This window comes from Rhizobium sp. SVR5-2C (assembly GCF_056755115.1).
This window is the reverse complement of sequence record NZ_JBNDHT010000004.1, coordinates 57,672-106,805: the sequence shown is the minus strand read 5'-3', so window position 1 is coordinate 106,805 and position 49,134 is coordinate 57,672. Positions and strand designations below refer to the sequence as shown.

43 protein-coding genes, 1 other RNA gene and 2 pseudogenes (1 of these 46 cut by a window edge) are annotated in these 49,134 nt (G+C 60.7%); 26 read left to right on the top strand and 20 right to left on the bottom strand.

Translation table 11 applies throughout. From position 1 onward, the window contains the following. The 9 genes from apnL to ACPYOI_RS02315 form a co-directional block, all read left to right on the top strand. On the top strand, positions 1 to 1,427 hold a 1,427-nt coding region (gene apnL / locus ACPYOI_RS02355; RefSeq protein WP_481422506.1), incomplete at its 5' end, for a D-apionate lactonase. Positions 1,428 to 1,534: 107 nt separating this feature from the next. Continuing rightward, entirely contained in the window at positions 1,535 to 2,788 is a 1,254-nt protein-coding gene (locus tag ACPYOI_RS02350) for an extracellular solute-binding protein (RefSeq protein WP_481414726.1), read from the top strand. Positions 2,789 to 2,883: 95 nt separating this feature from the next. Beyond that, on the top strand, positions 2,884 to 3,783 hold the full coding sequence (locus tag ACPYOI_RS02345; protein WP_481414727.1) for a carbohydrate ABC transporter permease: 900 nt from the start codon (positions 2,884 to 2,886) through the stop codon (positions 3,781 to 3,783). Continuing rightward, entirely contained in the window at positions 3,780 to 4,664 is an 885-nt protein-coding gene (locus ACPYOI_RS02340) for a carbohydrate ABC transporter permease (RefSeq protein ID WP_481414728.1), read from the top strand. Before ACPYOI_RS02345 ends, ACPYOI_RS02340 begins: the two co-directional genes overlap by 4 nt. 33 nt (positions 4,665 to 4,697) lie before the next feature. After that, entirely contained in the window at positions 4,698 to 6,218 is a 1,521-nt protein-coding gene (locus ACPYOI_RS02335) for a DUF5060 domain-containing protein (protein ID WP_481414729.1), read from the top strand. 20 nt (positions 6,219 to 6,238) lie between these two features. Further along, complete coding sequence (locus tag ACPYOI_RS02330) at positions 6,239 to 7,309, top strand: ABC transporter ATP-binding protein (RefSeq protein ID WP_481414730.1); 1,071 nt, start codon at positions 6,239 to 6,241, stop codon at positions 7,307 to 7,309. A 255-nt stretch (positions 7,310 to 7,564) separates the two neighbouring features. Then, on the top strand, positions 7,565 to 8,263 hold the full coding sequence (locus ACPYOI_RS02325; RefSeq protein WP_481414731.1) for an RNA polymerase sigma factor: 699 nt from the start codon (positions 7,565 to 7,567) through the stop codon (positions 8,261 to 8,263). Between the two features lie 86 nt (positions 8,264 to 8,349). Next, complete coding sequence (locus tag ACPYOI_RS02320; RefSeq protein ID WP_481414732.1) at positions 8,350 to 8,871, top strand: DUF4142 domain-containing protein; 522 nt, start codon at positions 8,350 to 8,352, stop codon at positions 8,869 to 8,871. A gap of 52 nt (positions 8,872 to 8,923) precedes the next feature. After that, entirely contained in the window at positions 8,924 to 9,202 is a 279-nt protein-coding gene (locus ACPYOI_RS02315) for a cupredoxin domain-containing protein (protein WP_481414733.1), read from the top strand. 99 nt (positions 9,203 to 9,301) lie between these two features. On the opposite strand, the gene ACPYOI_RS02310 is transcribed toward ACPYOI_RS02315, so the two are convergent. Together ACPYOI_RS02310 and ACPYOI_RS02305 are read right to left on the bottom strand one after the other, a co-directional pair. Further along, positions 9,302 to 9,784: a methyltransferase family protein gene (locus ACPYOI_RS02310; RefSeq protein WP_481414734.1), complete on the bottom strand. Its 483-nt coding sequence runs from the start codon at positions 9,782 to 9,784 to the stop codon at positions 9,302 to 9,304. A gap of 106 nt (positions 9,785 to 9,890) precedes the next feature. Beyond that, a complete protein-coding gene (locus tag ACPYOI_RS02305; RefSeq protein ID WP_481414735.1) occupies positions 9,891 to 10,805 on the bottom strand; it encodes a thymidylate synthase in 915 nt (304 codons plus the stop codon). A 235-nt stretch (positions 10,806 to 11,040) separates the two neighbouring features. On the opposite strand from ACPYOI_RS02305, the gene ssrA reads away from it, so the two are divergent. The 4 genes from ssrA (at position 11,041) to ACPYOI_RS02285 (ending at position 12,623) form a co-directional block, all read left to right on the top strand. Continuing rightward, positions 11,041 to 11,416: a transfer-messenger RNA gene (ssrA, locus tag ACPYOI_RS02300) on the top strand. A 127-nt stretch (positions 11,417 to 11,543) separates the two neighbouring features. Then, entirely contained in the window at positions 11,544 to 12,059 is a 516-nt protein-coding gene (locus ACPYOI_RS02295; RefSeq protein WP_481414736.1) for an SspB family protein, read from the top strand. A 65-nt stretch (positions 12,060 to 12,124) separates the two neighbouring features. Beyond that, positions 12,125 to 12,319: a DUF4169 family protein gene (locus tag ACPYOI_RS02290; protein WP_481414737.1), complete on the top strand. Its 195-nt coding sequence runs from the start codon at positions 12,125 to 12,127 to the stop codon at positions 12,317 to 12,319. Positions 12,320 to 12,410: 91 nt separating this feature from the next. Further along, positions 12,411 to 12,623: a ribbon-helix-helix domain-containing protein gene (locus ACPYOI_RS02285; RefSeq protein ID WP_168830731.1), complete on the top strand. Its 213-nt coding sequence runs from the start codon at positions 12,411 to 12,413 to the stop codon at positions 12,621 to 12,623. 4 nt (positions 12,624 to 12,627) lie between these two features. Here ACPYOI_RS02285 and ACPYOI_RS02280 read toward each other — a convergent pair whose 3' ends face one another. From ACPYOI_RS02280 to ACPYOI_RS02270, 3 genes are all read right to left on the bottom strand, one after another. Beyond that, entirely contained in the window at positions 12,628 to 16,395 is a 3,768-nt protein-coding gene (locus ACPYOI_RS02280) for an AsmA family protein (RefSeq protein WP_481422507.1), read from the bottom strand. 89 nt (positions 16,396 to 16,484) lie between these two features. Then, on the bottom strand, positions 16,485 to 17,897 hold the full coding sequence (locus ACPYOI_RS02275; RefSeq protein ID WP_481422505.1) for an FAD-binding oxidoreductase: 1,413 nt from the start codon (positions 17,895 to 17,897) through the stop codon (positions 16,485 to 16,487). A 76-nt stretch (positions 17,898 to 17,973) separates the two neighbouring features. Continuing rightward, positions 17,974 to 19,008 carry an aldo/keto reductase gene (locus tag ACPYOI_RS02270; protein ID WP_481414739.1) on the bottom strand — a complete coding sequence of 345 codons (1,035 nt, stop codon included), beginning with the start codon at positions 19,006 to 19,008 and terminating at the stop codon, positions 17,974 to 17,976. Between the two features lie 92 nt (positions 19,009 to 19,100). Here ACPYOI_RS02270 and ACPYOI_RS02265 point away from each other — a divergent pair, with 92 nt between their 5' ends. Both ACPYOI_RS02265 and ACPYOI_RS02260 read left to right on the top strand, forming a co-directional pair. After that, complete coding sequence (locus tag ACPYOI_RS02265; RefSeq protein ID WP_481414740.1) at positions 19,101 to 20,003, top strand: LysR family transcriptional regulator; 903 nt, start codon at positions 19,101 to 19,103, stop codon at positions 20,001 to 20,003. Positions 20,004 to 20,165: 162 nt separating this feature from the next. Beyond that, on the top strand, positions 20,166 to 21,260 hold the full coding sequence (locus tag ACPYOI_RS02260; protein WP_481414741.1) for an AbrB family transcriptional regulator: 1,095 nt from the start codon (positions 20,166 to 20,168) through the stop codon (positions 21,258 to 21,260). On the opposite strand, the gene ACPYOI_RS02255 is transcribed toward ACPYOI_RS02260, so the two are convergent. Further along, positions 21,220 to 22,107 (bottom strand): AraC family transcriptional regulator, encoded by an 888-nt coding sequence (locus tag ACPYOI_RS02255; protein ID WP_481414742.1) that lies wholly within the window; start codon positions 22,105 to 22,107, stop codon positions 21,220 to 21,222. The genes ACPYOI_RS02260 and ACPYOI_RS02255 overlap by 41 nt on opposite strands. A gap of 31 nt (positions 22,108 to 22,138) precedes the next feature. On the opposite strand from ACPYOI_RS02255, the gene ACPYOI_RS02250 reads away from it, so the two are divergent. Beyond that, complete coding sequence (locus ACPYOI_RS02250) at positions 22,139 to 22,546, top strand: DUF2000 family protein (RefSeq protein WP_481414743.1); 408 nt, start codon at positions 22,139 to 22,141, stop codon at positions 22,544 to 22,546. A 164-nt stretch (positions 22,547 to 22,710) separates the two neighbouring features. Further along, positions 22,711 to 24,375, top strand: coding sequence for an arylsulfatase (locus ACPYOI_RS02245; protein ID WP_481422504.1), 1,665 nt, complete (start codon positions 22,711 to 22,713; stop codon positions 24,373 to 24,375). Positions 24,376 to 24,470: 95 nt separating this feature from the next. On the opposite strand, the gene ACPYOI_RS02240 is transcribed toward ACPYOI_RS02245, so the two are convergent. From ACPYOI_RS02240 to ACPYOI_RS02230, 3 genes are all read right to left on the bottom strand, one after another. Beyond that, on the bottom strand, positions 24,471 to 25,136 hold the full coding sequence (locus ACPYOI_RS02240; RefSeq protein ID WP_481414745.1) for a YiaD family glycine zipper/OmpA-like lipoprotein: 666 nt from the start codon (positions 25,134 to 25,136) through the stop codon (positions 24,471 to 24,473). Between the two features lie 286 nt (positions 25,137 to 25,422). Beyond that, complete coding sequence (locus ACPYOI_RS02235) at positions 25,423 to 28,575, bottom strand: efflux RND transporter permease subunit (protein ID WP_481422503.1); 3,153 nt, start codon at positions 28,573 to 28,575, stop codon at positions 25,423 to 25,425. After that, positions 28,572 to 29,759: an efflux RND transporter periplasmic adaptor subunit gene (locus ACPYOI_RS02230; RefSeq protein ID WP_481414747.1), complete on the bottom strand. Its 1,188-nt coding sequence runs from the start codon at positions 29,757 to 29,759 to the stop codon at positions 28,572 to 28,574. Before ACPYOI_RS02230 ends, ACPYOI_RS02235 begins: the two co-directional genes overlap by 4 nt. Positions 29,760 to 30,047: 288 nt before the next feature. Here ACPYOI_RS02230 and ACPYOI_RS02225 point away from each other — a divergent pair. Both ACPYOI_RS02225 and ACPYOI_RS02220 read left to right on the top strand, forming a co-directional pair. After that, positions 30,048 to 30,720: pseudogene (locus tag ACPYOI_RS02225) on the top strand (YoaK family protein). A 67-nt stretch (positions 30,721 to 30,787) separates the two neighbouring features. Then, positions 30,788 to 33,247, top strand: coding sequence for an ATP-dependent helicase (locus ACPYOI_RS02220; protein ID WP_481414749.1), 2,460 nt, complete (start codon positions 30,788 to 30,790; stop codon positions 33,245 to 33,247). Between the two features lie 3 nt (positions 33,248 to 33,250). Here the strand turns inward: ACPYOI_RS02220 and ACPYOI_RS02215 are convergent, their stop codons facing one another. The 4 genes from ACPYOI_RS02215 to ACPYOI_RS02200 form a co-directional block, all read right to left on the bottom strand. Next, positions 33,251 to 34,012, bottom strand: a complete 762-nt coding sequence (locus ACPYOI_RS02215; protein WP_481414750.1) for a DUF5131 family protein — start codon at positions 34,010 to 34,012, stop codon at positions 33,251 to 33,253. Further along, positions 34,012 to 35,010, bottom strand: a complete 999-nt coding sequence (tcmP, locus tag ACPYOI_RS02210) for a three-Cys-motif partner protein TcmP (protein ID WP_481414751.1) — start codon at positions 35,008 to 35,010, stop codon at positions 34,012 to 34,014. Before tcmP ends, ACPYOI_RS02215 begins: the two co-directional genes overlap by 1 nt. A gap of 43 nt (positions 35,011 to 35,053) precedes the next feature. Then, positions 35,054 to 35,401 (bottom strand): hypothetical protein, encoded by a 348-nt coding sequence (locus tag ACPYOI_RS02205; protein ID WP_481414752.1) that lies wholly within the window; start codon positions 35,399 to 35,401, stop codon positions 35,054 to 35,056. A gap of 363 nt (positions 35,402 to 35,764) precedes the next feature. Then, entirely contained in the window at positions 35,765 to 36,163 is a 399-nt protein-coding gene (locus tag ACPYOI_RS02200; RefSeq protein WP_481414753.1) for a DUF488 domain-containing protein, read from the bottom strand. Positions 36,164 to 36,524: 361 nt separating this feature from the next. On the opposite strand from ACPYOI_RS02200, the pseudogene ACPYOI_RS02195 reads away from it, so the two are divergent. From ACPYOI_RS02195 to ACPYOI_RS02180, 4 genes and pseudogenes are all read left to right on the top strand, one after another. After that, a pseudogene (locus tag ACPYOI_RS02195) lies at positions 36,525 to 37,019 on the top strand (EF-hand domain-containing protein). A gap of 270 nt (positions 37,020 to 37,289) precedes the next feature. Further along, the gene (gene pncA / locus ACPYOI_RS02190) at positions 37,290 to 37,916 is read left to right on the top strand and encodes a bifunctional nicotinamidase/pyrazinamidase (RefSeq protein ID WP_481414755.1); all 627 of its coding nucleotides are present in this window, start codon (positions 37,290 to 37,292) and stop codon (positions 37,914 to 37,916) included. A gap of 144 nt (positions 37,917 to 38,060) precedes the next feature. Continuing rightward, positions 38,061 to 38,780 (top strand): AzlC family ABC transporter permease, encoded by a 720-nt coding sequence (locus ACPYOI_RS02185; protein ID WP_481414756.1) that lies wholly within the window; start codon positions 38,061 to 38,063, stop codon positions 38,778 to 38,780. 2 nt (positions 38,781 to 38,782) lie between these two features. Further along, the gene (locus ACPYOI_RS02180) at positions 38,783 to 39,091 is read left to right on the top strand and encodes an AzlD family protein (protein WP_481414757.1); all 309 of its coding nucleotides are present in this window, start codon (positions 38,783 to 38,785) and stop codon (positions 39,089 to 39,091) included. A gap of 51 nt (positions 39,092 to 39,142) precedes the next feature. Here the strand turns inward: ACPYOI_RS02180 and ACPYOI_RS02175 are convergent, their stop codons facing one another. Beyond that, the gene (locus ACPYOI_RS02175; RefSeq protein ID WP_481414758.1) at positions 39,143 to 40,978 is read right to left on the bottom strand and encodes an aminopeptidase P family protein; all 1,836 of its coding nucleotides are present in this window, start codon (positions 40,976 to 40,978) and stop codon (positions 39,143 to 39,145) included. A 278-nt stretch (positions 40,979 to 41,256) separates the two neighbouring features. On the opposite strand from ACPYOI_RS02175, the gene ACPYOI_RS02170 reads away from it, so the two are divergent. Further along, a complete protein-coding gene (locus tag ACPYOI_RS02170) occupies positions 41,257 to 41,430 on the top strand; it encodes a hypothetical protein (RefSeq protein ID WP_168830708.1) in 174 nt (57 codons plus the stop codon). A gap of 155 nt (positions 41,431 to 41,585) precedes the next feature. Here ACPYOI_RS02170 and ACPYOI_RS02165 read toward each other — a convergent pair whose 3' ends face one another. From ACPYOI_RS02165 to ACPYOI_RS02155, 3 genes are read right to left on the bottom strand one after another with little or no spacing between them, the layout of a single operon-like run. Further along, positions 41,586 to 42,464 carry a 50S ribosomal protein L11 methyltransferase gene (locus tag ACPYOI_RS02165; protein WP_481414759.1) on the bottom strand — a complete coding sequence of 293 codons (879 nt, stop codon included), beginning with the start codon at positions 42,462 to 42,464 and terminating at the stop codon, positions 41,586 to 41,588. A gap of 13 nt (positions 42,465 to 42,477) precedes the next feature. After that, a complete protein-coding gene (locus tag ACPYOI_RS02160) occupies positions 42,478 to 43,605 on the bottom strand; it encodes an FAD-dependent oxidoreductase (protein ID WP_481422502.1) in 1,128 nt (375 codons plus the stop codon). A 3-nt stretch (positions 43,606 to 43,608) separates the two neighbouring features. After that, positions 43,609 to 44,214, bottom strand: a complete 606-nt coding sequence (locus ACPYOI_RS02155) for an SCO family protein (protein WP_481414761.1) — start codon at positions 44,212 to 44,214, stop codon at positions 43,609 to 43,611. 377 nt (positions 44,215 to 44,591) lie between these two features. Here ACPYOI_RS02155 and ACPYOI_RS02150 point away from each other — a divergent pair, with 377 nt between their 5' ends. Both ACPYOI_RS02150 and ACPYOI_RS02145 read left to right on the top strand, forming a co-directional pair. Further along, positions 44,592 to 46,556, top strand: a complete 1,965-nt coding sequence (locus ACPYOI_RS02150) for a methyl-accepting chemotaxis protein (protein WP_481414762.1) — start codon at positions 44,592 to 44,594, stop codon at positions 46,554 to 46,556. A 2-nt stretch (positions 46,557 to 46,558) separates the two neighbouring features. Then, on the top strand, positions 46,559 to 47,029 hold the full coding sequence (locus ACPYOI_RS02145) for a chemotaxis protein CheW (protein ID WP_168830703.1): 471 nt from the start codon (positions 46,559 to 46,561) through the stop codon (positions 47,027 to 47,029). Positions 47,030 to 47,094: 65 nt separating this feature from the next. Here the strand turns inward: ACPYOI_RS02145 and ACPYOI_RS02140 are convergent, their stop codons facing one another. The 3 genes from ACPYOI_RS02140 to ACPYOI_RS02130 all read right to left on the bottom strand — a co-directional run. Then, positions 47,095 to 48,084, bottom strand: a complete 990-nt coding sequence (locus ACPYOI_RS02140; protein WP_481414763.1) for an acetylxylan esterase — start codon at positions 48,082 to 48,084, stop codon at positions 47,095 to 47,097. A 101-nt stretch (positions 48,085 to 48,185) separates the two neighbouring features. After that, complete coding sequence (locus ACPYOI_RS02135) at positions 48,186 to 48,680, bottom strand: CreA family protein (protein ID WP_481414764.1); 495 nt, start codon at positions 48,678 to 48,680, stop codon at positions 48,186 to 48,188. Between the two features lie 67 nt (positions 48,681 to 48,747). Next, a protein-coding gene (locus ACPYOI_RS02130) for a 3'-5' exonuclease (protein ID WP_481414765.1) crosses the window boundary here: on the bottom strand, positions 48,748 to 49,134 show its 3' portion. 204 nt of this gene lie beyond the right edge of the window; only the last 387 of its 591 coding nucleotides appear in the window; the start codon falls outside the window, past its right edge; the stop codon is at positions 48,748 to 48,750.

The window sequence follows — 49,134 nt, the reverse complement described above, 5'->3', positions numbered from 1 at the left end:
CGACCGAGGCAACCCGGTTTCCTGATTTCATCGAGCCCTGGCAGCCGTTCAAGGACATGCGCGCCATCACCCACGAGGTCGCACCTGATGTCACCGCGGAATGCCGCATGGAGGGCGACACCTTCGAAATGGAGGATCAGAGAAACTGGTCGGACGCGTCCTACAAGACCTACGTCCGGCCGCTCGCCCTTCCCTGGCCTTATCAGATTCCCGCCAATCAACCCGTCCGGCAAAAGACATCGCTGATCATCAAGGACAGCCGCCCCGCACAGCGCGCTTCTGTCGGTAGCTCGGGCGGAGCAATAAAACTTCAACTCGGCGCACGCTCCGGCGCCGTGCCGGCAATCGGTCTGATCATTACACCCGAGGAAGCTGATGCGTCTCTCTCGGCGCAGAGCTTCCTATCGGAGACCGCGCCCCGGGAACTGCTCTTCCATCTCGATCCAGGTGCTGGACACGGCGTCGAAGCGCTCAAGCGGTTCGCCGCAATTGCTGCAGTTCACCCCGGACGTTCGACGCTGGAGATCGCGCTTTCTTGCAAGCAGTCCCCAGCGAGCGAAACAGCCGAGATTGCCCAACAAATGCGGTCGGCGGGATTCAAACCGGATGCGGTCATGATCTCGCCCTCCGTCGACCGGCAGTCGACGCCGCCCGGCAGCAAATGGCCCGACTGCCCGCCCCTCGAAGAGGTCTATGCCGCAGCCCATTCCGCTTTTCCAGGCATGCGCATCGGCGGCGGCATGCTCAGCTACTTTACCGAACTGAACCGCAAGCGTGTGCCGGACAAACAGCTTGGCTTCATCAGCCACTGCACCAACCCGATCGTCCATGCAGCCGACGATCTCAGCGTCATGCAGACGCTGGAGGCCCTGCCCTTCATTACCCGCTCGGTGCGGGCCATCTACGGTGAGAAACCCTACCGGATCGGCCCATCGACCATACCGATGCGGCAGAACCCCTACGGCAGCCGCACGATGGACAACCCGTCGGGCGGGCGCATACCCATGGCCAACCGGGACCCGCGCCACAACGGACGTTTCGCAGAGGCTTTCGCGCTTGGTTACGCGATCCGGGTGCTGGATGCCGATCTCGAATGCCTGACGCTATCGGCGTTGACCGGTCCGTTTGGTTTGATCGCCGGTCCGGGTGAACCGACCCCGGAAGGCGGCCGGCGCCCGCTGTTCAATACGGTACGGACACTGTCCGCATTGGCCGGCGCATCCTGGCAGGAGTGCGTCTCCTCCTCGCCCTCCGAGGTTCTGGCGTTCGTCGCGCGCGGTGACACAGGGACCAGGCTTCACGTGGTCAACCTGACGCACGAAGAACAGGAAGTCGACTGCAGCGCGTGCAGGTTGGCGTCCGAGAATCCGGGTGCGCACCTTCGGCTCGCTTCATTCGCTACCGCGATCTTGCCACTCGCGGATTGACCTGAAGCGTACCAACTGCACCATCTTGATGGTTACCTCATCATACCAGTTGACATGTAAATCACTATCTGTAAAAAGAGCTGCAGCTTATCAAGAGGAGGACGGTAATGCTGACCCTATCTGCAAAATTGAAATCCGCGAGCCTTGTCGCAATGGCCGTTGCGGCTCTATCGGCAAGTCCGGTCTTCGCTGAAGACATCACGCTCTGGACGCTGAACTTCGACAATAACGCTGCGAACGTAGCCCTGAAGAAGGTCGCCAGCGACTTCGAGGCAGCCAATCCCGGCACCCACATCGAGATTGTTCAGCGCGCTGTCGACGAGCACAAGACGGCGTTGCGCGTCGCCGCAGGCTCAAACCGCGGCCCCGACATCTACTTTAGCTGGGCGGGTCTGGGCCTTGGCGGTGAGTACGTGAAGGCTGGTCTGTCGCTGCCGCTCGACAAGTACTACACCGAATACAAGTGGACCGACGAACTCCTGCCCTCCGCGGCCGCTTTCGCCGACCTCTATCCTGGCGGCAAGCATGGCACGCCGTTCACCTTCAAGGGTGAAGCGGTCTACTACAACAAGAAGCTGTTCGAGCAGGCCGGGATCAAGGATGAACCCAAGACCTACGACGAGCTTCTCGCGGCGGCTGAGAAACTCAAGGCAGCAGGCATTCCGGGGTTCACCTTCGGCGGGACCGTCAACTGGCACGTGATGCGCCTTATGGATGTCATCCTTGAAACAAAATGCGGCGCTGAAAAGCATGATGCGTTGAAGTCCATGAAAGTGGACTGGACGAAGGAGCCGTGTGCGACGGAGGCCTTCACGGAGTTCGCAAAATGGACGAAGGACTACACGCTGCAGCCATTCATGGGCATCGACAACAAGCAGTCGTATAGCCTGTTCACGGCTGGCCGCGCGGCCATGATGCTGGAGGGCGACTGGCTGGTCGGTCAATTGACGGGCAGCGGCGCCAATCTCGACGATTACGGGATCTTCCCCTTCCCGACCAACACCGACCGCCTCTACGGGTTTGCCGAGTACAACTACGTCAGTACGAAGAGCAAGAACCCTGACATGGCGGCGAAATTCCTCGACTATTTCCTCTCGAACAAGGTTCAGCAGGATCTGGTCGGGCAGGTCAGCTCGATCTCGGTCAACAAGAACGTGCAGTACACCAACCAGAAGCCGCTCGAGGCGGAATGGCTGGATATCTTCAAGAAGTACAGCAAGATCTACATGAACGGCGACCAAGCATTTCCGCTCGATGTGACGACGGAATATTTCCGCGTCATCAACGACGTCGCATCGGGCAACATCGAACCGGCTGAGGCCCCGAAGCAGCTGCAGAGCTTTATCGCAAGCCGGACGTAATTCCTCCCAAGTCGCCAGTCGACCGCTCCGCATGTCGGTCGGCTGGCGCACCATCATGAAGACAGGCAGCGGCCTCGCGCTGCCCGGAGGAGAGCATGTCACTACGACAAACGACACATGATCCGAGCGTGCAAGCGCTCATCCTGCTCGTGCCTGCGCTGGCGATCTACGCAGTATTCGCCCTTTATCCGATGCTCAATGTGGTCATTTTGAGCTTTCAGAAGTGGAACGGACTGGATCCGCAGCGGCAATTCGTCGGGCTTGCGAACTACTCCGCGATTTTCACGAGAGATCCGGTCTTTTGGGTCGCTTTCCGCAATACGGTCATCTGGACGCTGATGAGCCTGGTGTTCCCTCCGACGGTGGGTCTGCTGCTGGCGCTCAGCCTCAACCAGAAGATTTTCGGGCGCAACAGCCTCCGGGCCATTTTCTATCTTCCGGTTATCATTGCGCCGATCGCGGTCGCGACGATGTGGAAGTGGATGTACGATCCCTTCTTCGGACTGTTCAGCCAGCTGCTGACGTCGTGGGGTCTGCAGACCTGGATCCAGGACTGGCTGGGTAACCAGAAAATCGCCCTCTACTCGGTTTTTGTCGCCTACCTCTGGCAAACAGTCGGCTTTTCAATGGTCCTGTTCCTGGCGGGCCTCCAGAATGTCTCCCAGACTCTCGTGGAGGCTGCCCGGATCGACGGCGCTGGCCGGTGGGCCGTCTTCAAGCATGTGACCCTGCCCGCGCTCCGTCCGACCGTGACGATCGTGCTGGTTCTTTCGATCATCTCGTCGCTGAAGGCTTTCGACATCGTCTATGGTCTGACAGGCGGTGGCCCGGCGCAATCCACCCAGATGCTCGCGCTCTGGGCATTTACACAGGCCATGCAGATCTTCGATTTTGGTCGAGGCGCGGCCATATCGGTCGTCCTGCTCCTGATCACCATCGCAATCGTCATTCCCTACCTGCGATGGACCCAGAAGAAGGAGGAGGCAGAATCGTGACAGCCGTTCAGACCGACTCAACCGTTGGACAGGCTCACGCCGAGACCTCCACGCTCAAGCGCGATCCGGTCCTGATTGCTCTCTGGATCGCCTTGGTCCTGGTTGCACTCATCTGGGTGGCACCGTTCGTCTTCATTGTGTTCACATCGCTGAAGACGCCGGCCGCGGTCACGAGTACAGGCGCATTCATGCCGCCGACGGAGCTTGCCTACGACAACTACAGCGGCGCATGGAGCCGCGGGAACTTTGCCAGCTCCTTCTTCAACAGCGTCATCATCACGGTGATAAAGGTGCCGCTCGGGCTCGCGCTTTCCGCCATGGCGGCCTACGCCCTCGCGAAGATTAAGCTCAAGATTACCAAGACGCTGCTGCTGGTTGTCGTGTTCGGCACGATGATTCCTTTTCAGGTCATGCTTGCGCCGTTGTTCACGTTGGTAAACTCTTTTGGGCTTATCGACACCTATCCTGGCGTTATCCTGCCATACATCGCCTTCGGGGTGCCTTATCAGGTCTTCATCCTGCACGGCTTCTTCAAGGCAATTCCGAAGGAACTGTCGGAAGCGGCGTTGATTGACGGCGCAACTCACTTCACGATCTTCCGGCGCATATTCCTTCCGGTCTGCCTTCCTGTCCTTGCGGCACTGCTCATCCTCGACTTCGTTTCGACCTGGAATGAATTCGCCATGGCGCTGGTGCTGCTTCAGGATCAGCACATGTGGACCCTGCCGCTTGGTCTTATGTCCTTTCAGGGACAGTTTTCGAGCAACTATGGTCAGCTCAACGCCGCGATCGTCATGACCGTCCTGCCGGCGACCATCGTCTACCTGATGTTCCAACGCTACTTCGTGTCCGGCCTCACGTCCGGTGCCGTCAAAGGCTGATGGCCAGAGAAATTTTCATGAGGAGAGAATTCTATGTCTAATGCAACAGTCGAAAAATGGGGCGTGTTCGAAGCTTCCTTTGATGGACCCTCCGACGGCAACCCGTATCTCGACGTGGCATTCGATGCCGTCTTCACCCACAAGAGCCGGGAAGTTCGGGTTCCGGGTTTCTATGACGGCAATGGGACCTATCGTGTCCGCTTCATGCCCGACGCCGAGGGCGAATGGTCTTTCCTGACCCGTTCCAAGACCGCGGCACTCGACGGCAAGACTGGTTCACTGGTCGCGACGGCCCCATCGGCCGGCAACCACGGCCCGGTGCGTGTGCGCAACAAGTTTCATTTCGCCTATGCCGATGGGACGCCGTTTCTGTCTTTTGGCACGACCTGCTATGCCTGGACGCACCAGCCGCTTGAGATGCAGCAGCAGACGCTGGAGACGCTGATGAAAACACGCTTCAACAAGATCCGCATGGGCGTCTTTCCGAAAGACTATCCGTACAACGTCAACGAGCCTCTCCATGCGTGCTTTGAGAAGGGCGCCGATGGCAAGGAAGACTTCGATAGACCCAACCCCGTCCTCTTCCGGCACTTCGAAAAGCAGGTGGCAGCACTTTGCGAACTCGGGATCGAAGCCGACATCATCATCTTCCACCCTTACGATCGCTGGGGCTACGCGGACATGTCGGCCGCGCAGGATTTTCGCTATGTCGAATATCTGGCCGCGCGTTTGTCCGCCTACCGGAACGTCTGGTGGTCGCTTGCCAACGAATATGACTTCCTCATCGATACGAAGCCGATGGAGCAATGGGATCGATACTTCCACATCCTGGAAGAGAACGATCCCTACCAGCACCTGCGCTCCATCCATAATGGCGACGTGACGGCAAACTTTGACCATCGCAAGCCTTGGGTCACTCATACGTGCATTCAAAATCCCGACGTCAAGCGCACCCAGGAGTGGCGCAACGCCTACGGCAAGCCAGTCGTCAACGACGAGCCCGAATATGAAGGCGACATCATGCAGTCCTGGGGCAATCTCAGCGCCCGGGAGCTGGTGCACCGCTTCTGGATCACAATGGCGCGCGGCGGATATGCCGGCCATGGCGAGACTTATTCCCACCCGGAGGATCTGATCTGGTGGGCCAAGGGCGGAGAGCTGCGCGGCGAGGCGTGGAAGCGTATCGGCTTCCTCAGGGACCTGCTTGAGGCGGACGTGAAGCACGGGCTGGAGCCCCTTGGCGTCATCGGCGAGTGGCCCTGGTCCCGCGTGTCGGGAGCGCGCGACGGCGACGGCGATTTCCGTCTGATCTACCTCGGCGAGCACCAGCCGGTCATCTGGTCCTCGGGCTTGCCGCTCGACAGCGACGATTATGACGTCGATCTCATCGATACCTGGGAGATGACCATCACGCCGGCGAAGAAGGTGGAGGCTCCCGTTCCCCATCCCACCCGTCACGGCGCAATTGTCCGCGGAGGCAAGCCGGACGCGGCCTTTGGCGTTCAAATTCCGCGCAAGCCGTACCAGGCACTGCGCGTCCGCCGGAAGCGCTGAGGATATTACAAGAGGTCCCGATGTCAGGGTTGAGCATCAAGAACGTCAAGAAGTCCTTCGGCGCAGTGGACATCATCCACGGCGTCGACGTCGAGATCGCCGACGGTGAATTTGTCATTCTCGTCGGCCCCTCCGGCTGCGGCAAGTCGACATTGCTGCGCATGATTGCCGGGCTCGAGGAGATTACAGCCGGCCAGATCAGCATTGACGGCCGGGTTGTGAACAATCTGCAGCCGAAGGATCGCGATATCGCGATGGTCTTCCAGAACTACGCGCTCTACCCGCAAATGACGGTCGCCCAGAACATGGGATTTGCGCTCGAGCTCGCGGGCGTCAAGCGGCCGGAAATCGAGAAGAAGGTGAGTGAGGCTGCGGCCATCCTGGGATTGCAGCCCCTCCTCGATCGAAAGCCCGCCCAGTTGTCAGGCGGACAGCGGCAGCGCGTTGCCATGGGTCGCGCCATCGTTCGAGATCCGAAAGTGTTTCTCTTCGACGAGCCCCTTTCAAACTTGGACGCGAAGCTGCGTGTGAAGATGAGAGCGGAGATCAAGGCGCTGCACCAGCGCCTCAAGACCACCATCGTCTACGTCACCCACGACCAGATCGAAGCCATGACCATGGCTGACAAGATCGTCGTGCTCCAAGGCGGTCGTGTCGAACAGATCGGCAGCCCGCTAGAGCTCTACGACCGGCCTCGCAACATCTTCGTTGCCGGCTTCCTGGGCTCCCCCGCCATGAACTTTCTCGAGGGAACCCTGCAGGATGCCGGGAGTCCGGCATTGTCGCTATCGGGAGGTTCGCGCGTGAAGCTGTCGCGGGCGCCAGCCAACTCGGCAAGCCAGCCGTTGACGCTGGGCATTCGTCCCGAGGACATCGCCTTGGGTGGCGAGAACGGTGTGGACGCGGTGGTCAAGGTGGTCGAGCCTACAGGCTCGGAAACCCACGTTGTCGTGGAACTCGAAGGCAGGGAACTGACATGGGTCGTCCGCGAACGTGTCGAACTGGTTCCGGAACAGCGCGTGAAGCTTTCGTTCGCAACGGACAAGGTTCATTTCTTCGACCGAGAGACGCAGCAACGCTTGAACGCCTAGGCGCTGCCTCTTTCGTCGCGTCGACATACCACCAAGTCAGATACCGGCGCCGCTTTGGCAGCGGCGGCAATCAAGCTGTCGTCAGCGGCGAAGCCTTCGGTTGCCGCACCAGCTCGGCATCAGACAGCGCTCCTCTGTCTCGATCGGTCGGAGTGACGATCCCTATTCACATTTGAATGTCGTCGGCTGCATAGTAAATCAAAAACTTGGGAACCTTATCCCGTTTTGATCATCCAATTCAGGATTGGAGCCCGAATGAAAACGACCTATCCTGAAAACCGAAAGCTTGCATTGCCCTCAGGATCCACCGATGCGGATCTCGTCGCCGGCGCGCGTCGCAGGGAGCCTGAAGCCTTTCGCGCCATCATGCGCAGATATAACCAGCAGCTGTTTCGCATTGCCCGCGGCGTGGTCCGCGACGACAGCGTCGCCGAAGACATCGTCCAGGAGACCTATGTTCGCGCTTTTCAGCATCTCGACCAGTTCCGAGGTGAGGCGCTGCTGTCGACATGGCTGCACCGTATCGCCTTGAACGAGGCGCTGGGCAGGCTTCGGCAATCAGCGCGTCGATCCGAAGTTCCTTTGGCAGCGGAAGAAAAGGGAGCGGAGATCTTGCGGTTTCCGGCCGTTATGGATGTAGACGATCCGGAAAAGGTGATGGCGCAGCGGCAGATAGTGCGATTGGTCGAGGAGGCGATGGATACATTGCCCGAGAGTTTTCGCCTGGTTTTTATCGCGAGAGTCGTCGAGGGCATGAGCATAGACGACACGGCGAGCCTTCTTGGCATTCGGGCCGAGACCGTCAAGACGAGGCTCCACAGGGCGAGAGCGCTGCTGCGGCGCAAGCTCGACGAGCAGATCGGTCCGGCTTTTCTCGATGTTTTCCCGTTCGCCGGTTGGCGCTGCGAGCGCTTGACAGAAAAAGTCATCAATCGGCTTGGCCTTACCGAATAAGCGGGAACCTTTTTGGTCCGCGTGCATCCAAGAGGTTGTTTTGCAACACCATCGGGCCGCTTTGGCCCGCAAAGAGGAGCATCCCCATGTTTGCGCGACTAACCACAATGTACGCCGCCCTCAGCCTTCTAGGTACGCCTGCGTTTGCCGCCGGCACCGCACCGACGGACCCTCAGATCGCACACATCGCCTACACCGCGAGCGAAATCGATATCGATGCGGCCAAGCAGGCGGTCGAAGTATCGAAAAACCAAGAGGTCGTCTCCTTTGCCAAGGACATGATCCGCGACCATGAGGCCGTAAACAAACAGGCGCTCGACCTGGTCAAGAAGCTCAACGTGAAGCCCGAGGACAACGCGACCAGCAAGGATTTGACAAAGGCTGCAGGCGAGGAGAAGAAGCGTCTTGCCAAGCTCAAGGGCGCCGCGTTCGACAAGGCGTATATCGAGAACGAGGTTGCCTACCACAAGCAGGTCAATGGCGCGCTCGAAACCTTGCTCATCCCCTCCGCGAAAAACGCGGACCTGAAGGATCTGCTGCAGACGGGTCTGAAGGTGTTTCAGGGACACCAGCAGCATGCCGAACACGTCGCGGCGATGTTGAAGTAAAGTCATCGCGATGGCGGCAAAGCGCTTCCTTTCAGCGCTGGGCGGGGTGGCCATGACCTTGGCTGCCCTCCCAGCCCACGCTGCCACCGTCCAGGTGGTTCTCGACAAGCTGGGTTTTCAGCCTGTGGAAGTCACGGTGGTGGTAGGCGATACAATTGAATGGGTGAACAAGGATCCGTTCGCCCATACAGCAACTGTCAAGGGCGGCTTCGATGTCGTGATTGCACCTCACAAGTCAGCGTCGATGGTGATGAACAAGGCGGGAAGCCTCGACTATTTCTGCCGCTTTCATCCGAACATGCGGGGTCGCATTACCGTAACGGAACGGTGAGCGGCGCGGCGTCCTCTCCGCCGGGAGTAGGATGCCCCAGAGATCGTGCTGGACCCGTTCCGATCGCTCGGGTCCAGCAGCTTGCCCGTCTTCGCCTTGCTATAGCCACCGCCTAACACGGGCCTTGTAGGCGAGATAGACGTCACCGAACTTCCACTCGAGATAGGCCTCCTCGCGGGCGACAACGCCGTAGCGGATGACGAGATAGAACGGTACCAGCAGGACGATCAGCCACAGGCTGTCGAAGGCGACAGAAAGCCCGATGAGGCCGAGGAACATGCCGGTATAGATCGGGTTGCGCGTGAAGCGGTAGGGGCCTGCGGCGACGATCGTCGTCGTCGGCTGGGTGGTCGGGATCTGTGTCCCCGCGCGGCGGAAGGTCGTCGCCGCCCAGATCAGCAGCGCCAGGCCGGCGACGAACACGATGCCGCCGAGCCAGCCGCGCGGCACTGCCGACGGCAGGAACGGCAGCGGATAGACCCAATCGAGCGCAAGCCCGGCGATCACCGCAAGCGCCCAGGCGATCGGCGGCCGTATCACCGCGCCTGAACTGTCGCGCAAATTCTCGCTCGCCCCGTTCATGCCGCGTCCTATCCGCTCCTTCGTCTCCGAAAATCTAAACACCCGGCAACCTGTGTCGCAGTTTACTTCGCTGAGGCGCGGACAGCTAGGGGACCGCCGGGCTTGGTCAGACCGCAACCGGCGCTTCGATCGCAGGGTGAGAATCGTAGCCCGACACCTCGAAGTCCTCGATCCAATAACCGTCGATCCCATCGGGCTTCCGCTTCAGCACCAGCTTGGGAAAGGCCATTGGCTCGCGTGAGAGCTGCTCCTTGGCTTGCTCCAGATGGTTCAGATAAAGATGCGTATCGCCCCCGACCCAGATAAGCTCACCGCGATCCATCCCGGCCTGCTGCGCAACCATGGCAAGCAGCGCGGCCTGTTGGCAGATGTTGAATGGCGCGCCGAGGAAGATGTCGCAGGAGCGCTGGTTCACGAGCATCGAAAGCCGCGGCCGGCCCTCACCTTGCAATCCGGAGACGTGAAACTGATAGACCATATGGCAAGGCGGAAGCGCCATCTGATCCAGTTCGCCCACGTTCCAGGCGTGGAACAGCATGCGCCGGCTCGTCGGATTGGTCTTGAGGCTATGCATGAGAGCGCCGATTTGATCGTGCTCGACCCCATTGCCGTCCAGCCATCGTCTCCATTGCTTGCCGTAGACCGGCCCGAGATCGCCCCACTTTGCCGCAAAAGCATCATCCTCGAGGACCCGCCTCTCGAACGCCTCCTGGGATATCTCTTCGCCCGTCGCCTTGCGGTATGCGGCGAGCGGCCAGTCCGTCCATATCTTGACGTTTTCCCTGAGCAGCGACTGGATGTTTGTCTGTCCGGTCAGGAACCAGAGCATCTCCTTCACCGCCGTCTTCCAGTAGACCTTTTTGGTTGTGAAGGCCGGAAAGCTGCCGTCCGAGAGATCGAAGCGCATCATCGCGCCGAACATCGACAGAGTGCCTTCGCCGGTGCGGTCCATGCGCCGGTCGCCCTTCTCAAGCAGATGGGCCATGATATCGAGGTACTGATATTCAGGATGGCGCAGCATCCGTGTCTCCCTGTTTGCGATCACGTGGATTGCAGAACAATCCGCACGTCCAGCCGGCCACTCAGCGCCGCCGCACGCGCTCAAGAGAGCCGAGTGCCGACCGTCGCAACTCGTCGAGTCATTGCCGCCGCCGATTCCGTTGGGTCAATCTAAGCGCTGCCGCCGCCGAAACCAACGTCCGAATAGGCGTTGTCCCGGCAATTGTCTTGCCGCCCGCAACGCTTTTGTGACGTATCCCCTTTCCATACGCTTCTGAAAACACTATATCAGCACTGCCGGTTTTCGGACCGGCTATGGCGATAAATGAGCGGTGTAATAAACCTATTGGACCCGGGGGCGGTACCCGGCGCCTCCACCAAAAACAGGCGGTCGATCTTAGTGGTCTGGCCTGCTTTTGATGGGGGCGAAATAGGATCGACAAGGGTGTAAAGATCGACTTTTTGCTCGGCATGATACCGCCGTTATCGGGTCAAAAGTGTAGTTGCAAACGACAACAACGCTAAGGAATACGCTCTCGCTGCCTAATGGCGGTGCGGGAATTCCGCTCTAAGTCCTTGCGGTTAGCACCGAAAGGCGGGGTCCGAAGGCACCTGGCAACAGAAGCCTTCACCTTCTCCCTGCCACCCAAATCATGTATGTTTGTGACGCGTGACCCGGATACCAGACTTTCCCAAGGCTGCCGGACGTGGCATATAACCTTGAGAAAAGACTTCCGAACCAAAGAAAGACAGGAAAAGCATGGGGCAGGATCATATCCGCTACGACATTCTGGCACAGGACGCGCTGCGCGGCGTGATTCGCAAGGTCTTGTCCGAAGTCGCAACGACGGGCCGCCTGCCCGGCGACCATCATTTCTTCATCACTTTTCTGACCGGCGCCCCCGGCGTCCGCATCTCGCAGCATCTGAAGTCCAAATATCCGGAGCAGATGACCATCGTCATCCAGCACCAGTTCTGGGATCTGAAGATCACCGAATCGCTGTTCGAGATCGGCCTCTCCTTCTCCGACGTTCCTGAGAAACTGGTGATTCCGTTCAACGCGATTCGCGGCTTCTACGACCCTTCGGTGAATTTCGAACTGGAGTTCGACGTGCCGCTGGCAGACGGTGAGGAGCAGCCCGACGCTGAAATCACTGCCTATCCGGTCGCGGCCGAGAAGGGCGAAGAAGCCGCGGCCGCCAAGCCTGCCGAAGGCGGCGATGAGAAGAAGCCCGGTTCCGTCGTCTCGCTCGACGCTTTCCGCAAGAAGCAGTAAACCAAAGAGGGGAGCCACGACTTCCCTTTTTCATGCGCCCTTTCGAAGCCGGATGGAGGCAAGCCATGAGCGCCGAAATCGTCAACCTCCGCCAGTTCAAGAAAAAACAGGCCCGCTCCGAAAAGGAAAAGCAGGCCGAGCAGAATCGTATCAGCTTCGGCCGCACGAAGACTGAGAAGAACCTGACAAAGGCGCTGAATGAAAAGGCCGAAAAGGCTCACCGGCAGAGCCGCATAGAAAAAGACGAAGACCGCGAATGACGGCGCAGCGGAGCCGAAAGAACGCTCCGATCAAATTATTGGCAGAATTTCCTCACTTAGTTCTTGAGAAAACTGGCTTACGGGACGTCCGATGATCCGCAAGCACTCTGCCAGTCTGCATGGCCACCGCACCAGTTTCTCACTGGAAGATGAATTCTGGGCCGAACTGAAGGCGATCGCCGCCGCTCGCGCAATGCCCCTCGCCGCCCTTATCTCCGAAATCGATGACAAGCGCCCGCCGGACAGCAACCTCTCCTCTGCTTTACGGCTTCATGTCTTGAGCTGGCTAAAGGATCGCCGCTAGAGCCTCACTGCGGCAGCGTCACGCCCGGTAAATCCTCGAAATTGAGCTGGTTACCGATGAGCGGTGACTGATTGAGCTGCTGGGCGCGGCGCGCGGCTTCGGCTTCCGCAGCGGCCTTCGCCTCTGCTGCTGCTTTCGCCTCGGCGGCTGCCTTCGCTTTGGCTTCTGCCTCGGCGGCTGCCTTTGCCTTCGCCTCCGCCTCTGCCTTGGCTTTCGCCTCGGCCTCGGCCTTTTGCCTTGCAGCTTCCGCGGCGAGCATCCGCAGACGTTCTTCCTCGGCCCTGCGCTCGGCTTCGATCTTGGCCGCCCTGACGCGCTCGCCATCGTTGAACTTGTACAGAGCCACCTCACGCCGCAACCGCTGCTTTTCGAGCACGTTCGACTGGAGCCGTTCGACACGCCGGCGTTCGCGCTCGAAGGCGCGCAGCGACAGATATCCGGTGATGTCGGTGACATCCATGGTGCGGCCGGGCGATGCGAGCAATCCGGAGTAATCCAGCCGGATTGCTGGCTCTGCGCCCGGAAGGGTCTCCTTGCCGGGATTGAGGGCAATGTTCAGCGATGCGGTGATGCGTTTCTGCGGCAGGCTGACCTGCGCGTTTCCGGTGACCGTGGCGAGCTCGTTGGCAGCACTGACATTCTGCACGCGAAGAACGCCATCGGCGATGTTGAACGGAATCGCCGTCGGCGGGAGCTTCGCCTCTCCGTTGTTGAGCAACGTCTCAACGATCGGATGTATCTTCCCGGCGTTAAGCTGATCCTGCATCGGGTCGGTGGCGGCAAGCAGCGGCGCCAGGACTGCAAGATTGAGCCCGCGCACGCTGGTCTCCGCGAGCTGCAGTTCGCCGGATCCCGTTACGGAACCTGCGAGGTCGGCCATCGTCTTGCCGGAGGCTTCCATGCCGAGCGAAAGTCCGAACTTGCCGTTCGCCAAGGGCGCCCCGTCCCGCTGCCAGACGACGCCGCCGAGATCCGAATTTGCGAGCGAAAGCTGCGTCTGGAACAAACCGGTGCCATTGGCATTGGTGAATAGCGCATTGCCGGAAAGCTGGCCGCCGTTCCATCCGCCCTTCATGTCGTTCAGCTGCAGCTCATCGCCCTTATAGGCGACATTGCTCGTGAAACCGGTCACGGCCCCCGACCATCCCGGCCAGAACTCCTTGGCCGAAAGTTTCAGGTTGACGTCCATATCCTTGAAGATCGGCTGCCCAAGCGCGGCCGTCGAGAGGCTGCCGGTTGCAGCATCGGTCATCGGGCCATAGATGGCCTCCCCCAACCAGGTCGCATCGGCACGGTCAAGCGCAAGCTCGCCGCTCGCCGTCGATTTGTCTGCCTTGCGATCGATGATCACCGCACCCGAAAACTGATTGTCCGCCGCATGCCCCTTGAGGTCGGCAAAAACGATCTTGTCCCCATCGACGGTCGCGGTCGTTTGCAGGCCGAAGGGCAATCCGGTGCCGATCTGCGGCAGCGCCATACCGTTCATGATGAGATACGGGTCGAGATCCGCGCTCTCCAATGAGACGCCGATCTGGCCGTTCATGAAATTTCCCGGACGAACATCGACTTTGCCGTTGGCGGTGAAGGATGTGCGGTCCGTTGCAAAGGTGAGCGACGCATCGGCCGGATCGGTGCCGCTTGCCTGCACCTTCAGAGTGAGGCGTCCGTTGGCATCAGCCTCCACCGGCAGGGGATCGAGCCCCGCCTGACCGAACAGGATCGAGGTCGTGCTGTTTTCAAGCGTGGCCTCCAGGCTTGTCGTACCCTTGCCGGTCAGCGCCAGAAGGTCCGACATACGGTAATCGAGGTTCACACGGCTGCCGTTCGACACGCCGGCAAGCGTAACCGCGAGCCCATCGCCCTGATCGCCGCCGAGCGTGAGTGCACCGCGCAGGGCTGTATTGGTATACCAGGCAGCATTGCGCACCAGTCTGTCCATGACCGGATGATGCGGCAGATGCTCCTTCAGCATCGTGAAGAACGGCCCCGGATCGGCCGACTTGAAGGTGATCTCGCCGGAACCCTTGTAGTCGAGCAAAGAACCCTCGGCCCGGCCGGTGGCCGTCAATTCCGCGCCGGCCAGATTCTTGGCGTTCAGTTTGTCGACGGCAAGCGCGCCATCGGCAATCGTAAAGCTGGTCTCGACATTCTGCGCCTCGACGCCGAAAGCGCTGAATTTGTCTGCCTTCAAATGCGCAGTGATCTTGTGGTCGAGCACATTGTCGCCTGCGTCCTGCCCCGTGAAAAGGCCGGTCAAGGCCCTCAGTGCATCGAGGTCGAGGGCATCGCCGGCGAGATCGACGTTCAGCAAGGGCGTCTGGTTCTCCGGGGCCTGCCGATCCAACTTGCCTTTCAGCGTGGCAGAACCGACGGCAATCTCCAGGTTGTTGAAGCTCTGGTGCTGGTGGGTCAGGCTGACATCGGCTGAAAAGCCCGCCTGCTTCAACTGGCGGATCGCGGGGTCGACCAAGCCCGCAAGCCAGGAGGCAAGCCCGGAGGGCTGATTGGAGGCAACGGTAAGCTGGCCGTTAAAGGAAGGTTCGCCCCTGAGCTTCAGCTGGCCCATACCCTCCACCTGAGTCCGCCCCGGCAGTGTCCCGACGGCATTGTCGATCGTCCAGCCGTCGCCCGCCGGTTCCAGATCGAGCTGCACATCCCGAATGGTCGTGTCCCCCGCAACGATCGCCGGCAGCTTGACGCTCGCCTTTCCGGGCACCTGCGGCACGGGAACCTGGGCGACGATGCTGATCAACGAATTGAGCCGCTGCCGCGCAGATTGCGTGGGGTCCCGCGTGGTCTTGCCGCCCGCACCCTGATTTCCGATCCTGTTGACATCGATCTGCTGGCCATTGGCAACCAGCAGAAATTCCGGCGCGGTTCCGGTATCGAGCGTCGCCTCTCCGGTGATGATATAGGGATCGTCCGCAGACCCGATCTCCATCCGGTATTCGGGTACCCGGATGCGTTCGTTGGTCAGTTCGAAGCGGCCCTTGACGCGTGGCGGCAGCGTGCTTTTGTCGTCCGACTTGGCTCGGCTTTCAATCGCGGCCGACATGAGGCCCTGATAATTTGGCTTGCGGTCGACCAGCTTCAGTTCGCCGTCGAGATCGATTTTGACCGGATGCCGATCGGGTGCCAGCTGGGTGCGAACCTTCAACACACCGTTCTCGTCTGGCTGACCGCTTGAAATCGAGAAGCTGCCATGATCGCCATCCAGCGATGCGTCGCCTTCGATCCGCCATGGGCCTGCCAGCGACTTCGCGGACATCTCGGCGTTCAATCCCGTGATGCGGCGGGAGCGGCCCGATTGATCGTCGATGAACTGCAGGTCGCCGCCCGTCACATGGACACTTTCGAGGACGACCGTTTTTGCCGGAATCTCCGGCCGGCTGCCGCGCATCCAGTCGAGCGTTCCGTCCTTGAGCAGCCGCAAGCGCAATTTCGGATTGACGACGCGCATGTCGAAAATCAGCGCCTCGCCGGAAAGGAACGGCGCAAGCTCGGCATCCATGGCGAATTGCTCGACCTGGACGACCGGCTGGCCATCTGATTCTTGGCCAACGCGCACGTCATGCAGAGTGACCGACGGGAACGGCAAGAGGCGCGCATCGACGGTGCCATGCACCGTCACCTTCTTGCCGATGATGCGGCTGGCCTGATCCTCGAAATTCTTGCGGAAGTCGGTCCAGTCAATGAAAAGCGGAGCGAGCAGCGCCACGAAGAGCACTACGACGATCACTCCCCCCAGAAAGACGAGGAACCGGCCTATCAAATCAAGCATTCTCCAATCGGGAATCTGTTGCCGACACTACTGTTATTCATGTCGGGAGCAAGGCCGAAGATCATGAGCTTGTTCCGTTTTCAGCCAAGATGAAAGATCTTGCCGGGATTGAAGATATCGTCAGGGTCGAGCGCCTGCTTGACCTGCCGCATAAGATCGACGGCACCGCCAAGTTCCTGCTCGAGAAACCCCATCTTGCCCTGTCCTATCCCATGCTCGCCGGTGCATGTCCCATCCATGGCCAAAGCTCGCTGATTGAGCCGCGCCACGAAATTCTCCGCAACGGCGACGCCTTCAGCCGTCTTGTCGTCGAACAGCAGGAGCACGTGAAAGTTCCCGTCCCCCGCATGACCGACGATCGGCGCCAGCAGACCATGTTCCTGGATGTCGGCCTGCGTCTCGGCAACACAATCCGCAAGCCGTGATATTGGAACATAGACATCGGTCGAAAGTGCGGCAAGGCTGGGCGCCAGCGCCCGGCAGGCCCAGTACGCGTCATGCCGCGCCTTCCAGAGCTTGTTGCGCTCCTCGGCGTTCGCCGTCCAAAGGAACTCCTCGCCGCCGCATTCGGCCGCAATCTCCGCAAACTGCGCCGATTGAATCTCGACGCTTTCATCCGTTCCGTGAAATTCGAGGAAGAGCGTCGGGCTTTCGGCATAGCTCAGTCCCGAATAGGCGTTGCAGGCGCGCATCTGCACCTCGTCCAGCAATTCGATGCGCGAAACCGGAATACCCATCTGGATGGTCATGATGACCGCGTCGCAGGCGGCCTTGATCGTCGGAAAGGCGCAGGCGCCCCCTGCGATCTTCTGAGGAATTCCTTGCAACCGCAACGTTACGGAGGTGAGAATTCCAAGCGTGCCCTCGGCCCCGACGAAAAGCCGGGTCAAGTCATACCCTGCCGAAGACTTGCGCGCCCGACGCGCGGTGCGGATCTCCTCGCCGTTGGCTGTCACGGCCGTCACCGACAGCACATTGTCCTTCATCGTGCCGTAGCGAACGGCATTGGTTCCGGAAGCCCGCGTGGAAGCCATCCCGCCGATCGAGGCATTTGCACCGGGGTCGATTGGAAAGAACAGACCGGTATCGCGAAGATAGACATTCAGCTCTTCACGCGTAATGCCCGGCTCGACGGTGCAATCGAGATCCTCGGCATTTACTTCAAGAACCCGATTCATTCGGCTGAAATCGATTGAAATTCCGCCATTCGGTGCATTGACCTGCCCCTCCAGCGAAGAGCCCGTACCGAAGCCGATAACCGGCACCTTGTGCTCCGCGCAGAGCTTGACCGCCGCCTTCACGTCGTCTGCGGTTTCGGCGAACAGCACGCCATCCGGCAGCTGCGCGGGAATGTAAGTGGTTGTATGCGCATGCTGTAGGCGGAAGGATTCTCCGGCCTGGAAGCGCTCGCCGAAGCGCTGCTTCAAGATGCCGAGAACGGCCGAAATGCCTGCCTCATTGCGTTTTCCGGCTTTTGCATCCTTGAGCGCCATCCTGTTGATCCCCCATCTTTTCCGCCGTCACAAGCAGGTTGGTATGGGGCAACGGATGGCGCGTGTCCAGTATCGATCAAACGAGCGGTGGATTGAGCCGGGCGAAACCCTCCTGCCGCCTGTATGGGAAATAGGGATACGGCGCCGACACGCTGCTGACCTTGTCGAGCCTCTCGACCTGCTCCTTCGTCAAAGACCAACCGACGGAAGCGAGGTTCTGGCGCAGCTGCTCCTCGTTGCGCGCCCCGATGATGACGCTGGAAACGGTTGGCCGGGTGGTTAGCCAGTTGATGGCGATTTGCGGCATCGTCTTACCGGTCTCGGCGGCTATCTCGTCAAGCACGTCGACAATATTGAACAGCGTTTCGTCATCAACCGGTGGCCCGAATTCCGCCGTCTGGTGCAGCCGGCTTCCTTCCGGCAGCGGCTGACCGCGGCGAATTTTGCCGGTAAGCCTGCCCCACGCGAGCGGGCTCCAGACCAGCGCACCCACGCCCTGGTCAGCAGCGAGCGGCATCAGCTCCCACTCGTAATCGCGGCCCGCCAGTGAATAATAGACCTGATGCGCCACATGACGCGGATAGCCATGTTTCTCAGAAACGGCGAGCGATTTCATCAGCTCCCAGCCGGCGAAATTCGAAGCGCCGATGTAGCGGAGCTTTCCGGCAGCGACGAGGCGATCGAGCGTCGAAAGTACCTCCTCGACCGGCGTCGAGGCATCAAAGGCATGCAATTGCAGCAAATCGATATAGTCGGTGCCGAGACGCCGAAGCGCGTCATCGACGGATTTGATCAGCCGCGAACGGGAGCTTCCCCAGTCCGCCGGCCCGTCGCCCATCGGCAGCGCCGTCTTCGTGGAGATGAGCACCGCGTCGCGCTTTCCGCGGATCGCCTGCCCGAGGACCTCCTCGGATGCGCCCGCGGAATAAACGTCAGCGGTATCGAAGAGGTTTACGCCCGCCTCGAGGCAGATATCGACGAGGCGCCGCGCCTCCGCCGCGTCGGTATTGCCCCATGCTCCGAAGAGCGGCCCACTGCCGCCGAACGTGCCGGCGCCGAAGCTCAAGACCGGTACTCTGAGACCGGATGCACCGAGATTCCTGTATTCCATGACTTGTCTCCTGTTGCTGCAAGAGAGATAGACACTCATGAAGGCACGATATAGATTGCCGGCAAGAAACTCATTTGTGATTTGAATTCATCATGAGCCGTCAGGACATCAATCGCTCCGGCGAAATGGAGGTCTTCGTCCGCGCTGTCGAGCTCGGCGGTTTCAGCGCCGCCGCAACGGCCTGCCGCATGACGCCGTCGGCAGTCAGCAAGCTTGTCGCGCGGCTCGAAACGCGGCTGGGCACGCGCCTGATCAACCGCTCGACGCGACGCCTGCAGCTGACGCCGGAGGGCTGCGCCTTTTACGAACGAAGCGTTTCCATCCTGGCCGATATCGCAGAGGCCGAGCGCCACGCTTCGACGGGGGAACAAGCGGCGGGCCCGATCCGCATCAATACCAGCGCTTCCTTCGGCAATCATGTGCTCGCGCCACTGCTGCCCGCCTTCATGGCGCTTCATCCCGCCGTGACACTCGACATTTCCTATACGGACAAGATCGTCGATCTCATGGAAGAGCGCGCCGATGTCGCGGTCCGCGCCGGCCCGCTTAAGGACTCCAGCCTGATTGCCCGCAAGCTCGGGGCAGCCCGCAAGCTCATCGTCGCTTCGCCGGACTACCTGCACCACCACGATGAACCGAAATCGATCGCCGATCTCGAAAAGCATTGCCGTATCGGCTTTTCCTATTCTCGGGCCATCGCCGGCTGGCCGCTTCTCGATCAGGGTGAAACCGTCCATGTGCCGGTCACGCCGGGGATTCAGATCGGCGATGGCGACGGGATGCGCCACATGGCGATCGCCGGAGTGGGTCTCGCCCGCCTTGCCGATTTCACCGTTCGTGCCGACATCGCCGCCGGGAGACTCGTCCCCGTCCTCGAAGACCTCAATCCCGGCGATATCGAAGAATTCTACGCGGTCTATATAGGCGCGGGAGGTCCGCTGCCGGCCCGCGTCCGCGCTCTGCTCGACTTTCTGGCTGCGAACGTCCGGCTTTGATCGATACTCCGCCAAAGCCAGATTTCGCAGTTGACCCCGGTACACGCTGACAAATATACCGGTGGCGTCTGCGGCAGCCCCCGCCGCTTCTTTCATCCCGCCGATACTTTCCCCAATGCGCGTGGCGGCGCTCCTGTGAATTCGCCAAGAAGAAACCGCTCCATGCTCTTTAAATCCGCAAGCCGCGCCATGCAGAAAGCCAGCCTGCCGAGATGGGCATTGCTGCTTGCCCTCTCCGCTGGTCTTGTCGCCTTTTTCGAGCTTTTCGGTCTGCCAGCCTCGCTTCTCGTCGGACCGATGATCGCCGCGATGTTTCTCGCCTTGGTCTTCGGCAAGGGTGAGGTGCGTGTTCCCTATTGGCCGCTGCAGTTCGGGCAGGTTGTCGTCGGCCTGCTGATGGCGCGCGCCATCACGCCGGATATTCTCGGCACGATGGTCAAGGACGCGCCGCTCTTCATGGTGGTCATCTTCTCGGTCATCGCGGTTGCAAGCCTGCTTGGCTATGTCCTCACGCGCTGGCAGGTGCTGCCCGGCACCACCGCGGTCTGGGGTTCCTCGCCTGGCGGCGCCTCGGCCATGGTCATCATGTCGGAGTCCTACGGTGCTGATGCCCGCCTCGTTGCCTTCATGCAGTATCTGCGCGTCGTCTTCGTCGTCATTGCCGCTTCCGCCATCTCGCATCTCTGGGTCGCCACAGACGGTGGAGAGCCGCCGCCGCTCATTCTGTTTCCACCGGTCGACTGGCCGGCTCTTGCGATGACGCTGCTGCTTGCCTGCTGCTGCGTCTATGCGGTCTTTCGTTTCCACATCAAAGGCGGAACCATCATCACGCCTCTCTTTGCCGGTGCGCTTCTGCAGGGGTTCGGCTTGATGAAGATCGAATTGCCGATGTGGCTGCTCGCGTTCAGCTATGCGATGATCGGCTGGAGTATCGGGCTCCGCTTCACCCGCTCCATCATGAAACACGTCGCCCGTGCCTTGCCGCGCGTCTCCGCGTCCATTCTGCTTCTGATCGGGATCTGCGGCCTCATGGCTGTGGCGCTGCACAAGCTTGCCGGTATCGATCCACTGACGGCCTATCTTGCCACGAGCCCCGGCGGCGCCGATTCGGTCGCCATCATCGCTGCCTCCAGCGATGTCGACCAGCCGTTCATCATGGCGATGCAGGTCGGGCGGTTTCTCGTGATTCTGTTCACCGGCCCAATGCTTGCGCGTTTCATTGCCCGCAAGAGCGGCCTGGCTGAGAAGCCCGCCTGAGCGAGGCCCACTGGCCGGGCGTCATGCCATAGGCCTTCTTGAAATGCCGATTGAGGTGGCTTTGGTCTGCGAAGCCGGTCGCGAAGGCGACATCCGAGAGCTCACCTCCCGCGCCGATCATCGCCCGCGCCTTCTGCAGCCGTCGCATCAGCAGGTAGCGATGCGGACTGGTCGCAAATGCAGCCCGGAAGTGCCGCGAAAGCGCAAAACGATCGAGCCCCGTCACGGATTCCAACTCGCCGGAACGCACTATCTGCGTCGTATGCGCTTCGAGGTAGTCGCGGGCACGGCGTGCTTGCCCCCAGGCAATGTTGCCTGGCAGCCGCCGCTGCGCTTTCGCATGTTTCGCCAGCCCATCCGCCACCCGCATCAGGAAATCGTCGACGAACAGTTCGTCGAGCTCCCCATCGAGATCGGCTAAAGCGCCAAGCAACACACCAGCAAGAGCCGCATCATCGACAACAGGCTGATCGACAAAGGGCAGCCCGAGTTTCTCCGCTTCGAGACACTCGGCAAGCAACGCGGGCTCCAGATAGAGCATGCGGTATTGCAACCCGTCATCAGAGCCTGCCCCGCCGTCATGCTCCTCGTCCGGGTGGAGCACGATGACCTGTCCCGGCAGGCTGATGCGTCTTTCGCCGCGATAGTAAAATGCCTGCGCGCCCTTGAGCGTTACCCCAAGTGCGTAGGTATCGTGACGGTGCGGCTCGAAGGCGTTTCCCCTGAACTGCGCCTCGATGCGCTCGATCCCCGGGAAAGCGGGCGCGGTCAGAATGCCGTCGCCATCCCGCAGCGTGCACAAACGTTCAAGACCTTCGAATACCGGCGGAGTTAAATCCTGGCTCAACGCGACCTCAGAAGGCATGAAAGAGACTGGAATGTTTGATACCAAAATTGCGATCATCCTGCGAAACAATCTTGCGTCATGGCAGAAGCTGAATGTGACCGCCTTCGTGATGAGCGGCATCGCCGGCCAAAGTCCGCAGATCATCGGCGAGCCCTACAAAGACCGCGCCGGCAACCTCTACAACGCCATGTCCATCCAGCCCATTATCGTCTTGTCCGCCGACGAGGCAACCATCGCGGCGATACATCGCCGGGTGCTGGAGCGTGAGATTGCCGCCTCGCTGTTCATCGAGGAGATGTTCGCGACCGGCCATGACGCCGCCAACCGTGCGGTCTTTGCCGAACACGCCCCGGAAGACGCCAAGGTCGTCGGGATCGCCTTGCGCGCCGATAAGAAGATCGTCGACAAGATCACCAAGGGCGCAAAGATGCATGCCTGAAACGACATAGCGGTTGTGAGTTCCGGCAAGGCGATCTTCGCCAATCCTAAGCGACCGAATTTACGTCTCCATTTACCGTTGCGTACTTCCGCATCTGCCGATTTTCACACACGCTTTCCGGTGCGTACTTCATCACTGCCTATTTCACCACTAGGAGACTCCCGATGGAAGATTGTGAAACCGGAAGGACGCTCGACGCGCCCACAGCGGTCAGCCGCCGCGATCTGCTGCTCGGCGGCAGTTCGCTTGCCCTCGCTGGTCTCGCTGTCGCGTCCACCGCACAACGCGCTAGCGCACAGACGGCACAGACCGCCCAACCGCAGTCAGCCGGCTCTGGAAAGCCTCCGAACATCCTCGTCATCTTCGGCGATGACATCGGCATACCGCAAATCAGCGCCTACACGATGGGGCTGATGGGCTATCGCACACCCAACATCGACCGCATTGCCAGGGAAGGCGCGATCTTCACGGATTCCTATGGCCAGCAGAGCTGCACCGCGGGCCGAGCGTCCTTCATCCTGGGCCAGGAGCCGTTCCGTACGGGATTGCTGACGATCGGCATGCCGGGCGATCCGCATGGCATTCAGGACTGGATGCCGACGATTGCCGATGTCATGAAAACGCGTGGCTATGCGACAGGCCAATTCGGCAAGAACCATCTTGGCGACCAGGATCAGCACCTGCCGACCAAGCATGGCTTCGACGAATTCTTCGGCAATCTCTATCACCTCAACGCAGAGGAGGAGCCTGAAGGCTATTTCTACCCGAAGGACCCGGCATTCCGCAGACAGTTCGGCCCTCGGGGCGTGATCAAGTCGAGTGCTGATGGAAAAATCGAAGACACCGGCGCGCTCACCATAAAGCGCATGGAGACGGTCGACGAGGAATTCCTGGCAGCAGCCAAGAACTTTATCGATCGGCAGGCAAAAGCAGACAAGCCCTTCTTCTGCTGGTTCAACTCAACACGCATGCACGTCTTCACGCACCTGAAGGCAGACTCTCTCGGAAAGACGGGCAAAGGTATCCATGCGGACGGCATGGTCGAGCATGACGGCCACGTCGGCCAGCTTCTCGATCAGTTGGATCAACTGGGCATCGCCGAGAACACCATCGTTCTCTACACGACCGACAACGGCGCAGAGCTTGCGCTGTGGCCGGACGGAGCCCAGACGATGTTCCACGGCGAGAAGGGCACGACATGGGAGGGTGGCTTCCGCATTCCCATGATGGTTCGCTGGCCGGGCGTCGTCAAACCGGGAACCGAAATCAACGAGATCGTCACGCTTATGGACTGGATGCCGACGTTCGCGAGCGCGGCTGGCGTATCGGACCTCAAGGAGCAAATGAAGGCAGGTTTCAAATCTGGAACCAAGGACTTCAAAGTGCATCTGGACGGCTACGATCTGATGCCCTTCCTGAAGGGCGAGGTTCCGACCGGGCCGCGGGATGTCGTCTACTACTTCGATCAGGGGGGCAATCTCAACGCAATCCGTTGGAACGATTGGAAGCTGAGCTTTGCAATCGCCAGCCACGGCAATATCGCAACAGCGACCAGAGAAGTGCCTAGCTGGGCTGGGATCGCCAACCTGCGAATGGATCCCTATGAGCGTGGTATGGAAGATGGCGGCGGCGCGATCGAGTTCCTCGCCAGGAACATGTGGCTCCTTGTGCCTGTCCAGGGCAAGATCAAGGAGTTCTTCTCGGACTTCAATCAGTTCCCGTTCCAGGAGGGCAGCTCGCTCAACGCCAGCGGCATCAACTATAACATGCTGCGACAGCAGGCAGCACTGCAGCGGCTGAATGAATTGGAGCGCCTAACGCCGCAATAGTTCTCCCTGCCCTGAGACGGCTTGGTGGCATGCACCACCTAATGAATAGAAACAGCCGGGCAATGGCCCGGCTGTTTGACTCGGTTTTGCTGAGATCAGCTTTCCGTAATCGGCGCGATCTGAATTTCGACGCGGCGGTTCTGGGCGCGTCCGGCTTCGCTCGCATTCGACGCGACCGGCTGCGACGGACCAAAGCCGACGGCGGAGACGCGGCGCTGGTCGATACCCTGCCCGCCGAGATAATCGGCAACCGAAAGGGCGCGCCGCTGCGACAGATCCTGATTGTGCTGCAGGCTGCCGGTGGAATCCGTATGGCCATTGATATCGATCAACGTGCGATTGAACTTCCGCAACACGATCGCCACCGAGTTCAGCGTCGGATAGAAGCCCGGCTTTACGGCGTCCTGATCGACGTCGAAGGTGATGTTCGATGGCATGTTCAGGATGATGTTGTCGCCGTTGCGCGTGACCGAAATGCCGGTGCCCTGGAGCTGGGCGCGAAGTTCCGCTTCCTGCTGGTCCATGTAGTTGCCGATCGCACCACCGGCGAGCGCGCCGAGACCGGCACCGATCAGCGCCGCGTTGCGTGGGCCGTGGCCGCGTCCGCCAAGGGCGGCACCGGCAAGCGCACCGCCGACAGCTCCGAGCATAGCCCCGCCCGCGGTATTCGACATTTTCTGCTCGCCCGTATAGGGGTCGGTCGTAGTGCATGCGGTCAAATAGCTGGCAGCAACTGCCAAGAGTACGAATTTCTTGATCATAGACAGAAAGCTCTCCCTTCGAAGCTGATGCGAGCAAATATTAGGAAATGCGGCGACAAGATGAACGCATTCCTCTGGATAGAGCAGAATCGGTGGATTGGACACGTGCCGCTTGCACAAATCCCGGCATATTTACCGATTTGCCACAGGCGTTACCGCGGAGCGTGGAGACCAGCGGATGGCCGGGCCGCCGGAACGCAGCAGGATCGACCGGTTAAATGAGGCGCTCAGGAGCAGAAACGCCGCCGTGTTTGACGGCGGCGCGCCTTCGGGCGAGAGGTCGAATCTATTCCGCGGCCTGAAGATGCTTCGGATCGGGCACGACTTTCGGACGTGTCGCAACCGCCATTTCCTCGTGCAGCCGGGCCTCTTCGTGAGCATGAGGCGTGGCAAAACGCGCGATGAGGAAATACGCGACCGGCGTGATGAAGAGCGTGACCAGCGTCGCGAAACCCAATCCGCCGACGATGACCCAGCCAAGCGCAATGCGCGCTTCCGCGCCCGCTCCATGCGCGAAGACCAGCGGAACGCCGCCGAGAATGGTCGCGATCATTGTCATCATGACCGGACGAAGGCGAAGCGCGCAGGCACGCTCGATCGCCTCGCGAACCGCTACCCCGTGATCCCTCAGCTGGTTGGCGAATTCGACGATCAGGATGCCGTTCTTCGCCATGACGCCGACAAGCAGCACCAGGCCGATCTGGCTATAGATGTTGAGGCTCGACCCAGTGATGATCAGCGCGAAGACCGCGCAGGCAAGCCCAAGCGGAACGGTCGACATGATGATCAGCGAGGAAAGCACGCTTTCGAACTGCGCCGCCAGCACCAGGAAGATGATAACGATCGCAAAGGCGAAGGTAAGCGCCATGCCGCTTGAATTCTCTTCAAGCGTGGCCGCTTCGGCAAGCGGAACCAGACGCGCGCCAGGCGGCAGGATCGGGGCAGCAAGCTCCGACACCTGCTTGACGGCATCGCCGAGCGACATGCCATCCTTCAAGCCTGCGGTGATTGCGACCGAAGCCAGCTGCGATTCGCGGTTCAGCTGCGGCGCGACCGCCCCTTCCTTCATCGAAGCGATGACCGATATCGGTACGATCTTGCCGTCGCCTGTTTTCAGGAAGACGTTTTCGAGATCCGTCGGATCGTCGAGCGGCCGGGTGGTCGAGGTCAGCAGCACCGGGTAGGCTTCGCCCTTGACGAAGACGTCGACGACGGAGCGTCCCTCAAGCAGCGATTGCATCGCCGTCGATAGCCCCGTGATATCGATGCCAAGATCCGAAGCGCGTTCGCGGTCGATGGCGACCGAGACCTGCGCCTGCGTCGGCTCGTTGGTGAGGCGCGGCGTATCATACTGCCCGGTCGCGTCCAGCGCCTGCACCAGCTTGACCGCGGAAGCCGTCAGGCTCTCGTAATCATTGCCGACGACCGCCATCTGCAGGCCGTTACCGGCGCCGCGAATGCGTAGGCTGTTCGACTGGATCGCATTGCCGCGGAGTGCGGGAACACGCGCTGCCGCCCGGTTGATATCCTGAACGATCTCTGCCTGCGTCCGGTGACGCTCACTCCAAGGCGCCAGCGTCAGCACCATGAAGCCGCTATTAGCCGAACCGCCCTGCCCGGAGATCGAGAAGATGTTTCGGATGTCGCCGCTTTTGAGCAGCGGCTGCAGGTATTCTTCGACGAGCTGCAGCTTGTCGCGCGTGTATTCGAGGCTTGATCCCTGCGGTGCGGTGAGCCGCATCATCACCATCGCGCGGTCTTCGTTTGGCGTCAGTTCGTTTTTGACGGTCGAGAATGCGACAAGCGCTGCGCCGGCAAAGAAAATCGACGCCACCAGGACGACCAGGGGGGCGTTGAGGCAGCGCTGCAGGCCCCATTGGTAGACACGTGCGAAGATGCTGCCGAACCGGCCGAGCGCGCCGTGATCTTCCAGCATCGGCTTCGTCAGCATCCGTGACGCCAGCATCGGACATAAAGTGAGCGCGACGATCGACGAGAGACCGACCGAGAACGCCAACACGAACCCGAATTCCCGGAAGAGGCCGCCGACCTGTCCCGGCAGGAACGATAGCGGAATGAAGACCGCGGCAAGCGTTGCCGTGGTCGCGATAACGGCGAAGAAGACCTCGCGCGTGCCGAGCACCGCCGCCGCCCGCGGCCCCATGCCTTCGGCCCGCCGGCGCACGATATTTTCCAGCACCACGATCGCGTCGTCGACGACGAGACCCGTGGCCAGAACGATCGCGAGCAGCGTCAGGATGTTGATCGAGAAGCCGACGAGGTAGATTGCAGCCAGCGTGCCGATCAATGCAACCGGCATGCTGACCGCCGGGATGAGGGTTGCCCGCCAGTCGCGCAGGAAGAGATAGATGACGCCGGTAACGATGACCGCGGCAAGGATCAGCGCCAGGACGACCTCATGGATGGCGCCCTGGATGAACACCGCATCGTCGCTGGTGATCGCGATCTTGGTGCCCTCCGGCAGCGTCTTCGACAGCTGCTCGACAACCGTCTTGATGCCGCTCGAAATATTGAGCGTGTTCGATTGCGCCTGGCGAATGACGCCGAGGCCAATGCCCTGAATGCCGTTGGAGCGCAGCGCCGTCTCGCCGTCGCGCGGTCCGAGGGTCACGGTCGCGACATCACCAAGGCGTACGTGGTCCTGCAGGATGACCTTGGCGAAATCCTGCGGGTTCTGCAGGTTCGCGGTCGCGCGCACGACGATATCCTGCGTCGCACTCTTCAGCGATCCGGCCGGAACGTCGAGCGCGGAACTGGAGAGCGCCTGCGTCAGATCGCCGACCGTGAGACCGCGGCTGGCGAGCGCCCCCTGATCCACATCGACGCGGAAGATCTTTTCCTGGTCCCCATACTCCTCGACATCGGCGACGCCATCGACGGAAGCCAGGCGGTCGACGATCTCGTTTTCGACGAGAAGCGTCAGATCATCCATGTTGAGATTGGTGGACGTCACCGCAAGACGCATGATCGCCTGCGAATCCGAATCCGCCTTGACGATCTGCGGCGCGTCGGCTTCGTCCGGAAGCTGCTGCGTGATGCGGCCGATCGCGTCGCGCACGTCGTTTGCGGCAACTGCAAGGTCGACGCTGTCGGAAAACTCCAGGGTCACGCGGCTTTGGCCGAACTGCGACTGCGACGAGATCGACTTCAGGCCACTGACGCGCGCAGCCGCGCCTTCGATCACCTTGGTCAGCTCCTGATCGATCGTCTGCGGCGACGCGCCGTCGAAGGTCGTGCGTACGGTCACGACCGGGCGGTCGACATCCGGCAGCTCGCGCACTTCGATACCGGCATAGGCCGCGAGGCCCGCCACAACCATCAGTGTGTTGAAAACCAGCGCCAGGATCGGCCGGCGCACGAAGAGGGCCGTAAAGGTCTGCTTGCCGGACGCTCTCTCGGGGAGTTCGGTCACGCTCATTGTGCCGTGACCTCGCTGCTCGAGGCCACTTCATTGGCGACCCGCACCGCCCCGGCTTCGCGGACGCGCTGCAGGCCCTGCGTTACGATGGCGTCGCCATCCTTGATGTCGGCCTTGACGAGCACGAAATCCGGATTGCGCTGCACGATGCTGACCCGCACCTTGCGCGACTTGCCGTCGACGACGCGCCAGACGAAGGAACCCTGCGAATCCCACTGAACGGACAGCGGGTCGACCGCCGGGTATTTGTCGCCGGCAAACTTCATGCTGACATTGAAGGACATGCCGGCGCGAAGCTCGTCCGTACTGTTATCGATCCGTCCGCGGATGCGCAGTGTCCGGCTTGCCGCGTCGACGCGGTTATCCACCGCCTCGACTTCGCCGGTGAACACCTGGCCCGGCCGCGCGACCGACATTGCCTCGACCGGCTGGCCAACGGAAACCGTATTGGCGAAACGCTCCGGCACCCAGTAGTCGACCAGGATTTCGGAGCGGTCGTCGAGCGTCACGATCGGCGTGCTGGTGGTCACGTTGTCGCCGATGTTGACCGGGACGATGCCTACGATGCCATCGATCGGCGCGACGATATTGCGCCGGGCAAGATTGAGGTCGGCGGCCTGCAGCTGCAACCGCGCACCCTGCTCGACGATCTCGGCATCGAACACATCCATGCGCGAAACGCTGGATTTGATGTTGTGGTAGAGATTGGATTTCTCCATCGCGCTCTTCAGCGCCACCTCCGCCTGCCCCTTGGCGATCACCTGTTCTTCGCTGTCGAGCTTGGCGAGCACCTGTCCCTGTTTGACCTTGTCGCCCGACTTGATGAGGATTTCGCGGATCGTGCCTGTTGCCTGCGGCGTCACGGCCACCGAGCGGATCGCGTCACCCGTGCCGATCGCGTTCAGCCGGTCGTTCACGACGCCCTGCACGACAGCCTGCGTCACGACGAGAACGGCGCCATTGCGCGCCCCGCCGCCGTTGCGGCCTCCACCCTGGCTGCCCTGCCCCTGCTCTGATCCGCCGGCATCGGATGTCTTCATGGCCGGAGCCAGCTTGGCCACGAGGCTTTCCGGAACTCCCGCATTTCTTAAAGTATCAGCCGAACCCGGCACAAAGAAAATCCATCCGGCAAAGCCGGCCGCAATAACGATGATAGAAAGAACAATCTGCTTCCAAAAAGCCATTCACGTCTCCAGGAGGGACTCGAGGTTAGACCAGGGTCGGTCGTAAGAGGCGTCTGTCAGACACAATCGCGTGTCTGCGGCAATATCGCCTCTTTACAAACCGGCTTCAAGCGTATCCATCCGTCATTACAGAATTGTAATCTCGGCGAGATCCGAAAAGTCGAGATGCAGGTCACTTTTGCTTGAGCATCCACGTATTTTTCGACAGATTTCAGCCGCCGCTTCTTCAGTAGAACAGAAAAGCGCAGTAAAGCGGCAACGCCCGTCCCGACAGTCCGAGGGAGACCTATGCGCCCCGCCTTTCCCTTCCTCCTCAGCTTCACCGGCGGTTATGTGGACACAGCCGGGTTCCTGGCGCTCGGCGGTCTGTTCACCGCCCATGTCACCGGCAACTTCGTGACGCTCGGGGCTGCACAGGCCTTCGGGACCTCGGGCATCATCGCCAAGCTTCTGGCGCTGCCGGTCTTCTGCATCACCATCTTCCTGCTGCGTTACCTCACGCGACGCACGGCGGATGAGCGCAAGCTTGCGGACGATGCTGGTCCTGAAACTGCTTTTCCTCATCGCCGGAGCCGCCATGGCAATCCGCCTCGGTCCTTTTTCCGATCCCGACGGCCTGCCGCTCGTTGTCACCGGCATGCTGCTCGTCATCGCCATGGCGATCCAGAATGCCGCGCACCGCATCCACCTCTCCGCCGCGCCGCCCGGCACGCTGATGACCGGCACGACGACACAGATCATGATCGACCTCGCCGATCTCGCCCATGGAGGCCCGGCCGATGCGGAAAAGCCCGTGAAGCCGCGGCTTGCCAAGATGGCGCTCGCAGTCGCCACCTTCGCGCTCGGCTGCGGGCTTGCAGCTCTCGCCTATGTGCTCGCAGGCCTCTGGTGCTTCGCGTTTCCGCCGCTTCTTGCGCTCGTCTCTGTAACCCTCGCCTTCCGCCCGCCGGAAAGCCCGTAAAACTTGGCGGAATGAAAGCAGAACATCTTTTCTGGTCTTTCCAGCCCGAATCACTACATTACGCGCCATGAGCAACAGTTTCGACGATATTCCCTTCTTCGACGAAGAGCCCGGCGAAGCGCCGCGCAAGCCGCAGGCGCCCGCTCCTGCAGGCGGTGGGCTCGCTGCCCGCGCCATGGCAGCGCGCGACGGCGGCAGGCGGCCGGACTACCTCGCAGGCCTCAATCCGGAGCAGACCGAAGCCGTCGAGACGCTGGACGGCCCGGTCCTGGTTTTGGCGGGTGCTGGCACCGGCAAGACCCGCGTGCTGACGACCCGTATCGCCCACATATTGAGTACCGGCCGCGCCTTCCCTTCCCAGATCCTCGCCGTCACCTTTACCAACAAGGCTGCCCGCGAGATGAAGGAGCGTATCGCGCTGCTCGTCGGCGGCACCGTCGAAGGCATGCCCTGGCTCGGCACCTTCCACTCAATCGGCGTCAAGCTGCTTCGCCGTCATGCCGAACTCGTCGACCTGCGCTCCGACTTCACCATCCTCGATACCGACGACGTCGTGCGCCTGATCAAGCAGTTGATCCAGGCCGAAGGCCTCGACGACAAACGCTGGCCGGCCAAGCAGTTCGCCGGCATGATCGACACCTGGAAGAACAAGGGCCTCGGCCCGGCCGACATTCCCGAAGGCGACGCCCGCGCCTTTGCCAACGGCCGCGGCCGCGAACTCTATTTCGCTTACCAGTCCCGGCTTTCGACGCTGAACGCCTGCGATTTCGGCGATCTCTTGATGCATCCGATCGCCATCTTCCGCAGGAACCCGGACCTGCTCAAGGAATATCACCAGCGCTTCCGCTATATCCTCGTCGACGAGTATCAGGACACCAACACGGCACAGTACATGTGGCTGCGGCTGCTGGCCCAGCGGCCGAAAGGCGAGCTGCAGAACGTCTGCTGCGTCGGTGATGACGACCAGTCGATCTACGGCTGGCGCGGCGCGGAAGTGGACAACATCCTGCGCTTCGAGAAGGATTTTCCCGGCGCCAGGGTCATCAAGCTGGAGCGCAACTACCGCTCGACCGAGCACATCCTCGGTGCCGCCGCCCACCTGATCGCCCACAACGAAGGCCGCCTCGGCAAGACGCTCTTCACCGATCGTGCCGATCCTGAGGACGTCAAGGTGCAGGTGCACGCCTCCTGGGACAGCGAGGAAGAGGCCCGCGCCATCGGCGACGAGATCGAGGCGCTGCAGCGCGACAAGCATCTCCTCAACGACATGGCAATCCTGGTGCGCGCCTCCTTCCAGATGCGCGAATTCGAAGACCGCTTCGTCACGCTCGGCCTCAACTACCGCGTCATCGGCGGCCCGCGATTCTACGAGCGTCTCGAAATCCGCGACGCCATGGCCTATTTCCGCCTCGTCGCCCAGCCGGCAGACGACCTCGCCTTCGAGCGCATCGTCAACACGCCGAAGCGCGGCCTCGGCGACACGACGGTGCGCGCGCTGCACGACTATGCCCGCGCCCGCGACATCCCGATGCTGGCAGCAGCAGCCGATATCATCGAAACCGACGAGCTGAAGCCCAAGGCGCGCAAGGCGCTCTTCGACGTCGTGCAGTCCTTCCGCCGCTGGCAAGGGCTGCTCGAAAACACGCCGCATACCGAGCTTGCCGAGCAGATTCTCGAAGAATCCGGCTATACCGACATGTGGAAGGCCGACAAGACGGCCGAAGCGCCGGGACGGCTGGAAAACCTCAAGGAACTCATCCGCTCGATGGAAAGCTTCGAATCGCTGCGCGGCTTCCTGGAGCACGTCGCCCTGGTCATGGACGCCGAGCAGAACGAAGACCTCGACGCTGTCTCGATCATGACGCTGCATTCAGCCAAGGGCCTGGAATTCGACACCGTGTTCCTGCCCGGATGGGAGGAAGGCCTCTTCCCGCACCAGCGGGCGCTGGATGAAAGCGGCCGCGCTGGTCTCGAGGAGGAACGCCGCCTCGCCTATGTCGGCATCACCCGCGCCAAGCGCCGCTGCCACATCTGGTTCGTCTCCAACCGCCGCATCCACGGCCTCTGGCAATCGACGCTTCCCTCGCGCTTCCTCGACGAGCTTCCGGAAACCCATGTCGCGGTCGCCGAGATGGAGCAGTCCTACGGCGGATACGGCCGCGGCGGCTACGGCCAGTCGCGCTTCGACAAGGCCGATCCCTTCGCCAATTCCTATTCCACTCCCGGCTGGAAACGTGCACAGCAGAACAAGACCGACGCCACCCGCGACAACTGGGGTACCCGCTCCGGCCACGCCGTCGAGCGCATCGGCTACGGCGAAAGCGGCCCCAAGGGCCGCACCATCGAAGGCGAACTGGTCGCCAAATCCACCTCCACCGAACCCTCGCGCTTCCAGATGGGCGACCGCGTCTTCCACCTGAAATTCGGCAACGGCAACATTACCGGAATCGAGGGCAACAAGCTGACGATCGATTTCGACCGCGCGGGGCAGAAGCGGGTGCTGGACGGGTTTGTGGAGCGGGTTTAGTGCCTAACCGAACGATAACGTGCGCGGCATCTCATCCCACGTTTGGCCTTGATATTCGCGTCCGGTCTTTTTCTTGTTTACGCCGCCCCACTGCTTGAAGAAAAAGGCTGTTCCCGCCTCATCGCAGGCTGCTTTGATTTCATCGATCCAAGCAATGTCCATGGGCCGAGCGCCCGGGCCTGACTCCCCACCAACTATTGCCCAGTCAATGTCCTTCAGGGCTACGTGTCCTACGCTGCGCAATAACGGCTCAAAGGATACGAATCGGACAGCAGCCGGAGTTGCACGAAGATCGTCGATGCGATCGACATAGTCGCCGCTTTCGACAGACGTGCCCAACCAAACATTTTCAAGTATTGGGAAGTTACCTGACGCAAGAATTCGGGCCATATTATCCGGCCTCTTTGTCAAAACCTGGAAGACATGCCAATGCGCATCGGCCATCGTCTCCCAAACCCGACGGATAAACTCGACGGGAACCTTATCTTGAAATAGATCGGACATTGAATTGACGAAAATCATCCTTGGCTTTCGCCAAGAAATGGGCGCCGCAACGACGCGCTCATTGAGGACCACTTTGCCTGTCCAAACATGACGTTTTCCGCTTTTGCGGGTAGTTCCTCGATAGCTACCATGCCCCATAGCATCTAAACGCGCAGCCATGCGCATGGCATAACAGTTGGTGCAGCCAGGCGAGATTATGGTGCAACCAGAGACCGGGTTCCAAGTCGCGTCTGTCCATTCGATATCCGATAGACCTGCCATTATTTCCTCGTCATGATATCGCGCGCCACCCTCTGAGCTAAGGTTTTTGCTCTGTCTCCCGGATTCGCACAAGCAAAAATCAAGGAATAATAATGTCGTCCATTCCTTCCCAACGGAAGCCACTTCTTAGATACGCCACCTCCAAAGTTCGTCTCCATGCACTCAATCATGTATCGAGTGATACCATCGGCGGTGGCAATCTTTTGCTTATCGGTATTGCTGGCCGCAAACATATCTGTCTGAGCGGACATTGTCTCCGCAACAACTTCTTTTCGCCAATCAAACGGGCCAAACATCCGATCGATCGATTCTTCAGCATCCTTCAAGATAATCCCAGACGCTTTGATTTGGCGAGCCACACCAAGCCATGCCGGAAACAGATACCAAAGATCAGCTTTCTTAGACTCAGCGATAACTCTAAGCGTGTCCCATCGCACCTGATTGCCGAAGGGGTCGAGGAAAATCAAAGCTCGATCAGAAGGCCCGAGTTTGGTGCAAAAGTCGGTTACAACATCATTCGCGTCCCCATCGCGAACCTCTATGCGGTCTTTCAAATGGGGATAGGTGTTTGCGAGTTGTTGTAGCTCGCTGGCATTCTTTCGTTTCAGATCGGAGAACACATACCTTGAAAACGGTATCTCCACATCCAACGCTCTTCGAACAGATCCGACAATGACTGCTTCAGAATCTTGGATACCCGGAAGCAAAGGCATTGCTGCCCCAACTGGGATTTCGCCTGTCCCGGCAAATGCATCAAGATAGTGAAGCCTAAACGGCCGCTGCGGAGAGGGCTTATTTTGCAAAACCCTCGTATAAAAATTTGCGTAATCGAAAACAGTATCTAGTTTGACTTTGGTATGCGTGTGCCCGAACGGTTTTTGCACCATCAATTTCCCCAACACAGAACATAGAGAGAACTTAGCAAATAGAAACGAGCAGTCAATTACGGTTGAAGAATATTTTCTTTGTACTTTTAAATTGTAAGCACCGCGTTCCATTCGTGACTTTGCATCTGCGTCTCGCGTGAGCTCGCTACACCGCTCACCCCAGCATCGGCATCCTGCCCAATCCGAGAATATCGTTGACCAGCGCAACCGCGATCCCCACGGCGACGACGATAAGCCCGATGAGGAAAAGCCGCCGCGAGCGGTCGTATTTGGCGGCAATCAGCGAATCCCGCGCCAGGAGATCGGCAAAGACCTTTACCTGGATAGCGATGCCGGCTGTCAGGAGCAGCATCGGCAGGATGTCGATGCGGCTCCAGTCGTTCGGGTTCGAAACCCAACGGCTGAGGAATGTCAGCGAAAAGCCGAGAATGATGCCTGCCGCCGTCAGCGAACCGTTGCGGAACGTCGCGTCGATCTTCTCCTCAGGACCGGGCTCGGGCATGGCTTGGTTTCCGGCTGCTCTCCTTATGCAACAAAGGCAGAAATGGCCTCAAACGGCAAGGGGCTGCCCACAGGCGTCCCGGTCTCTTCCCCGGCGCCTTCGGCTCTGAAGGCATGGATGCGAGCACCCTCACCCCTTCGTGACTTCGCATTCCGCCCTCCCTCCCGCATAATCCCGCCGGGCTGGAATAGGAGGTGCGGATGAAACGCTATTCATTGTCCCTGATCGGCCTATCTCTCGTGATCGCCGTTCTCGGCAATCCGGGACTTGCTCTGGCCTGCAACAAGATTATCGGGACCTGACCTCTGGTAGCACTCATGCAAAAAGGCGCGGCCGGGGCCGCGCCTTTTTGCTGCCCGCCATTCAGGCCGGCGTGCAGGCGATCTTTGCGCCGCGCTCTGCAAGGAGGCCGCGCAGCAGGCTGCGGTGGCAGCGGTTTTCGTTTTCGCAGTAACAGCCGACGGAGAAATTGGCTGTGTGCGAAAGTGCCGCCAGCGTGTCGAGAACATGGCTCGTGTCGTGTGCCGCCATCTCCTTGAGGTAGCCACGCGAAAAGGCCTTCCACTCGGCTTCCGTTTCCGCCGCCCGGGCCTGCGTCACCAATTCCTGGCTCGGGGCCAGCATCGGCAGCCAGACGTCGTAATAGTCGCGGCTGGAAAACTCTTCCTTCGGCACGCCGCGCGGCGGCCGCCGGACGGTGCCGATGCGCAGCCCCTCGTCTTTTTGCCGCGGCGTCCCCAGTCGTACGATGCTGATTGCCATCGCTTCCTCCGATGATCTTCCCGATGCCTATCTAGTCCCGGGGGAAGCAGCCTGACAATATGCCGCAGCATCTCAAGCGCCTTCCGGGCGCGCAGTTGCCTCCCAGGGGTGTCCCGGCTGCATTGATGCCAGCGGACGGTGAGATTTTCCGGCTCGCCCGCGCAAATCAGGGCCAAAATTCATTAGCAAATTCAAAGAAATACAAGCGGTGACCAAAAGGTTAACGCGCAAGGCTCCCCGCCGTCAATCGTACTTCTCGCCTGTCAAAACGACGCTTTGACGGTATCCGCAAATCAGCTTAGCCCGGCGTTGTCCGTCCATGAAGGCCGGGCTTCACGACGAACTCGCAAAGGAGGTTCAAGTGACCAGTGTTTCATCCTTAGGCAGTGCGCTTACCCAGTATCAAGCTCCCCTCAACCCACTCGACAAGAACGGCGACGGCGTGGTTTCCGCCGATGAGCTCGCGGCCGCCAACCAGTCGCCCGGCCCAAGCACCAGCTCCTCCGCCAGCGATGGCGGCGATAATGGCGCAAGCATCGTTCAGAAGATCACCGGCGACATTCTTTCCCTGATGCTGCAGATGCAGCAGCAGAGCGACGACGGCAGCGATGACTCTACTGACGATTCCAAAGGCGTGTTCGCCTCGATGGATACGAATGGAGACGGCAAGCTGACGACGTCGGAATTGCTCTCCGCCGAGCCAGACGCCGCCGCATCGGGTGACGCCAGCGGCGAAAGCGATCCGTTCTTCGCCAATATTGCCAACGACATGCAGACTGCCCTTCAGGCCTAACGCAATACCTACGGCGCCGCCGAGACGGCCGATGCCGCAGCACAGACGACACAGGCGCTCTGACCTCTTCGCGCCGGATCGCAACGGATGGCCTGTACGCGCCATCTCACGAACAAGGCTCCGCCGGGGGAGCCGCCAGCCCTCGATTTACAGGCCCGTTCGGGCGAAACCCTTGGTCAAAGCAGGCGCGTCCAGAGCGTCCTTGCCGACACAATCGGCGCTCAGCTGGCTTTCCTGATGCCTGTGCTCTGCTATGCGAATCCTATATTGCCTTCTATGGACTGATGAGTCCCTGGCCCCATCACACAGCCTGACAATCGAAAGAGCCGCCGAATGAAAGCATTACTGCTGACCGATATTCAGATTGGTTTTTGCCCGGGGGGCAATCTTCCCGTACCGGAAGGCCATCAGGTCGTGCCGATTGCAAACGCCCTGATCGACAGCGGTCAATACGATCTGATCGTCGCCTCGCAGGATTGGCATCCGCCCGGCCACGGAAGCTTTGCCTCCTCCCATCCCGGCAAGCAGCCCTTTGAAATGGGTGAGCTTTCCGGCATGCCGCAAATGCTGTGGCCCGATCACTGCGTGCAGAATACCTCGGACGCTGAACTGCATCCGGGGCTGAAATCCGAAGAAGTACACTTTATCCAGCGGAAGGGCGAGAATCCGCGGGTGGACAGCTACTCCGCCTTCCGCGACAACGACAAGGCGCACTCGACCGGCCTTGCCGATTTCTTTCAGGAGCGGGGCGTAACCGAGCTCGACATCTGCGGTCTGGCGACCGATTACTGCGTGAAGTTCTCGGCGCTCGATGCGCTGGACATGGTACCCGGAATCAGGGTTCGCTTCATCGAGGACGCGAGCCGCGGGATCACACCGGAAGGTGTTTCCGCCGCAATCGACGAGATGCGCGCCCGCGGCATCGAAATCATCGACAGCCGAAAGGTGCTTGCCGCCTGAGTCTCAATCTCGCGCGGCTGCTTAATCATCGCTGCTTCGGCCGCTCACCATTCAGCAAAATCGATCGGTCGATCAACGAAATTCGGTTGCCGCGCGGGCGTCAGGCAAATAGAGCAGGTGCGTTTTGAAGAAGGATAGGTGCCGATGAGTCGCGCGGATTTTGTCGAGGGTTTGCGGGGCGGCTTTACGGTGGCACTGGCGTCCGCGCCCTTCGGAGCTCTGTTCGGCGCGCTTGCCGCCGATCACGGCATGTCGCTTGCCGAACTCACCTTCATGAGCGCGACCGTCTATGCGGGCGCCAGCCAGATGGTCGGGATCGAGCTTTTCGGCGGCAATGTCCCGGCCTGGGTGATCGTCGCCTCGATCCTCGCCGTCAACTTCCGGCATGTCCTCTATTCGGCGGCGATCGCCCGCCATATCCGCCACTTCACGCCGCTGCAGAAATTCTTCGCCTTCTTCCTGCTCGTCGATCCGCAATTCGCTGAAACCGTCAACCGTGGCGAGTCGGGCAAGCCCGTGACCTTCGTCTGGTATCTCGGCTTCGGGATCATCATCTACATTCCATGGGTGCTGGTCAGCCTTATCGGCGGCATGCTCGGCAGCTTCATCGGCGATCCGAGAACGCTCGGCCTAGACATCCTGCTGCCCGCCTACTTCCTGGGGATTGTCCTCGGCTTCCGCACCCGTGACAATTTCCTGCCGGTGGCGCTCGTCAGCGCCGTTGCCTCCGTGATCGCCTATCATCTCGTCGGCTCGCCCTGGCATGTCAGCCTCGGCGCGGCCGCAGGCATCGTGCTTGCCGCCCTGCTGCCCCTGCCCGCCGTCCACCAGCCAGAACCCGCAAACGAACCGCACGAGGTCTGATCATGGAATTCGATCTTCACATGATCCTCGTCATCATTGCGGCGGCGATCGCCACCTACGCGACGCGCATCGGCGGCTACGTTCTCATCACCACGATGAAGCGCATACCGCCGCGCGTGGAGGCAGCGCTGAATGCCGTGCCCGCCGCCGTGTTGACGACCCTCGTCGCTCCGGCCTTCTTCGACGGCAACTGGGACTCCAAACTCGCGCTGGTCGTCGCTCTCATCGTCGGCCTGCGGGTGTCGCATACCTGGATGCTTGTTGCGGCCTGGTTGATCGTCATGGCCTGGCGCCGCACGATCGGCATCTAACGAAAAAGGGCGGCTGGGCCGCCCTTTCCTTTTATCGTTGGTAGTGACCGCTCAATATTCGAGCGGTAGCGTCGCATTCTCCAGCCACGCCTTCACGTCCTTGTCGTGGATCAGCGGCATCAGCGCCTCGCGGGTGCGGGCGTGATACTCGTTGAACCAATGCCGCTCGTCATGCGTCAGTAGCTCGGGGATGATGAGACTGCGGTCGATCGGGCAGAAGGTGAGCGTCTCGAAGCTCAACATCGGCATGTCGCCGCCCTCGATCGCTTCGGGCCGCCGGATATAGATGAGGTTTTCGATGCGGATGCCGAAGCTGCCCGGCCGATAATAGCCCGGCTCGTTTGAGAGGATCATGCCGGGCAGAAGTTCCTGCGTCGAAATTCGCGATATGCGCTGCGGCCCCTCGTGCACCGAAAGATAGGAGCCGACGCCATGGCCGGTACCATGCCCGAAGTCCACCCCTGCTCGCCAAAGCGCGATGCGCGCCAGCGGATCGAGATCGCAGCCGCGCGTGCCTTTCGGGAATCGTGCCGTGCTGATCTGGATCATGCCCTTCAGCACTAGCGTGAAAAACCGCTTCTGCTCCTCGGTCACCGCACCGATGCCGACGGTGCGGGTGATGTCGGTCGTGCCGTTGATATATTGCGCGCCGGAATCGATCAGGAAAAGCTCGCCCGCGTTGATCGTCCGGTCGGTATCGACCGTCACCCGGTAGTGCATGATCGCGGCATGGTCGCCAGCGCCAGAAATCGTGTCGAACGAAATGTCCTTCAGCGGGTTCTGCATGTTCTGGCCGACGCTCGCCCGCACCGACTCGAGCCTTTTGGCCGCCGCGATTTCCGTCACCGTGCCCGGCTTTTGCTCCGACAGCCAGTAGAGGAACTCGACCATGGCCGCGCCATCCTGCAGATGCGCGGCCGCCGAGCCGTTGAGCTCGACACTGTTTTTGACCGCCCGCGGCAGCTTGGCCGGGTCTGCGGCCTCCACCACCTCGCCGCCTGCCTTGCGGATGATATCGGCAAGCGCATAGGAGGCGATTTCCGGATCGATCATCACCCGTCCGCCATCCTTGGAAACGGCCGCAAGGCGTTCATCGAGCGCCGAAGGTGGAAGCTGTACGCATATCTGCGCGAGATAGGCTTCCGGTTCGATGCCTGTCTTGCGCTTGTCGAGGAACAGCTCCGCCTTCCCGTCGGCATGGATGATGGCACGCGCCAAGGGATGCGGCGTATGGGGAACGTCAGCCCCGCGAATATTGAATGTCCACGCGATCGAGGATGGATCTGCGATCAGCACCGCCGCGACATTCTTCTTCGCCAGGTCGGCGGCGGTCGTCGCGATCTTGTCTTTTGCCAGCACACCGGCCTGCACGACGTTCTGGATCGTAACGGGCCCAAGCGGCTCTGCCGGACGATCCGTCCACAGCCTGTCGAGCGGATTGTGCGGCAGGATCACCAGCGTGCCGCCGATCTCCGAGAGCGCTTTTTCAAGCCGGCGGACCTCGGCCCCGGAATGCAGCCACGGATCGATGCCGAGCCGCATCCCCTGCTTGCCGTTTCGGGGAATCCAGACATGCGGGGGTTCGTTGACGAGGTCGCCGCCGGTAAAGACTGAGCCGTCGACCTGTTCCGCAAGCTGCGTCACGTAACGGCCATCGACGAAGACGATCGCTTGGGTGCGGTTTATGAGCGCGATGCCGGCCGATCCTGTGAAGCCTGTCAGCCAGGCCAGACGCTCCGCACATTTCGGCACATATTCGCCGTTGAACTCATCCGCACGCGGGACGAGAAAGGCGTCGATTCCGAGCGCGTCAAAACTTTCGCGCAGCAGCTGAACTCGATCGCGGCCGAATTGTGGCGTGGAGGTAACCTCAAAAGACTGGAACATACTGAAAACCCGATGGCTATTTCCGAATCCGCAGAACGGCGGCTGGACCTATGTTATCGAAAAATAAGGGCGCGGGGAGAAAAACCACGCACATCACCTTACGTCAGGCCGCGCATTATTTTGGCGGAAATGTGACACCAAAACGAGAATTGGCACGCTTTATGCATTCGCTGCATGGCACCCATGAGCGAAAGCCCCTGCCAAAGACTTTCGGAATAGTTATATAGGCGGCATCAGATGGTTCGAAAACGAGCCCGCAACGAATAAGGAAATCGAAAATGACTGCCTCTCTGTCGCGCTTCGCTTACAGCAGCCCGGTGCAGGCTGGCGAGCGCCAGACTGTGCATCACGTCATCGGTGCCCGCCGCCCCCTCAATGAGGATTCCCTCAGGACGTTCGGCATGGGTCACAAGATCACGCGCCCCAAGGGCGCACCCAGCTACGCGTTCTGAACTATTTGCCGCTTCGTTTCTCCTCCTCCCTCAACGGACCGGCAATCAGAACTGTAGAACCCGCTCGAGCGCTCCTCCTCCTTTAAGCTCGCGGGTATGACCGTTAAACGGTCGAAGGCGGTGCCTCTGGCACCGCCTTCTTTTTTGTCGGATAGCTACGGGCGATCCAGGTGGATCGTCACCCAACCATTTCGCCAGATCGTCCGGATATGGCGAAGCTTCGCGCCGTTGTAAGCCGCCAGCACTTTCCAGCGCTGCTCCGCGAGAATGCCGGACAAGATCACCGAACCGCCAGGCGCCAGATGCTCCGTCAGCTTCGGCGCCATCTTGATCAGCGGTCGCGCCAGAATATTGGCGATGACGAGGTCGAACGGCCCGTATTCGGCGAATGCCGTCGAATGAAAGCCCGGCGCGGTCTTCGTGACAATTCCCGATGCAATGCCGTTTCGCCGCACGTTCTCGGCCGCGACACGCGTCGCGATCGGATCGATATCCGTCGCGAGAACCGGGATGTTCTTGAGCTTGCGCACCGCAATCGCCAGAACACCGCTTCCCGTTCCGAGATCCAGCGCATTATCGACCGGCCGCGAACGAAGCACCTTGTCGATCACCTCGAGGCAGCCTGCCGTGGTGCCATGATGGCCGGTGCCGAACGCCTGGCCGGCATCGATCTCGATCCCGATATCGCCGGAGCGCACCTTGTCGCGATCATGCGAGCCATGCACGAGAAACCGCCCTGCCCGGACAGGCTTCAAACCCTCGAGGGATTTCGCCACCCAATCGATATCGGGGATGACTTCGCGCTCGACGGCCATTGCCGGAAACGGCGCCTTCAGGGCCTCCTCGACGCGAACGCGTACCTGATCCTCATCCTCCCGCATCATATAGACGGAGGCTTCCCAGATGTCCTTCTTCTCGTCGATCTCGGTTGTCGCTATCGCAAAGTCTTCTTCGCCGAAGACCTCGGTTAGAAGATCAAGGACTTGCCCGGCCTTCTTTTCGGTCGTCGTCACATACAGGCGGATTTCACTCACGAATTCGTCTTCCTTACTGGGCACCGTCGATCCAGGGCGGAGGCGGCGTATCATAACCGGCAATGCCGCGCAGCAGGCGGTTTGCAACAAATGGAATGCAAACGGCAATAGGAGAGAGAACATTGCGCAATCCTGTCACCACCGGATTACGCATCGTCACCAGCGACGTCAAAGCATAGGTTTGCTTCAGGACGGTTTTCACGGCGGGAATGCGCCGGCCGGAATATTCCCGCCCGCGACCTTCGGAGATCAGATAGGCAAGCCAGCAGGCATCCTCGATGCCGAGATTCATGCCGCGAGCGCCTGCGGGGGAATGAATGTGCGCAGCGTCGCCTGCAAGAAAGACATTGCCGACGGACATGCGATCGACATGGCGGAAATGGATACGGAAATTCGAAACCCAGACGGCCTCTCCTCCCGCAACAGGATGCTTGATCTTCCTCTCGAAATCCGGCAGCGTCGAAAGATAGCGGACAGTGTCCGACGACACCGGCAGGCGGCCGATCATGCCCGGATTGAAGAGATCGATCTCGACATAGTGTGGATCGATAGGTTCGGGATAGCGGTAGTCGGCAAGGTAGAAGCTGCTTTCCAGCGCCTCGCCCGGAAAGCCGATCTGCGCGGCCTTGCGCACGGCGGAATGTGCACCGTCCGCACCGATCAGAATATCCGGTTCAAGCTCCTCCGCGGATCCATCCGGACGGCGCAGCACCACATGCGGCTTCTCCATGCTGCCTTCAACGCGTTCCAGTACCGTCTGCCATTCCGGCTCGACCTCGTAGTCCGACAGTTTGCCGAGCAGTAGGCGCTCGGTATGCCCCTGCGCCAAGATCTGGATCGCGTGGAATTCTCCGGCCACCCTGCCGGGATCGAGTTCGAACAGCACACGCTCGCCCGATCGCGCCCGGAAACGGTCGACTCGATAGCTTTCCTGCAGGATGGCGTCGGTGACCCTGGAGGGAGAGAGAAGCGTCAGCGTGCGTGCATTGATGCCGAGCGCCCGGCTTTCCACTACCGGCACCGGTCCGGAATCGCTGTCGATGATGCGGGGCCTGTAGCCACGCCGCGCAAGCTCCAGAGCCGCGGTCAGGCCGGTTGCGCCCGCCCCGACGATCAGAATGTCACGATGTCCCCCCGGCATGGCTCATCCCTTGCTTATCAAATTCTCCAGCTTCTTTACCGCCGTGTCGGGGTTTTCGCCATAGGCGATCGTGCCTGCGAACCGGCCTTCGGAATCAAGGAGGAAGACTGACGCGGTGTGATCCATCGTGTAATCGCCATTCGGATTGTTCTCGTCGACCGGTACCTTCTTGGCGTAAACGCGGAAGCCCTTGATGACGTCGGCGATCTTGTCCGGCGGACCGGAAATGCCGGTAATGCGCTTGGAGACGTTCGAAACATACTGGTTGAGGACATCGGGTGTATCGCGCTCGGGATCTACCGTGACAAAATAGGCCTGCAGCTTGTCGCCCGCGGGGTCGACTTTTTCCATCCAGCCGCCGAGTTCGAACAGCGTGGTCGGGCAAACCTCAGGGCAATGCGTGAAGCCGAAGAAGAGCGCCGTCGGCTTGCCGCGGAACGCCTGCTCCGTGATCGGCTGCCCGTTCTGCGCAACGAGCGTAAACGGAACGCCGAACGGTCCCTCGGCCAGCGGCATGTCCTTCGTCTTGGTGATGTTCATCGTCAGCCAGCCGAGCATGGCCGCGACAACGACGACGGCAACCCAAACGGCAACACGGAAGTACTTCATGTCGGCAACCCCTGAAAGCATGCGGACGGCGCGATCCGCGACTGCGTGCCTGATATCTCTTCAGGACAATGCGCGCAATTCAACATCCCATTTTCTTACCAGTGATTAATTGCCACATGCTGCGCGCACCGCCACCACGGCAACGGCAATCAATTTCAAGCAGAAAAGATGTCTTTACAAATACTTGACAACTATCCGGCGCGCCAGCTCAACAAAAACATCGTTAGCAAAGACTTAAGCCGTAAATTCTATATTTGCTATGCGTTCGGCGTAACCTGCGCCGCCCCGACATGATGTCCGCGCCGTATCCGGGATACGGATGTTCGCATGCGACGAAACGATATCCGGCACATCTCACCAGCGCGGGGAAGCTTTCCATGACGAATGCAACGATACCTAAATCCCTGTCGGTGAGCCAAAGGCTCTGGACGCTTGCCGCCGCTGCTTTCCTGGGCTTCGGATCGATGCTGGGTGTGGGCTGGTTTGAGGGCGAGCGCGTCGACGGAGCACTGGACCGGGCAAACAGCATTCAGCGGCGCGTGGACAGTACCAACGAGATGCGCATGGCAAGCCTTACGCTCGTTCTCGCCGCTATGGACACGATAGTCGACCGGGCCGATCGCAAGGTCGATCCTGAGCGCCTGACGGCGATGTCGAGCTCGCTCGATCGGCTTGCCGGCGGCGCAGCAGAAATGGGCACGCTTGCGCAGGAACTGCGGGAAAACAGCCTGCTGACAAGTTACGACACTGACGTCGCTGCGCTGAAACAGGCAGTTGTGGTGGATCTGAAGGCCGCCGTCGAAACCGGCGCCCCAGACGATACATTCGCAAAGCTGGATGACGCCATCGACGCGGGCGGCGAAAAGTTGACGTCGACGCTCGACAAGCTGGCCCGGGACGGTACCACTGCTGCCCAGGCCAGCATCGATGAAGCGAGCACAATTTCTCATAGCGCGCTGCTGATCCAGATCGGGCTCGGCATCTTCGCCATAATAACGATGGCGATCCTCCAATATGTTCACGGCGGCTCAATCAGCCGCGGCATCGCTGCGGTACGCCAGAGCATGCAGCGCATCATGACCGGCGATCTGCAAACCGCCGTACCTGTGACCGAGCGCGGTGACGCGATCGGCGAGATGGCCCGAGCTGCAGAAAGCTTCCGTCTGGCGGCCATCGACAAGCAGAACCTTGAGGCGCAGACCGATAGCGAACGTCGCCAGAGCGATGCGGAACGCCGCGAGCGGGAAGCGGCAAAGCTCGCCGATGCCGAAGCCCTGAATGCCGCCGTCGATGCTTTGGGCCAAGGCTTGAACCGCCTTGCCGCGGGCGACGTGACAGTCGCCATCGCCCAGCCGTTCAAGGCGGAACTGGAGCGCCTGCGCAGCGATTTCAACCAGACGACGGCCATCCTGCGCAAGACGATGACCGATATCGCGCAGAACACCAGATCGATCCAGGCCAACAGCCAGCAGATGCGCGCAGCCGCGGACGACCTCGCCAAGCGCACCGAGCAGCAGGCCGCATCCCTGGAAGAGACATCAGCTGCACTCGAGCAGATCACGGCAACCGTGCGCAACGCCACGAGCCGTGCCGAGGAAGTCGGAAACATGGTTGCGCATACCCGCGAGAACACCGCGAAATCGGATCTGGTCGTCACCGATGCGATGGCCGCAATGGAGCGAATCGAAAGCGCCTCGCGGGAGATCGGCACGATCATCAACGTCATCGACGAGATCGCCTTCCAGACCAACCTCCTGGCGCTGAACGCCGGTGTCGAAGCAGCCCGCGCCGGCGAGGCCGGAAAGGGCTTTGCGGTTGTCGCTCAGGAAGTGCGCGAGCTTGCAGGGCGCGCGGCGGGCGCGGCCAAGGACATCAAGGCGCTGATCAGCAAATCCGGCACCGAAGTGAAGACCGGAGGTGAACTGGTGACGAAGGCCGGCGAAGCGCTGCGCCAAATCGGCGAAGATGTTTCGCGCATCGACGAGAATGTTAAATCAATCGTAACCGCTGCGCGCGAACAATCCACCGGACTGAACGAGATCAACACCGCCGTCAGCCAGATGGACCAAGCCACGCAGAAGAATGCGGCCATGGTCGAGGAGACGAATGCGGCAAGCCACACGCTTGCCACGGACGCCGACAATCTGATCAGGCTTGTCAGTCAGTTCCAGACCGGCGAAGGCATGAATGCCCGTCACACGCCGCGAGAAGCAACCGCCGCCTCGCATCCTAAACCTTCACCCGCACGGAGCCTGATCGGCAAGGTCGCGGGCGCATTCAATGGCGGCGCCGCCGCCAGAGCTGGGGCCGCTCCGGCCGGAGACAATTGGGAAGAATTCTGAGCATGACTAGCGCCATCATTACACAAACCGGATCTCACCTCGAAATCGTATCGTTCCACCTCGGCGAGCAGGAATTCTGCATCGACATCATGGCCATCCGCGAAATTCGCGGCTGGGCGCCGGTCACCCCGATGCCGCATACGCCGCCTTACGTGCTCGGCCTCATCAACCTGCGGGGCGCGGTGATCCCGGTCATCGACATGGCCTGCCGCCTCGGCATGAAGATGACGGAACCCTCCGAACGCTCGGCGATCATCGTTACCGATATCGCAGGCAAGCTGGTCGGCCTGCTGGTCGAACAGGTCTCCGACATGATGACCATCAAGAGCGAAGACCTGCAGCCCGCACCGGAAATCATCCCGGAAGCCCAGCGCGCCTTCTGCCGCGGCATCGTCGCGCTGGAAAAGACGATGGTCTGCTTCCTCAACCTCGACACCGTCATCGCCGACGAGCTGGCACGCGAAGCCGCCTGATCGGACCTGGATACTCGAAAGCCGCCTGCGCGACCGCGCCGGCGGCTTTGTGATTCGGATGGGCTCTAGCCCTCTCCGCCTATTCGCGGCTCATTGCTCCCGAAAAACCACCCGACCCTGTCCCGAAGAGCAGCCCCCTGCTCTGCGCTTCCAGGGTAGTCGAAATGACCGGCATCCAGGATGAAAACTTCGTTCAATTTCGACTTCGGCAGCGCATTCACCACCGCGAACTGGCAGGGCGGCGCCACGGCGGGATCGAAAAGGGCGACTGCCATGAGCATCGGCACCCTGATGCGGCTGGCGGCGCTTGCAGCGTCGAAGAAGCGCAGGACCTCCAACACCTCGCCATGCGTCTGCTGATAGGCCTGGACCGATTGCGCGCTGCCTACGGTCGGCAGGGCCAGCCAGAGCGGGCGGTGCCCGAAGGTCGGCACGACCAGATGGCCGCGGTCGATCCGGTCATCGAACGGGATGGCGAGAGCGCCGATGCCGCCACCGAAGCTGATGCCGCTGTAGCCGATGCGTCCAGCAAGCCCGGGATAGAGCGCAACGAGCACCGACACGGCGACCCACAGATCCTCCACGCAACCGCCGATGATATAGCTTTCCGGCTTGTCGATATCGTAAAGGACATGTCCGCTCGCATCCGGTGGGATCGGTGGCCGCGCGCTGCGCGACAGCCCGCGGGAACAGGGGAACAGCACGGCCGTCTCCTTCACCGGAAGGTCGAATTCCGGCTGGTCGCGCCCGCCATAGCCGTGTCCGACGACGAGGCCGCGCCGCACCGGACCGTTCCGGGGAAGAAGCAGCCAGCCGCCGATCGGGAAGGAACCGGTCGATTCATAGACGATATCGAAAACCTGCCAGTCGGGATGCCGCGCGTCGCTCTCGCGAAGCGACGGCTTGGGATCGACGGCGACCGCCCGACGATATCTTTCCCGCCAGAAATCGTCGAAGCCCGGCGGGGCCGCGGGCGGCTCGACGGACAGGAGATCCTCAAGCCGCATGCCGTAGGTCGGATCGAACGGGAAAGGGTGCTTCGTAGGAACGCTCATGCGACGCTTGTCCCGCGAAAAGCCAGGCAGCGCAACCCGGTCCTGAAATCCTTGTCCTTAAGAAAAAGCCGGGAAACCGTCAGCGACGCTGCCGCCCTTCATCATTGCGGCTTGCCGTTCTTCCAGATGACGTTCTGGCCATAGAGCGGGATGGTCGAAATCGACATCTTCGCCGAGCCGTCCGTCAATTCGCGGGAATGGGCGAGATAGATCAGCGTGTCGTTGGTCTTGTCGTAGATGCGGTTGACGACGAGCTTCTTCCAGATCAGTGACATGCCGGCCTTGAAGACCTCGTCACCGTCTTTCGACAGGTTGATGTCGCTGATTTCGATCGGTCCCGTCTGACGGCAGGCGATCGAATTGTTCGACGGATCCTCGAACCAATTACCGTTCTTCACGCGGTCGATGATGCTGCGATCGAAATAGGTGACGTGGCACGTCACGCCCTTCACTTCCGGATCGGGGATGGCATCGACAATGATGTCGTTCCCGGTCCAGTCGACTCCGACTTTACCGACGACTTCGGCGGAGGCGGCACCCGCGCCAAGCGCGGCAACGGACGCGGCCAAGAGAACAAGCTTGCGCAAAGTGGACATGGCGGCCTCCCTGAATAACCCGCTCCTCTAGATAAGTGCGGCGGCCGTCAAAACAAGAAAGCGAAGATCACGCCTTGCGGCAGGTGCAGGGTTCGTAGCCGCCGACGGTAAGCCTGCCGGGCTTCATGCCGATTGCCGCAGGAATGGCGTGTACGGCAGCGGCTTTGACTGCCCTTGCCATTTCGATCGCCGCATGCGCACAGACGGCGGCATCCTCCGCCGCATTGTGGTGGGCAAAGCGCAGGCCCAGATGCTCGGCAATCACGTTGAGCCTGTGCGACAGGAACTGCGGCCAGATGCGCTGAGCCATCTTCAGGCTGCAGAGATAGGTGAGCTCCGGATAGGACTGCCGGTAGAGATCGAGGCTCGCCCGCCAGACGCTGAAATCGAAGGCCGCATTGTGCGCGATCATCGTCGCGCCACGGAACTCGTCGTGGAACTCGTCCATGACCTC

What these genes read in the sequence shown, in the direction of transcription:
- ACPYOI_RS02350 (WP_481414726.1), top strand. Translation starts at nt 1,535, where the DNA reads ATGCTGACCCTATCTGCAAAATTGAAATCCGCGAGCCTTGTCGCAATG.
- ACPYOI_RS02345 (WP_481414727.1), top strand. Translation starts at nt 2,884, where the DNA reads ATGTCACTACGACAAACGACACATGATCCGAGCGTGCAAGCGCTCATC.
- ACPYOI_RS02335 (WP_481414729.1), top strand. Translation starts at nt 4,698, where the DNA reads ATGTCTAATGCAACAGTCGAAAAATGGGGCGTGTTCGAAGCTTCCTTT.
- ACPYOI_RS02330 (WP_481414730.1), top strand. Translation starts at nt 6,239, where the DNA reads ATGTCAGGGTTGAGCATCAAGAACGTCAAGAAGTCCTTCGGCGCAGTG.
- ACPYOI_RS02325 (WP_481414731.1), top strand. Translation starts at nt 7,565, where the DNA reads ATGAAAACGACCTATCCTGAAAACCGAAAGCTTGCATTGCCCTCAGGA.
- ACPYOI_RS02320 (WP_481414732.1), top strand. Translation starts at nt 8,350, where the DNA reads ATGTTTGCGCGACTAACCACAATGTACGCCGCCCTCAGCCTTCTAGGT.
- ACPYOI_RS02315 (WP_481414733.1), top strand. Translation starts at nt 8,924, where the DNA reads ATGACCTTGGCTGCCCTCCCAGCCCACGCTGCCACCGTCCAGGTGGTT.
- ACPYOI_RS02310 (WP_481414734.1), bottom strand. Translation starts at nt 9,784, where the DNA reads ATGAACGGGGCGAGCGAGAATTTGCGCGACAGTTCAGGCGCGGTGATA.
- ACPYOI_RS02305 (WP_481414735.1), bottom strand. Translation starts at nt 10,805, where the DNA reads ATGCTGCGCCATCCTGAATATCAGTACCTCGATATCATGGCCCATCTG.
- ACPYOI_RS02295 (WP_481414736.1), top strand. Translation starts at nt 11,544, where the DNA reads ATGGGGCAGGATCATATCCGCTACGACATTCTGGCACAGGACGCGCTG.
- ACPYOI_RS02290 (WP_481414737.1), top strand. Translation starts at nt 12,125, where the DNA reads ATGAGCGCCGAAATCGTCAACCTCCGCCAGTTCAAGAAAAAACAGGCC.
- ACPYOI_RS02285 (WP_168830731.1), top strand. Translation starts at nt 12,411, where the DNA reads ATGATCCGCAAGCACTCTGCCAGTCTGCATGGCCACCGCACCAGTTTC.
- ACPYOI_RS02275 (WP_481422505.1), bottom strand. Translation starts at nt 17,897, where the DNA reads ATGGCGCTCAAGGATGCAAAAGCCGGAAAACGCAATGAGGCAGGCATT.
- ACPYOI_RS02270 (WP_481414739.1), bottom strand. Translation starts at nt 19,008, where the DNA reads ATGGAATACAGGAATCTCGGTGCATCCGGTCTCAGAGTACCGGTCTTG.
- ACPYOI_RS02265 (WP_481414740.1), top strand. Translation starts at nt 19,101, where the DNA reads ATGAGCCGTCAGGACATCAATCGCTCCGGCGAAATGGAGGTCTTCGTC.
- ACPYOI_RS02260 (WP_481414741.1), top strand. Translation starts at nt 20,166, where the DNA reads ATGCTCTTTAAATCCGCAAGCCGCGCCATGCAGAAAGCCAGCCTGCCG.
- ACPYOI_RS02250 (WP_481414743.1), top strand. Translation starts at nt 22,139, where the DNA reads ATGTTTGATACCAAAATTGCGATCATCCTGCGAAACAATCTTGCGTCA.
- ACPYOI_RS02245 (WP_481422504.1), top strand. Translation starts at nt 22,711, where the DNA reads ATGGAAGATTGTGAAACCGGAAGGACGCTCGACGCGCCCACAGCGGTC.
- ACPYOI_RS02240 (WP_481414745.1), bottom strand. Translation starts at nt 25,136, where the DNA reads ATGATCAAGAAATTCGTACTCTTGGCAGTTGCTGCCAGCTATTTGACC.
- ACPYOI_RS02235 (WP_481422503.1), bottom strand. Translation starts at nt 28,575, where the DNA reads ATGAGCGTGACCGAACTCCCCGAGAGAGCGTCCGGCAAGCAGACCTTT.
- ACPYOI_RS02230 (WP_481414747.1), bottom strand. Translation starts at nt 29,759, where the DNA reads ATGGCTTTTTGGAAGCAGATTGTTCTTTCTATCATCGTTATTGCGGCC.
- ACPYOI_RS02220 (WP_481414749.1), top strand. Translation starts at nt 30,788, where the DNA reads ATGAGCAACAGTTTCGACGATATTCCCTTCTTCGACGAAGAGCCCGGC.
- ACPYOI_RS02215 (WP_481414750.1), bottom strand. Translation starts at nt 34,012, where the DNA reads ATGGCAGGTCTATCGGATATCGAATGGACAGACGCGACTTGGAACCCG.
- tcmP (WP_481414751.1), bottom strand. Translation starts at nt 35,010, where the DNA reads ATGGAACGCGGTGCTTACAATTTAAAAGTACAAAGAAAATATTCTTCA.
- ACPYOI_RS02205 (WP_481414752.1), bottom strand. Translation starts at nt 35,401, where the DNA reads ATGCCCGAGCCCGGTCCTGAGGAGAAGATCGACGCGACGTTCCGCAAC.
- ACPYOI_RS02200 (WP_481414753.1), bottom strand. Translation starts at nt 36,163, where the DNA reads ATGGCAATCAGCATCGTACGACTGGGGACGCCGCGGCAAAAAGACGAG.
- pncA (WP_481414755.1), top strand. Translation starts at nt 37,290, where the DNA reads ATGAAAGCATTACTGCTGACCGATATTCAGATTGGTTTTTGCCCGGGG.
- ACPYOI_RS02185 (WP_481414756.1), top strand. Translation starts at nt 38,061, where the DNA reads ATGAGTCGCGCGGATTTTGTCGAGGGTTTGCGGGGCGGCTTTACGGTG.
- ACPYOI_RS02180 (WP_481414757.1), top strand. Translation starts at nt 38,783, where the DNA reads ATGGAATTCGATCTTCACATGATCCTCGTCATCATTGCGGCGGCGATC.
- ACPYOI_RS02175 (WP_481414758.1), bottom strand. Translation starts at nt 40,978, where the DNA reads ATGTTCCAGTCTTTTGAGGTTACCTCCACGCCACAATTCGGCCGCGAT.
- ACPYOI_RS02170 (WP_168830708.1), top strand. Translation starts at nt 41,257, where the DNA reads ATGACTGCCTCTCTGTCGCGCTTCGCTTACAGCAGCCCGGTGCAGGCT.
- ACPYOI_RS02160 (WP_481422502.1), bottom strand. Translation starts at nt 43,605, where the DNA reads ATGCCGGGGGGACATCGTGACATTCTGATCGTCGGGGCGGGCGCAACC.
- ACPYOI_RS02155 (WP_481414761.1), bottom strand. Translation starts at nt 44,214, where the DNA reads ATGAAGTACTTCCGTGTTGCCGTTTGGGTTGCCGTCGTCGTTGTCGCG.
- ACPYOI_RS02150 (WP_481414762.1), top strand. Translation starts at nt 44,592, where the DNA reads ATGACGAATGCAACGATACCTAAATCCCTGTCGGTGAGCCAAAGGCTC.
- ACPYOI_RS02145 (WP_168830703.1), top strand. Translation starts at nt 46,559, where the DNA reads ATGACTAGCGCCATCATTACACAAACCGGATCTCACCTCGAAATCGTA.
- ACPYOI_RS02140 (WP_481414763.1), bottom strand. Translation starts at nt 48,084, where the DNA reads ATGAGCGTTCCTACGAAGCACCCTTTCCCGTTCGATCCGACCTACGGC.
- ACPYOI_RS02135 (WP_481414764.1), bottom strand. Translation starts at nt 48,680, where the DNA reads ATGTCCACTTTGCGCAAGCTTGTTCTCTTGGCCGCGTCCGTTGCCGCG.